47 protein-coding genes (1 of these 47 cut by a window edge) are annotated in these 57,088 nt (G+C 73.4%); 20 read left to right on the plus strand and 27 right to left on the minus strand.

All coding sequences use genetic code 11. The annotated features are described in order from the left end of the window. Positions 1–98 precede the first annotated feature (98 nt). Both ABT232_RS23615 and ABT232_RS23620 read right to left on the minus strand, forming a co-directional pair. Positions 99–539: a hypothetical protein gene (locus ABT232_RS23615; RefSeq protein ID WP_351843042.1), complete on the minus strand. Its 441-nt coding sequence runs from the start codon at positions 537–539 to the stop codon at positions 99–101. A 76-nt stretch (positions 540–615) separates the two neighbouring features. Beyond that, on the minus strand, positions 616–1,398 hold the full coding sequence (locus tag ABT232_RS23620) for a DUF8842 C-terminal domain-containing protein (protein WP_351843044.1): 783 nt from the start codon (positions 1,396–1,398) through the stop codon (positions 616–618). Positions 1,399–1,913: 515 nt separating this feature from the next. On the opposite strand from ABT232_RS23620, the gene ABT232_RS23625 reads away from it, so the two are divergent. After that, positions 1,914–2,486 (plus strand): transglycosylase family protein, encoded by a 573-nt coding sequence (locus ABT232_RS23625; protein WP_351843046.1) that lies wholly within the window; start codon positions 1,914–1,916, stop codon positions 2,484–2,486. Positions 2,487–2,512: 26 nt separating this feature from the next. Here the strand turns inward: ABT232_RS23625 and ABT232_RS23630 are convergent, their stop codons facing one another. The 3 genes from ABT232_RS23630 to ABT232_RS23640 are packed head-to-tail and all read right to left on the minus strand — an operon-like array spanning position 2,513 to position 6,332. Continuing rightward, a complete protein-coding gene (locus tag ABT232_RS23630) occupies positions 2,513–3,154 on the minus strand; it encodes an ATP-binding cassette domain-containing protein (RefSeq protein ID WP_351843048.1) in 642 nt (213 codons plus the stop codon). Further along, complete coding sequence (locus ABT232_RS23635) at positions 3,151–5,835, minus strand: ABC transporter permease subunit (protein WP_351843049.1); 2,685 nt, start codon at positions 5,833–5,835, stop codon at positions 3,151–3,153. The genes ABT232_RS23630 and ABT232_RS23635 overlap by 4 nt, the downstream gene beginning before the upstream one ends. Beyond that, positions 5,835–6,332 (minus strand): hypothetical protein, encoded by a 498-nt coding sequence (locus tag ABT232_RS23640; RefSeq protein WP_351843051.1) that lies wholly within the window; start codon positions 6,330–6,332, stop codon positions 5,835–5,837. Before ABT232_RS23640 ends, ABT232_RS23635 begins: the two co-directional genes overlap by 1 nt. A gap of 143 nt (positions 6,333–6,475) precedes the next feature. On the opposite strand from ABT232_RS23640, the gene ABT232_RS23645 reads away from it, so the two are divergent. Together ABT232_RS23645 and ABT232_RS23650 are read left to right on the plus strand one after the other, a co-directional pair. Continuing rightward, positions 6,476–7,072: an MTB12 C-terminal domain-containing protein gene (locus ABT232_RS23645; RefSeq protein ID WP_351843053.1), complete on the plus strand. Its 597-nt coding sequence runs from the start codon at positions 6,476–6,478 to the stop codon at positions 7,070–7,072. Beyond that, on the plus strand, positions 7,047–8,339 hold the full coding sequence (locus ABT232_RS23650) for an ABC transporter substrate-binding protein (RefSeq protein ID WP_351843055.1): 1,293 nt from the start codon (positions 7,047–7,049) through the stop codon (positions 8,337–8,339). Before ABT232_RS23645 ends, ABT232_RS23650 begins: the two co-directional genes overlap by 26 nt. 10 nt (positions 8,340–8,349) lie before the next feature. On the opposite strand, the gene ctaD is transcribed toward ABT232_RS23650, so the two are convergent. After that, positions 8,350–10,044 (minus strand): aa3-type cytochrome oxidase subunit I, encoded by a 1,695-nt coding sequence (gene ctaD, locus ABT232_RS23655; protein ID WP_351843057.1) that lies wholly within the window; start codon positions 10,042–10,044, stop codon positions 8,350–8,352. A gap of 439 nt (positions 10,045–10,483) precedes the next feature. Between ctaD and ABT232_RS23660 the strand changes: the two genes are divergently transcribed. Further along, on the plus strand, positions 10,484–10,699 hold the full coding sequence (locus ABT232_RS23660; protein WP_351843058.1) for an I78 family peptidase inhibitor: 216 nt from the start codon (positions 10,484–10,486) through the stop codon (positions 10,697–10,699). Positions 10,700–10,805: 106 nt separating this feature from the next. Here the strand turns inward: ABT232_RS23660 and ABT232_RS23665 are convergent, their stop codons facing one another. Both ABT232_RS23665 and ABT232_RS23670 read right to left on the minus strand, forming a co-directional pair. Then, complete coding sequence (locus ABT232_RS23665) at positions 10,806–11,867, minus strand: phosphatase PAP2 family protein (RefSeq protein WP_351843059.1); 1,062 nt, start codon at positions 11,865–11,867, stop codon at positions 10,806–10,808. A gap of 240 nt (positions 11,868–12,107) precedes the next feature. Then, a complete protein-coding gene (locus ABT232_RS23670; protein WP_351843061.1) occupies positions 12,108–13,580 on the minus strand; it encodes a putative hexosyltransferase in 1,473 nt (490 codons plus the stop codon). Between the two features lie 260 nt (positions 13,581–13,840). Between ABT232_RS23670 and ABT232_RS23675 the strand changes: the two genes are divergently transcribed. Both ABT232_RS23675 and ABT232_RS23680 read left to right on the plus strand, forming a co-directional pair. Next, the gene (locus tag ABT232_RS23675; protein WP_351843063.1) at positions 13,841–15,445 is read left to right on the plus strand and encodes an MFS transporter; all 1,605 of its coding nucleotides are present in this window, start codon (positions 13,841–13,843) and stop codon (positions 15,443–15,445) included. 123 nt (positions 15,446–15,568) lie between these two features. Then, positions 15,569–16,759, plus strand: coding sequence for an acyl-CoA dehydrogenase family protein (locus tag ABT232_RS23680; protein WP_351843064.1), 1,191 nt, complete (start codon positions 15,569–15,571; stop codon positions 16,757–16,759). Positions 16,760–16,802: 43 nt separating this feature from the next. On the opposite strand, the gene ABT232_RS23685 is transcribed toward ABT232_RS23680, so the two are convergent. Further along, the gene (locus ABT232_RS23685; protein ID WP_351843066.1) at positions 16,803–17,240 is read right to left on the minus strand and encodes a cell division protein SepF; all 438 of its coding nucleotides are present in this window, start codon (positions 17,238–17,240) and stop codon (positions 16,803–16,805) included. A 351-nt stretch (positions 17,241–17,591) separates the two neighbouring features. Here ABT232_RS23685 and ABT232_RS23690 point away from each other — a divergent pair, with 351 nt between their 5' ends. The 6 genes from ABT232_RS23690 to ABT232_RS23715 all read left to right on the plus strand — a co-directional run bounded on the left by ABT232_RS23690 (position 17,592) and on the right by ABT232_RS23715 (position 25,237). Next, positions 17,592–18,818 (plus strand): DUF5685 family protein, encoded by a 1,227-nt coding sequence (locus ABT232_RS23690; protein ID WP_450871994.1) that lies wholly within the window; start codon positions 17,592–17,594, stop codon positions 18,816–18,818. A 347-nt stretch (positions 18,819–19,165) separates the two neighbouring features. Beyond that, positions 19,166–20,014 carry an amino acid ABC transporter permease gene (locus ABT232_RS23695; RefSeq protein WP_351843070.1) on the plus strand — a complete coding sequence of 283 codons (849 nt, stop codon included), beginning with the start codon at positions 19,166–19,168 and terminating at the stop codon, positions 20,012–20,014. Then, complete coding sequence (locus ABT232_RS23700) at positions 20,011–21,768, plus strand: FAD/NAD(P)-binding protein (protein ID WP_351843072.1); 1,758 nt, start codon at positions 20,011–20,013, stop codon at positions 21,766–21,768. The genes ABT232_RS23695 and ABT232_RS23700 overlap by 4 nt, the downstream gene beginning before the upstream one ends. Positions 21,769–21,873: 105 nt before the next feature. Continuing rightward, on the plus strand, positions 21,874–22,677 hold the full coding sequence (locus ABT232_RS23705) for a DUF1684 domain-containing protein (RefSeq protein ID WP_351843074.1): 804 nt from the start codon (positions 21,874–21,876) through the stop codon (positions 22,675–22,677). A gap of 200 nt (positions 22,678–22,877) precedes the next feature. After that, positions 22,878–23,777 (plus strand): S1 family peptidase, encoded by a 900-nt coding sequence (locus tag ABT232_RS23710; protein WP_351843076.1) that lies wholly within the window; start codon positions 22,878–22,880, stop codon positions 23,775–23,777. Positions 23,778–24,154: 377 nt separating this feature from the next. Further along, the gene (locus ABT232_RS23715; protein ID WP_351843078.1) at positions 24,155–25,237 is read left to right on the plus strand and encodes a S1 family peptidase; all 1,083 of its coding nucleotides are present in this window, start codon (positions 24,155–24,157) and stop codon (positions 25,235–25,237) included. A 92-nt stretch (positions 25,238–25,329) separates the two neighbouring features. On the opposite strand, the gene ABT232_RS23720 is transcribed toward ABT232_RS23715, so the two are convergent. Continuing rightward, positions 25,330–26,364, minus strand: a complete 1,035-nt coding sequence (locus tag ABT232_RS23720) for an ABC-2 transporter permease (RefSeq protein WP_351843080.1) — start codon at positions 26,362–26,364, stop codon at positions 25,330–25,332. A 144-nt stretch (positions 26,365–26,508) separates the two neighbouring features. Between ABT232_RS23720 and ABT232_RS23725 the strand changes: the two genes are divergently transcribed. From ABT232_RS23725 to ABT232_RS23735, 3 genes are all read left to right on the plus strand, one after another. Beyond that, positions 26,509–30,093, plus strand: a complete 3,585-nt coding sequence (locus ABT232_RS23725; RefSeq protein WP_351843082.1) for a DNA polymerase III subunit alpha — start codon at positions 26,509–26,511, stop codon at positions 30,091–30,093. Next, a complete protein-coding gene (locus ABT232_RS23730) occupies positions 30,090–31,058 on the plus strand; it encodes a DNA polymerase Y family protein (RefSeq protein ID WP_351843084.1) in 969 nt (322 codons plus the stop codon). Before ABT232_RS23725 ends, ABT232_RS23730 begins: the two co-directional genes overlap by 4 nt. Positions 31,059–31,198: 140 nt before the next feature. Next, the gene (locus tag ABT232_RS23735; protein WP_351843086.1) at positions 31,199–32,062 is read left to right on the plus strand and encodes an esterase/lipase family protein; all 864 of its coding nucleotides are present in this window, start codon (positions 31,199–31,201) and stop codon (positions 32,060–32,062) included. Positions 32,063–32,121: 59 nt separating this feature from the next. On the opposite strand, the gene ABT232_RS23740 is transcribed toward ABT232_RS23735, so the two are convergent. Continuing rightward, positions 32,122–33,189, minus strand: a complete 1,068-nt coding sequence (locus ABT232_RS23740) for a lytic polysaccharide monooxygenase auxiliary activity family 9 protein (RefSeq protein ID WP_351843088.1) — start codon at positions 33,187–33,189, stop codon at positions 32,122–32,124. A 191-nt stretch (positions 33,190–33,380) separates the two neighbouring features. Here ABT232_RS23740 and ABT232_RS23745 point away from each other — a divergent pair, with 191 nt between their 5' ends. After that, positions 33,381–33,836, plus strand: a complete 456-nt coding sequence (locus tag ABT232_RS23745) for a GNAT family N-acetyltransferase (protein ID WP_351843090.1) — start codon at positions 33,381–33,383, stop codon at positions 33,834–33,836. 13 nt (positions 33,837–33,849) lie between these two features. Here ABT232_RS23745 and ABT232_RS23750 read toward each other — a convergent pair whose 3' ends face one another. The 3 genes from ABT232_RS23750 to ABT232_RS23760 all read right to left on the minus strand — a co-directional run bounded on the left by ABT232_RS23750 (position 33,850) and on the right by ABT232_RS23760 (position 35,624). Further along, positions 33,850–33,984 carry a hypothetical protein gene (locus ABT232_RS23750; RefSeq protein ID WP_351843092.1) on the minus strand — a complete coding sequence of 45 codons (135 nt, stop codon included), beginning with the start codon at positions 33,982–33,984 and terminating at the stop codon, positions 33,850–33,852. A gap of 226 nt (positions 33,985–34,210) precedes the next feature. Next, positions 34,211–34,711: a ribonuclease FAU-1 family protein gene (locus tag ABT232_RS23755; protein WP_351843094.1), complete on the minus strand. Its 501-nt coding sequence runs from the start codon at positions 34,709–34,711 to the stop codon at positions 34,211–34,213. Further along, a complete protein-coding gene (locus ABT232_RS23760) occupies positions 34,692–35,624 on the minus strand; it encodes a GNAT family N-acetyltransferase (RefSeq protein ID WP_351843096.1) in 933 nt (310 codons plus the stop codon). The genes ABT232_RS23755 and ABT232_RS23760 overlap by 20 nt, the downstream gene beginning before the upstream one ends. Before the next feature lie 71 nt (positions 35,625–35,695). Here ABT232_RS23760 and ABT232_RS23765 point away from each other — a divergent pair, with 71 nt between their 5' ends. Continuing rightward, positions 35,696–36,067, plus strand: coding sequence for a GntR family transcriptional regulator (locus tag ABT232_RS23765; RefSeq protein ID WP_351843098.1), 372 nt, complete (start codon positions 35,696–35,698; stop codon positions 36,065–36,067). 39 nt (positions 36,068–36,106) lie between these two features. On the opposite strand, the gene ABT232_RS23770 is transcribed toward ABT232_RS23765, so the two are convergent. Both ABT232_RS23770 and ABT232_RS23775 read right to left on the minus strand, forming a co-directional pair. Continuing rightward, positions 36,107–36,880 carry a DUF72 domain-containing protein gene (locus ABT232_RS23770; RefSeq protein ID WP_351843099.1) on the minus strand — a complete coding sequence of 258 codons (774 nt, stop codon included), beginning with the start codon at positions 36,878–36,880 and terminating at the stop codon, positions 36,107–36,109. Between the two features lie 15 nt (positions 36,881–36,895). Then, on the minus strand, positions 36,896–37,990 hold the full coding sequence (locus ABT232_RS23775; RefSeq protein WP_351843101.1) for a DUF5925 domain-containing protein: 1,095 nt from the start codon (positions 37,988–37,990) through the stop codon (positions 36,896–36,898). Positions 37,991–38,164: 174 nt separating this feature from the next. Between ABT232_RS23775 and ABT232_RS23780 the strand changes: the two genes are divergently transcribed. Beyond that, entirely contained in the window at positions 38,165–39,574 is a 1,410-nt protein-coding gene (locus tag ABT232_RS23780; protein ID WP_351843103.1) for a GH39 family glycosyl hydrolase, read from the plus strand. Between the two features lie 40 nt (positions 39,575–39,614). Here the strand turns inward: ABT232_RS23780 and ABT232_RS23785 are convergent, their stop codons facing one another. From ABT232_RS23785 to ABT232_RS23815, 7 genes are all read right to left on the minus strand, one after another. Beyond that, the gene (locus tag ABT232_RS23785; RefSeq protein WP_351843105.1) at positions 39,615–43,343 is read right to left on the minus strand and encodes a lipopolysaccharide biosynthesis protein; all 3,729 of its coding nucleotides are present in this window, start codon (positions 43,341–43,343) and stop codon (positions 39,615–39,617) included. After that, a complete protein-coding gene (locus ABT232_RS23790) occupies positions 43,336–44,136 on the minus strand; it encodes a polysaccharide deacetylase family protein (protein ID WP_351843107.1) in 801 nt (266 codons plus the stop codon). Before ABT232_RS23790 ends, ABT232_RS23785 begins: the two co-directional genes overlap by 8 nt. After that, the gene (locus ABT232_RS23795) at positions 44,133–45,104 is read right to left on the minus strand and encodes a glycosyltransferase family 2 protein (RefSeq protein WP_351843234.1); all 972 of its coding nucleotides are present in this window, start codon (positions 45,102–45,104) and stop codon (positions 44,133–44,135) included. The genes ABT232_RS23790 and ABT232_RS23795 overlap by 4 nt, the downstream gene beginning before the upstream one ends. Positions 45,105–45,163: 59 nt before the next feature. Beyond that, positions 45,164–45,985, minus strand: coding sequence for a glycosyltransferase family 2 protein (locus ABT232_RS23800; RefSeq protein ID WP_351843109.1), 822 nt, complete (start codon positions 45,983–45,985; stop codon positions 45,164–45,166). 335 nt (positions 45,986–46,320) lie between these two features. Continuing rightward, entirely contained in the window at positions 46,321–47,418 is a 1,098-nt protein-coding gene (locus ABT232_RS23805) for a GNAT family N-acetyltransferase (RefSeq protein WP_351843111.1), read from the minus strand. 1 nt (position 47,419) lies between these two features. Continuing rightward, positions 47,420–47,869 carry a hypothetical protein gene (locus ABT232_RS23810; RefSeq protein ID WP_351843113.1) on the minus strand — a complete coding sequence of 150 codons (450 nt, stop codon included), beginning with the start codon at positions 47,867–47,869 and terminating at the stop codon, positions 47,420–47,422. A 140-nt stretch (positions 47,870–48,009) separates the two neighbouring features. Continuing rightward, complete coding sequence (locus ABT232_RS23815; RefSeq protein WP_351843115.1) at positions 48,010–49,215, minus strand: S8 family peptidase; 1,206 nt, start codon at positions 49,213–49,215, stop codon at positions 48,010–48,012. Between the two features lie 373 nt (positions 49,216–49,588). Here ABT232_RS23815 and ABT232_RS23820 point away from each other — a divergent pair, with 373 nt between their 5' ends. Next, entirely contained in the window at positions 49,589–50,392 is an 804-nt protein-coding gene (locus ABT232_RS23820; protein ID WP_351843117.1) for an SGNH/GDSL hydrolase family protein, read from the plus strand. Positions 50,393–50,395: 3 nt separating this feature from the next. On the opposite strand, the gene ABT232_RS23825 is transcribed toward ABT232_RS23820, so the two are convergent. The 4 genes from ABT232_RS23825 to ABT232_RS23840 all read right to left on the minus strand — a co-directional run bounded on the left by ABT232_RS23825 (position 50,396) and on the right by ABT232_RS23840 (position 56,512). Next, positions 50,396–51,982, minus strand: a complete 1,587-nt coding sequence (locus ABT232_RS23825) for a serine/threonine-protein kinase (RefSeq protein ID WP_351843119.1) — start codon at positions 51,980–51,982, stop codon at positions 50,396–50,398. A gap of 53 nt (positions 51,983–52,035) precedes the next feature. Beyond that, a complete protein-coding gene (locus ABT232_RS23830) occupies positions 52,036–53,511 on the minus strand; it encodes a nickel transporter (protein WP_351843121.1) in 1,476 nt (491 codons plus the stop codon). Further along, positions 53,508–54,896, minus strand: coding sequence for a tetratricopeptide repeat protein (locus ABT232_RS23835; RefSeq protein WP_351843123.1), 1,389 nt, complete (start codon positions 54,894–54,896; stop codon positions 53,508–53,510). Before ABT232_RS23835 ends, ABT232_RS23830 begins: the two co-directional genes overlap by 4 nt. An 86-nt stretch (positions 54,897–54,982) precedes the next feature. Beyond that, the gene (locus ABT232_RS23840; RefSeq protein ID WP_351843125.1) at positions 54,983–56,512 is read right to left on the minus strand and encodes a DUF4331 domain-containing protein; all 1,530 of its coding nucleotides are present in this window, start codon (positions 56,510–56,512) and stop codon (positions 54,983–54,985) included. A gap of 127 nt (positions 56,513–56,639) precedes the next feature. On the opposite strand from ABT232_RS23840, the gene ABT232_RS23845 reads away from it, so the two are divergent. Next, on the plus strand, positions 56,640–57,088 hold the 5' portion of the coding sequence (locus ABT232_RS23845) for a sigma-70 family RNA polymerase sigma factor (protein WP_351843236.1). It continues 142 nt past the right edge of the window; 449 of the gene's 591 nt are visible here — the first part of the coding sequence; its start codon is at positions 56,640–56,642; the stop codon falls past the right edge of the window.

Here is a 57,088-nt window from a genome sequence, read left to right on the forward strand (position 1 = left end):
CGATGTCCTCCAGCACGGCCTTCGGGTCGGCGGACGGTGCGACGGCCTTGCCGATGTTGCGCTTGATGATGTTGCTGACCTGCAGCCAGGACGGTAGGTCAGCGTCCGCGCTGGGCCGGAGGCAGGGCCGCGGGGATCTGTCCGACGCGCTGCCACTGCGACTGCTGGCCGCCGCTGTTGCTGCCGCTGCCGCTGTTGTGCCGGGCGCTCTGCGCGCCCGCGCTGTAGGCGCTGTACGACGAGCCGCCGAGCGAACCGCCGAGTGAACCACCGAGCGAGCCGCCGAGCGAGCCACCCAAGGTGCTCCCCAGCGAGCCGCCGAAGGAGCCCGCGCTGTACGGAATGCTCCCGAAGGCGGTGAAGCCGAGCTTCTCCTCCCCGCTGCGGTCGCCCGGCAGCGTGCGGAACGACTTGACGTACTCGGCGTAGAGCTTGTCGTAGATCGGCGTGGCCGATGGTCCGCCCTGCTGATCCTGAGCCGCCCGTGAGGACGGGACCGACGGATAGGACGGGCGGCGGGAGGCGTCGTATGTGTGCACGTATGTCCAAACGACACCGGCACGCAAGAAGATGCGGGGCCGGTCGCGACCCCGCATCCCGGTGAGGTGCCGGGGCTCACGTCCCCGCGAGCGGCAGCGTGCTCGCCACGAGCTTGCCGCTCGCCGCCGCCTTGTCCAGCGCGTCCCGCAGCAGGTCCTCCCGGGGCTGACGGCCGATGGAGCCCACCGGCGCGGCGAACATCAGCACCTGCTGGTGCTTGTTGGCGGCCGCCCGCCACCCCTCCGTGACCTGCAACGGCTGGTGCGCCTGCCACCAGGCCACCGACTGGCCGCCGTTGGCCGAGGGCTGGAGCACCGCGTGCAGCTGTCCCATGGCGAGCAGCACCGACCAGCCGTGCAGCACCGGCGGCACCGCGCTCAGCTCGGTCAGCGGCATGAAGCCCTGCTCGATGAGGAGCGGCAGGAAGTCGTCGCCGGCGCCGGTCGAGCCGGGGCGGGCGATCGGACCGGTCGGTTCGACGACGAGCGCGGGGTGCAGCTCCCCGGCGATCAGGACCAGTCCGCTGGTCACCCCGAGCACCGCCTGCTCGGGCACGACCTTGTCGGGCTCCAGGTCGACGGTGTCGCCGCTGATGGACCTCACGGCGCCCTGCAACTGCTCCTCGGTGACCTGCACGACCTGCGAGGGCAGACAGGTGGCGTGGGCGAAGGCGAGCACGGCGGTCTCGTCACCGATGAACAGCACGGTGCTGGTGCGCTCGCGCTCGGAGTCGCCCGGGGTGCGGCAGGACGTGCAGTCGTAACCGCCCGGGGTGTTGTCTCCGGCGAGCAGCCGGTCGGCTTCTTCGTCGCCGATCTCGGCGCGTACCTCGTCGCTGACGTCGAGCATGCGCGGCACGGGTGGCTCCCTGGGGATGCGGTCGTGGCGAGGCCGGGTGGCTCCCGGCCCGTGGTCCGGGTCGGTCCCGGGCTCATGAAGAAGACAACGGGCGATCTGTGGCGGGAGTCACGCTGTACGACGAACGGAATAGAACCGACCGACGCACCGGGTCGCACTCGACCCGCAACCGGACACAATCGGTCAAGTCCGTTACGTGGTACGGCACTTGTGTCCGCGTGGTGGGGCGCGGACTGCCGGGTCCGGTGGTCGACAAATCCTGAAATCGGCGAATGAATAGGGTGACCGGAATTCGCTCTTACTCGCGGTAATCGCGAACTGGTCTGCGACGAACAGGAGTTGCCGGACGGCGACCGCACCGGTCCGGCCCCGGCTGTCCGGCGCTCTCCCGACCCGGAACTCCCGGCCCGGAACACCGGGCCCGGCCGCGACGGGTCCGCCGACCGGGTGGGGCCGTCGTGGCGTACGGGCGCGGCTCGGACAGGTCGCGCCGGGGCGCTGCTTAGCGTGGGCCGATGTTCCGCAAGCCGATCACGCTCGCGCTGGCCGCGGCCGCCCTGCTGACCGCGTCCACCCCCGCCGCCGCCCACGCGGCGCCCCCGCCCCCGGCACCCGGCCCGCCGGCCGCCCGCGTGCCGTACGACTGCGCCGATGACCAGTGGCCCTGGGGCTGTGTCGCCGAGTGCGAGAGCGGTGGCCGCTGGGACATCAACACCGGCAACGGCTTCTACGGCGGGCTCCAGTTCTGGCAGCCCACCTGGGTGGCGTTCGGCGGCACGAAGTACGCCGCCCGCGCGGACCTCGCCACCCGCGCCGAGCAGATCGCCGTCGCCCAGGAGGTGGTGGCGGTGCAGGGCTGGAGTGCCTGGCCGGTCTGTTCCAAGCGGTACGGGCTCAAGGGCCGGATGTACACGGTCAAGCGCGGTGACACGCTCTCCGGAATCGCGGTCAAGTACGGCGTCAAGGGTGGCTGGGAAGCGCTCTACCAGGCCAACAAGGCGACGGTCGGCCCGCGTCCCGACCATCTCGAGGTCGGCATGATGCTCACGCTGCCGGCGGGTTCGACGCGCGCCTGGGCCCGGCGGTAGGCAGTCCGAGGCGGCCGGCCCGCCGCTCACCGGCGGCGCAGCTCGGCCGCCTCCCCGCTGAAGACCACCGAGCCACGGCGCAGTTCGTGGACGAACGTCGTCCGGCCGGGGAGCGCGGGCGGCAGCCGCTGTTCGGCGAGGACCACGCAGACGCCGAGGCCGGTCAGCACGCGGTACGTGCGGGCGGCGACGGCGGGGGACATGCCCTGCGTCGGCTCGTCGGCCAGCAGCACACGGGGCTCGGCGAGCAGGGCGCGGGCGAGGGCCAGCATGCGCTGCTCGCCGCCGGACAGGGTGCCCGCGCGGCGGGGCAGCAGGGCGCGCAGCTCCGGGTAGGCGGCGAGGGCCGGGTCCGGGTCCGGGGCGGCCAGGGCCAGGTTCTCGCGGACGGTGAGCGAACCGAACACCGCCTGTCGTTCCGGCACCAGGCACAGCCCGCGGCGGGCCCGCTCGTACGCCGGTACGCCGGTCACGTCGACGCCGTCCCACACCACCGCCCCGCCGGACAGACCGACCGCCCCGGCCAGCGCGCGCAGGACGGTGGAACGGCCGGAGCCGTTGCGGCCCAGCAGCACGGTGAGTCCGGGGGCCGGGGCGGCGAGGCTGACGCCGTGCAGGGCCTCCAGCGGGCCGTAGCGCACCCGTGCCCGGTACAGCGCGATGGTCATGGGGTGGGCTCCTGCGGCCGGTTCAGGGTCTGGGCGGGTGGGCCTGAGGCGGTGATGCGGCCGGTGGTCATCACGTGCACGACGTCGGCGAGGCCGGCGACGAGGTCGAGGTCGTGTTCGACGACCAGCAGTGCGGTGCCGTCGGCGGCGAGGGCGCGCAGGATCCGGGCCAGCGCGTCGACCTCGGCGGTGTCCAGACCGGCGGCGGGCTCGTCGAGCAGCAGCACCTGCGGGCCGCCGGCGACGGCCCGGGCCAGCTCGACGCGGCGCAGGGTGCCGGCGGGCAGGTCGGCGGCGGGCAGTGCGCGCACCGGACCGTCCAGCCCGAACAGCCGCAGGGCCCGCTCCACCGCGTCCGGATCGGCGGTCCGCCCCTGCTCGGCGCCGATCCGCACGTTCTCCGCGACCGTGAGGGACGGGAACACCGCCACCTGCTGGAAGCCGCGGGCGATGCCGAGCCGGGTGCGGGCGGGCGCGGGCAGCCGGCTGATGTCCCGTCCGCCGAGGAGCACCTGCCCGGCCGTGGGCCGCAGGGTGCCGGCCAGGCAGTGGAACAAGGTGCTCTTCCCGGCCCCGTTCGGCCCGACCACGGCGGTCACCCGGCCCGGCAACAGCTCCAGGCCGACCCCGTCGAGCGCGGTGAACCCGCCGTAGCGGGCGCGCAGATCGCGGGCGGTGAGGAGGGGCCGGGGCGCTGGGCGCGGGCCGGGCCCGCTCGGTCCGGGACGGGGACGGAGAGCCGGACCGGACCCTGGGGGGCGGGGCGCTTCCGCGTCGGCCGGGGGTTCAGGGGTGTCCGGCGGTGGCGGCGGGCGCAGGCTCTCCTCGAGCTGTCGCAGGCTTACCTTGAGCTGTGCGCCCGCGGGCGTCAGCCGGGGTCTGTCCCGTGCGCGCAGGCGGGCCGTCGCGGTGCGCAGGGCCTCGTACGGGCCGTCGGGGAAGCGGCCCGTGAGGACGGCGAGGAGGCCGATGAGCGCGGCCGCCACCCCGCCGCGGGTGCCCGCGTCCAGGCCGACCAGCAGGGCCGCGGCGGCCAGCGCGCCGAGGGTGCTGTCGGCGCCGAGGACCACCACCGCGGCGAACCAGAGGAGACCGCGCACGGGGTCGTAGGCCGCGGGGTCGAACGCCCGCAGTCCCATGCCGAGCAGGCCGCCGCCGAGGGCGGCGAGCGCGGCGCCCGCGACGAACGCCAGCAGTTTCAGCCCGGGCACCGGCACGCCCGCCGCCGACGCCCCCGCCTCATGGTCCCGCATCGCCGCCAGCGCCCGCCCGGTACGGCCCCGGCGCAGCGCGTGCACGGCCAGCAGGGCGCCCGCGAGCAGCAGCAGCTCCAGGACGTAGTAGGCACGGTCCCCGTCGAAGCCCGCCGGGCGGCCCAGGGACAGGCCGGCGGTGGCGTACGGCTGGGCGAAGACGAAGCGGCTCACGCCGACGCCCACCGCGAAGGTGGCCAGCGCGAGCGCCAGCCCGTGCCGGCGGATCGCGGGCCGGCCGGTCAGCAGGCCCAGCGGGGCGACCAGCACGACGGCCGCCGCCAGCGCGGCCAGTTCCGGCAGCCGGGGCAGGCCGGGGAAGCGGCCCGCGGCGAGCAGCGCGGTGAACAGGGCGCCCAGACCGGCGTACGCGGCCTGCCCGAGCGAGATCTGGCCGCCCCGCCCGGTGACCACGACCAGCGACAGCAGCACCACCGCCAGCGCCGGGACCTGCACCGCGGTGTGCAGGTCCCGGCCCGCGAAGCCGAGCGGCAGCAGGAGCAGCACGACGACGACGATCCAGGCGCCGGGCGGGGCCGGGACGCGCGCGGTGGCCGTGCGCGGCAGCGCGTCCCGGGCTCCGACGCCGGGCAGCACGAGCGCGGCGACCAGCAGCGCGACCACGAACAGGTTGGCGCCGAGCGCCTGCACCAGCGGCCCGGCCCAGCCCTCGGGGTGAAGCCGCGTCAGCTGGCTCTGCGCCACCCCGATGCCCAGCGCGACGGCCACCGCGACCGGGAGACTGCGCATCCGCGCGGCCACCGCGACCGCCACCACCTCCATCACCAGCAGCGGCATCCCGTACGGGTCCAGCCGTACGTAGGGCGCCAGGAGCACACCGGTCAGGCCCGCCGTGAACGACCCGAACGCCCAGCCCGCCGCCGCCACCCGGTCCGCGTCGATCCCGCCGAGCCGCGCCAGCCGCCGGTCGTCCACCACCGCCCGCAGCTCCCGCCCGAACCGCGTCCACCGGGTCACCGCCCCGACCCCGGCCGCCAGGACCAGCATCACCGCCAGCTGCCCCCACGGCTCGGCCGCCACCAGCTCGGGCGCGTCGTCCCGCGCTCCCGGCCCCCACAGCAGCGCCGCGCCGCCCACCAGCAGCACGAACACCCCGAGTGACGCCACCAGCGTCTGCGCCGGGTCACCGCCGAGCACGGCGAGCGGACGGAAGACGAACCGTTCCAGCAGCACGCCGAGCCCCGGCGCCAGCACCAGCAGCACCACCGCCGCGGCCGGCCACAGCGGCCAGTGCCACTCGACCACGCACTGGCGCAGCGCGTAGGCGCAGACCATCGCGACGGCGCCGTGCGCGAAGTTGAGGACGCCGGTCGCGCGGTAGGTGACGATCAGTCCGACGCCGGTGAGCGCGGCCGCGGCGCCGACGGAGAGGCCGGCGAGGGTGAGGTCGTAGGTCAGGGACGACATCAGCGGTCCGCGGCATCGGGCTCGCAGATCGGGCACGGGGCCAGACCGTCGTCCGGGCGGGGCCCGGCGGCCACGGGAACGGCCTCCGCCTTCCCCGCCACCAACGGGCAGTCCGCGCGGTGGTACAGCGTGCCGCCCGGCACCCGCAGCAGCTCCTCGCGCACCGCGACCGGCGCGGCCGCCGCCGGCTCGGGCCGAGCGGTGTCGGCGGGTCCGACGGCCACCAGCAGCTCGTACAGCTCCTCCATGCGCGCGGCGGCGACCGCGGTGCGGCCCTGGGCGAGCAGGACCGCACCGGCGACGATCAGCGCGGCGCCGGGGATCGTGCAGGAGGCGAGGTACGGCAGCTGCCGCTCGGCGAACCGCTCGCCCGAGACGCCGTACCAGCCGAGCACGCACAGCACGGCCCCGACGGCGAGCGCGGCCCAGCCGGCCCACAGGACGGGGTGCACGGTCCGCAGGACGGGGTGCACGGTCCGCAGTCGGGCTGTCCGCATCGCTGCCTCCCACACGTCGGGTGTCGCTGCATGTGCCGGGCCGGGCGGCCGGGTGCGCCATCGGCTTGCACGATGCCCTTCGGAACCCGACCCTGAAAGAACCGGGCGCGCTTCGCCCGGACCGACACCCGGTGGTGAGCCAGATGGTTCTCGGCAGCGACCTCAGGCGGGGGACGGCACGGCCGGAACGGCGTCGCGGCCCCCACTTGGCACGGCGGAGCACGGCCCTGACGGCCGCCGCGCTGCTGTTCCTCGGCCCGGCCCTCGCGGCCTGCGGCGACGGCGACGGCGAGGACGGCTCGGCCTCGACCCCGACCGCGCGGGAGACCCGGCCGACGACGGCCGCACCGACCGAGGCGCCGTCCGACGCGCCCGCCGACACCGCCGCCGCCGAGCAGGAGATCGAGCGGAACTGGGAGACGTTCTTCGACCCGGCCACCCCGCTGGAGGAGAAGCAGACCTATCTGGAGAACGGCGACCGGATGGCGCCCGTCCTCCAGGCCTTCAGCGGCGACGCGCGGGTCGGCCAGGTGCGCGCGGAGGTCGGCGAGGTCGAGTTCACCTCGGCCACCGAGGCGAGCGTGACGTACGCGCTGACCCTGAACGGCGCCACCGCAGTGCCGGACGCCTCCGGTACGGCCGTCGAGCAGGACGGCACCTGGAAGGTGTCCGTGAAGAGCCTGTGCGGGCTGCTGGCGCTGAGCCGGACCGGCGATGCGTCGCCGCTGCCGGGCTGCTGAGGCCGCCGTCGCGGTCCTGCTGCTCCTGCTCGGCACGGCCTGCGGCAGCCGGCTGCCGGAGAGCGACTTCGAGCGCGACGGCCCCGGCCGGGCCCCCGCCTCCGACGGCGGCGCGCCGATCCGCGTCGGCATCGTCACCAGCGCCACCAGCCCGGTCGGCGGCGGCGCCTTCACCGGCCCGCGCGACGGCGCCGAGGCGTACTTCGACCGGCTCAACGCGGGCGGCGGCGTCGACGGCCGGCGGATCGAGGTGCGCCGGTGCGACGACGGCGGCAGCGGCGTCGGCAACAACGCGTGCGTGCACCGGCTCGTCGACGAGGAGAAGGTCGTCGCCCTGGTCGCCACCACCGTCCTCGACTACGCCGGCGCCCCCCGCGTCTCCGCCGCGCGCGTGCCCGACATCGGCGGCCAGCCCATCGGCGCCGCCTACGACACCTGGCCGCACCTGTACAGCATCTACGGCACCTCGGCGCCCCGGAACGGCACGCCCGGGTGGGACGGCGAACTGTACGGCGGCACCGAGGTCTACCGGTACTTCAAACGCGAGCACGGGGCGCGCACCGCCGCCGTCGTCTCGTACAACCAGGCCGCCTCCGCCGCCTACGCCCGGATCGTCGAGCGGGGGCTGAAGGCCGAGGGCTACCGGGTCGTCAGCGAGCAGGTCGACTTCGCGCTGCCCAACTTCCGCGCCGTCGCGGCCGATCTGCGGGAGCAGGGCGCCGACCTGGTCTTCGACGCCATCGACGGCCACGGCAACGCCCGGCTCTGCCAGGCGATGGACGAGGTCGGCGCCGACGTCACCGCCAAGGTCACCAACGTGCAGAACTGGACGTCCGCCGTCCCCGAGGCCTACCGGGACGCCCCGCGCTGCCGCAACGCGCTGTGGGCGACCGGCGCCAGCCGCAACTTCGACGACACCGGTGACGCGGCCGTACGGGAGTTCCGGCAGGCCACCGAGGACCTGTCGACGCACTCCCAGTGGCAGCTGGAGGGCTGGGCGGCGGCCCGGTGGTTCACCGACGCGGCGAAGGCCTGCGCGCCCACCGGGATCACCCGCGCCTGCGTCGACGCGTACGTGAACCGCAGCGACGGCTACACCGCCGGCGGACTGCTCCTGCCCGTGAGCTTCACCCCGAGCCCCGACCCGCCGACGACCGGCCGCAACTGCCTGTCGGTGGCGCGCTGGCAGGACGGCCGGGGCTGGGTGTCCCAGGGGGAGATGACCACCACCTGCTTCGACGTCCCCCAGCTGGCCTACGAGCCCTGAGGGGACACCCCTAGGGATGGCCGGGGATGCCGGTGTCGTGCGCCGGATCGCTGTGCCGGGGTGCCGGGGCCGCGTACTCGGGATGGTGCAGGTCGAACGCGGGGGAGTCGGTGCGGACCCGGGGCAGCGCCGTGAAGTTGTGCCGCGGCGGCGGACAGGAGGTGGCCCACTCCAGGGAGCGGCCGTAGCCCCAGGGGTCGTCGACCTCGACCTTCGTGCCGTACTTGGCGGTCTTCCAGACGTTGTAGAGGAACGGCAGCGTGGACAGGCCGAGCAGGAACGCGCCGATCGACGAGACCGTGTTCAGGGCGGTGAAGCCGTCCGCGGCCAGGTAGTCCGGGTAGCGGCGCGGCATGCCCTCCGCGCCCAGCCAGTGCTGCACCAGGAACGTGGTGTGGAAGCCGATGAACAGCGTCCAGAACTGGATCTTGCCGAGCCGTTCGTCGAGCATCTTCCCGGTGAACTTGGGCCACCAGAAGAAGAACCCCGCGAAGATCGCGAAGACGACGGTGCCGAACACCACGTAGTGGAAGTGCGCCACCACGAAGTACGAGTCCGTGACGTGGAAGTCCATCGGCGGCGAGGCCAGGATCACCCCCGTCAGCCCGCCGAACAGGAAGGTCACCAGGAAGCCGACCGACCACAGCATCGGCGTCTCGAAGGACAGCGAGCCCTTCAGCATGGTCCCGGACCAGTTGAAGAACTTCACCCCGGTCGGCACCGCGATCAGGAAGCTCGTGAAGGAGAAGAACGGCAGCAGCACCGCGCCGGTCGCGAACATGTGGTGCGCCCACACCACCACCGACAGCCCGGTGATCGCCATCGTCGCGCCGACCAGCGCCATGTAGCCGAAGATCGGCTTGCGGCTGAAGACCGGGATGATCTCCGTGACGATCCCGAAGAACGGCAGCGCGATGATGTAGACCTCGGGGTGCCCGAAGAACCAGAACAGGTGCTGCCACAGCAGCGCCCCGCCGTTCGCCGCGTCGAAGATGTGCGAGCCGAACCGCCGGTCCGCCTCCAGGCAGAACAGCGCCGCCGCCAGCACCGGGAACGCCATCAGGATCAGGATCGAGGTGAACAGCGTGTTCCAGGTGAAGATCGGCATCCGGAACATCGTCATACCGGGGGCGCGCAGCCCGATGATGGTGGTGATGAAGTTGACCGCGCCGAGGATGGTGCCGAACCCGGCCAGCGCCAGGCCCATGATCCACAGGTCGGGGCCGAGGCCGGGCGAGCGTTCCTCGCTGTTGAGCGGCGCGTAGGCGAACCAGCCGAAGGCGGCCGGGCCGTCCGGCACCAGCAGCGAGCCGAGCACGATCAGCCCGCCGAACAGGAACAGCCAGTACGAGAACATGTTCAGCCGGGGGAAGGCGACGTCCGGGGCGCCGATCTGCAACGGCATCAGCTCGTTGGCGAAGCCCGCGAAGGTCGGGGTCGCGAACAGCAGCAGCATGATCGTGCCGTGCAGCGTGAACAGCTGGTTGAACTCCTGGTTGCCGAGCAGCTGGAGCCCGGGCCGGGCCAGCTCGGCGCGCATCAGCAGCGCCATGGCACCGCCGATCAGGAAGAACGCGAACGACGTGATCAGGTAGAGGTGGCCGATCTTCTTGTGGTCGGTGGTGGTCAGCCAGTCGACGACCACCCGTCCGTGTGTCCTGGTCCGTCCGGGTCGTGCCGCCGCCGGTACGGTCTCCGTCCCCATGCTTCGCTCGCCCCTTCGCTCGTCACGCCCCGGGCCCGCAGCCGCCCGCGCCGCACCCGGGCGGGCGGGCCGCCATGATGCTCGCGCGGTCCGCGCCGCGACAGAGGGCATGCGGGGGTTCTGTGGCGGAGCCGTGCATTTCCTGTGCTGAAACGGCCCTCGCCACCCCGCTCGGAATGGGAATGGAATGCGGTCCGGGGACGGTCCTCCCGGAACTTTCCGCCGGGCAATTCGACAAGCCGCGCCGACACGCGGGAATTGCGTTCGAATGCCCGCGAAGTGCCCGCGAAAGGCGTACGGAACCGCTCGTCCGTGTGAGTGAGCGCGTCTGAAACCCGTGTCGTGATCCTGTGACAGAAGTGTGACCGGAGGGGGATCAGTGACCCACTGTGTCCGGCCTGGCCTTCCCCGGCCGCCGGACAGCGCCTAGCGTGGCGGCATGGCACCGATTCCGACACCTTCCGCAGAACCCCAGGACAGCCCGGACGCCTACGTCGGCCTCGGCGCGGACGCCGCCGAGCGGCGCGCCCGCGAACGGGGGTGGTCGACGGTGCGGTCGCTGCCGCCGGGGGCGATCATCACCATGGAGTACCGCGCGGGACGGCTGAACTTCGAGGTGAGGGACGGCCGGGTGGCGCGGGCCTGGAAGGGCTGAACGCACGGCGAGGGCCCCGGTCGTCAGGACCGGGGCCTTCGTCATGCGCGGGGCGCCTTCGTCATGCGCGGGGCGGGGCCGGGTGCGTACCGGCTCCGGCGTGGGCTCAGCCGCCCGTCAGCGGCCGGGCCGCCGGGGCGCTGCCGCGCGGGAGGCGGTCGGAGTGCGGCGGACGGCGGCTGCCGGCCGGGGTGACCGGGGTGCGCTCCGAGCGGGCCGTGTGCGGGCCGGGGGCGAGCAGGACCGGCCGCGGGGTGCGCGCGGCGGTCGGCGGCAGGGTCTCCCGCAGCGGAGCGGGCTCCTCCTCGGCGGCGGCGGTGGCCGGACGCGGGGCGAGCGGCGCGGGCTCGGACAGCAGCGTGGGCTCGGGCACCAGCGCGGGGCGGCGACGACGCTCGCGCAGCCGGTCGAACAGCCGGTCGCGCTGGGCGAACAGCCAGGCCTCGGCGGTCGCGATGGTGGGCTCCAGCCACGGCAGCGCCAGCAGCACCAGCAGTCCGGCGGCCCAGCCCAGCAGCACATCGCTCAGCCAGTGCGTACCGAGGTAGACGGTGGTGAGGCCGACGCTGAGGGACAGCACCGCGGACAGCGCCGACAGCCAGCGGCGGGCGCGCGGGGTGGAGGCGAGGTAGGCGAGGATGCCCCAGGTCACCACCGCGTTCGCGGTGTGCCCCGAGGGAAATATGTCGCTGCCGGCCTGGAACCAGTGCCACATCTCGTTGGAGCCGACCTCGGTCGCGTAGTGCGGCCCCGAGCGGCCCAGCCCGTACTTCACGGCCCCCACGGTCACGTTCAGCAGCAGCAGGGCCGCGCCGAAGGCGAGCAGTGGACGCAGGGTGTGCTGCCGCCAGCAGCGCCAGCCCAGCCAGGCCGCGACCATCACGGCGGTCGGGCCGCGCTGGCCGAGGACGACCCAGTAGTCCAGGAAGGCGTGGATCTCCGGCCACTGCTGGTAGGGCCGGAAGAGCATGGCCTGCCAGTCCAGCCGGACCAGCCACGACGTGGTCACCACGGCGAGGACGATCGTGAGGTAGAAGGCGAGCGTCGCGCCGAAGAGCACCACCCGGTGCCGCGTCATACGCGGCACGTCGAGGACCGGCCGCTGTGGTTCGCGGTCCAGTCGGGCGAAGATCCGGTCGAGCCGGGTCGGCTTTGGTTCGGTACGCACCCAATCGACGTTACAGCGAGTGAGCTCAGTTCCCGGCCGAATCACCGGGTTTGTAATGACGATGTGATGTGGGATTGCTCTCAGCGGCATGCCTATTTCAAGAGATTCCGCAATCCACAGGTCGTGTTCCCTTCAATTCCTTTGATCATTCTGTACGGAGTGGTTTTGGCTCGCTTATGAATTCGTTAACCGGCGCATCGGGTGCAATTCGCCGGGCGCTCACCGGGCGTGCGGGGCCGCTCAGGGTGGACCCGAGCCGTTCAGCCAGAACGCCCCGTAGACCGCCGACCCGACCGCCACAACGGCCGTGACCAGCGCCGACCGGGAGGTGCGCAGCCGGGCGAGGGCGAGCGCGAGCGGCAGCAGCAACGGGAAGGCGGGCAGCAGCAGGCGCGGCTTCGAGCCGAAGTAGCTCGACGCGCACAGCGCCAGCGCGGTGACGACACCCGCGTACACCAGCAGTGGGAGCGGCTGGCGCTGCCTCACACAGACGATGTACAGCCAGATCACCAGTCCGACGCCGACCGTCAGCCCGAGCCCCGCCAGGGCCGACGGGAACGACGTGAACTTCTCGGCGACGAAGCGGGCGAAGGCGTAGCCGCCGTCGAAGCCGTTGCGCCAGCCCGCCTGGACGTCCAGATAGCCGAGCGGACCCTTGCCGGTGTGATGGCCGACCCACAGCACATAGCCGGCGGCGCCCAGGGGCGCGAGCAGCATCCCGAGGGCGCGCCGCCAGACCGGTGCGCCCGGCTCGCACGAGCCGCCGACGGCGGAAGGGGCGTGGGGGCCGGGTCGCGCGCCGGGGGCAGGCGCCGCGCTTCCCCGCCGCGCGGATGGCCCAACGCCGCGCCCGTCGGACAGCCGCGCGGATGGCCCGGCGCCGCGCCCGTCGGACCGCGCGGACGGCCCGGCGCCGCGACCCTCGGCCGATCGTGCCGACTGCTCGATGCGGAGGCCCTCGGACCGCCGTGCCGACGGCTGGACGCCGCGAGCATCGGACCGCCGTGCCGACGGCTCGACGCCGACGCCCTCGGACCGCCGTGCGGCGGGCCCGGCGTCGCCATCGCGCCGGGACCGCCGGGCGAACGAGGCCGCTCCGGCCGCCCACACCGCCGCCACCACCGCGATGCCCACCGGCCGGGTCAGCCCCGCGAACAGGGCCAGGACGCCCGCGGTGATCCAGCGGCCGGTGAGGACGGCGTACAGGGACCAGGCGGCGAGCGCGGTGAACAGGGACTCGCTGTACGCCATCGACTGCACGATCCCGACCGGCAGCACCGCCCACACCAGCACCGCGCAGACTCCCGCCCGGCGTCCGTACAGATGGTCGGCGACCGCGAAGATCCCCCAGGCCGCGGCGAGCGAGGCGAACAGGCTCACCACGAACCCGGCACCGGCGTACGACAGCGGGCTCACCGTGTGCAGCAGCCGCTCCAGCCACGGCAGCAGCGGGAAGAAGGCCAGGTTGGAGTGGATGTCGCCGTTCGGCAGCCGGACCTCGTAGCCGTACCCCAGCTCGGCGACCCTGGTGTACCAGAGGGAGTCCCACCGGGCGGTCAGCAGCTTGTACGCGCTGCTGTCGCGGGCGGCGCTCCACAGGGTCAGCGCCAGCAGGCCCAGGGCGCGCACGGCGGCGTACCCGAGCAGGGCGGGGGCGGCTCGGCGCAGGGCCCGGGCGCCGGGAGGCGGCGGACGTGTCGCGGGATCGGTCACGGGCTCGATTATCTGGGGGGCCGGGAACCGGCCCCCTGGACCGGGCGTGCTCCACGTCGTCCGGAGTGGTGTACGCCACACCGGATCCGCCGGAAGTGTGAGAGCTGGGCCACGCGCCCCGGTCAGGGACTCGCGTACGCTGACGAGTCACTCGCCGTTCGTTGCGCGGGCCGGAGACCACCGCTCCTCCGGCCGAGTCGCGGGGGAGTCCCCACCCCCGTGAGCCCGCCGAGGCGAGGGAACATCTGGGAGGTACGTACATGTCCGGGACGACCACGGCTGCCGTCGGGCTGCGCCGTCGGGCGGCCGGGGCCGGTGCCAACCGCTGGGTCGTCCTGGTGGTCCTCTGTGTGAGCCTGCTGCTGGTCGCGGTGGACGCGACCGTGCTGCACGTGGCGGTCCCCGCCGTCACCGAGGACCTCAAGCCCGGCGGGATAGAGCTGCTCTGGATCGTCGACACCTACCCGCTGGTCTGCGCCGCCCTGCTGATCCTCTTCGGCACCCTCGGCGACCGGGTGGGACGCAGACGCGTCCTCCTCCTCGGCTACGCCCTCTTCGGTGTGGCCTCCGCGCTGGCGGCCTTCGCCCCCGACGCCCAGGTGCTGATCCTCGCCCGGGCGCTGCTCGGCGTCGGCGGCGCCATGATCATGCCCGCGACGCTGTCGATCCTGCGCCAGGTCTTCCCCGACCGGCGGGAGCGGGCGCTGGCGATCGGCATCTGGAGCGCGGTGGCCGCGGTCGGCGCGGCCGTCGGTCCGCTGCTCGGCGGCTTCCTGCTGGAGCACTTCTGGTGGGGCTCGGTCTTCCTCGTCAACATCCCGCTGATGCTGGTCAGCCTGCCGGTGGGCCGGCTGCTGCTGCCGGAGTCGAAGGGCGACGGCAAGGGTCCCTGGGACGTGGTCGGCGCGCTGATGGCGGCGGCCGGTCTGTTCGGCGTGGTGCTCGGGGTGAAGCGGCTCGGCGGCGGCGAGGACGTGACCGGACCGTTCACCCTGGTGCCGCTGCTGGCCGGTGCCGTGCTGCTGGCGCTGTTCGTGCGGCGGCAGCGGCGGCGGACGTACCCGCTGGTGGACCTGACGATGTTCGCCCGGCCGGCGTTCAGCACCTCCGTCGGCTGCATCGTGCTGGCGATGCTCGCGCTGGTCGGCCTGGAGCTGATCGCGGCGCAGTACCTCCAGCTGGTGCTCGGGCTGTCCCCGCTCCAGACCGGGCTGCGGCTGCTGCCGCTGACCATAGCGGCGATGGCGGCGGGCCTGTTCGGGGCGCGGATGCTGCGCCGGTTCGGGCCGCGCCGGATGGTCTGCTTCGGCTTCTGTCTGACGGCCGGCGCGGTGGTGCTGCTGACCGGGATGGGCCGGGAGGACGACGCCGTCCTGATGCTCTCCGGGTTCGTGCTGCTCGGCTTCGGGCTGGAGACCACGCTCTTCGGGGCCTACGAGTCGATGCTGAGCGAGGCTCCGCCGGAGCAGGCCGGCGGGGCCGCGGCGATCGGCGAGACCTCGTACCAGCTGGGCGCGGGCATCGGGATCGCGCTGCTCGGCAGCGTGATGAACGCGGCGTACGCGCCCGGTCTCAGCTCGGTCCCCGGTGTGCCCGCGTCCGCCTCGGCCTCGGCGGGCCACTCCCTGGGCGAGGCCTATGACGTGGCCGGGCGGCTCGGCGGCGAGGCGGGCGCGGCCCTGCGCGCTGCCGCGCGGGACTGCTTCGTGCACGGTCTGCATGTGACGCTGCTGGTCAGCGCGGGTCTGCTGCTGCTCGGCGCGGTGATGGCGCTGCGGCTGCCCCGGGTGATGCACTGCGAGGCCGAGGGTCCGGTGGAGGTGCCGGCGCAGCGCGAGGTGGCGGACTCCCGGGTGTCGGCCTGAGCGGCTGACACCGGGGTGGGTGGACGTACGGGAGACTGCGTCGTAGCGTCGCCCTGAATCCGAGACTAGCGGTGCTAGTCAACAGCTGCTGCCGCCGCTCCCGAGCCGCCGGAGGGTGCCCCCGTGTCCACGTCCGCGAAGTTGCCGCCGTTCGATCCCGCCGATCCGCTGGGCCTCGACGACCTGCTCGAACCCGAGGATCTGGCCGTCCGCGACACCGTGCGCGGCTGGGCCGCGGACCGGGTGCTGCCCCATGTCGCCGAGTGGTACGAGAAGGGCGAGCTGCCGCAGATCCGCGAGCTGGCCCGGGAGCTCGGTGCCATCGGCGCGCTCGGCATGTCCCTCGACGGGTACGGCTGCGCGGGCGCGAGCGCCGTCCAGTACGGGCTCGCCTGCCTGGAGCTGGAGGCCGCCGACTCCGGCATCCGCTCCCTGGTCTCGGTGCAGGGCTCTCTCGCCATGTACGCGATCCACCGGTTCGGCAGCGAGGAGCAGAAGCGGAGCTGGCTGCCCCGGATGGCGGCCGGCGAGGTCATCGGCTGTTTCGGGCTCACCGAGCCGGACCACGGCTCCGACCCCGCGGCCATGCGCACCTACGCCAAGAAGGACGGCTCGGACTGGGTCCTCAACGGCCGCAAGATGTGGATCACCAACGGTTCCGTCGCCGGGGTCGCCGTGGTCTGGGCGCAGACCGACGAGGGGATCCGCGGCTTCGCCGTCCCCACCGACGCCCCCGGCTTCTCGGCGCCCGAGATCAAGCACAAGTGGTCCCTGCGGGCCAGCGTCACCAGTGAGCTGGTCCTGGACGACGTACGACTGCCCGCCGACGCCGTGCTGCCCGAGGTGACCGGTCTGCGCGGCCCGCTCAGCTGTCTGTCGCACGCCCGCTACGGCATCGTGTGGGGCGCGATGGGCGCGGCCCGGACCTGTTTCGAGACGGCCGTCGACTACGCGAAGTCACGGGAGCAGTTCGGGCGGCCCCTCGGTGGCTTCCAGCTCACCCAGGCCAAGCTCGCCGACATGGCGGTCGAACTGCACAAGGGGATTCTGCTCGCCCACCATCTGGGGCGGCGGATGGACGCCGGCCGCCTGCGTCCCGAGCAGGTCAGCTTCGGCAAGCTCAACAACGTCCGCGAGGCGATCGACATCTGCCGCACGGCGCGGACCATTCTCGGTGCCAACGGGATCTCGCTCGAATACCCCGTGATGCGGCACGCGACCAACCTGGAATCGGTGCTCACCTACGAGGGCACCGTGGAGATGCACCAGCTGGTGCTGGGCAAGGCGCTCACCGGACTCGACGCGTTCCGGTAGACCGTGGACCCCGCGGGTGGCAGGGCCGGTGAGCGGCCCTGCCTCAGCTCTGGTTGAAGAAGCCGTCCGTGCGGTGCGCGGCCGGGTCGCCGTTCACGATCTCCGTGTGGGCGGGGGTGAGCAGGAACACGCGGGTGGACACGCGCTCGATCGAACCGCGCAGCCCGAAGATCAGGCCCGCCGCGAAGTCGACGACGCGCTTGGCGTCGGCCGGCTCCATCGCCGTCAGATTCATGATCACCGGGACGCCGTCCCGGAACAGCTCGCCGATGACCCGTGCGTCCCGGAAGCTGTCCGGGGTGACCGTGCCGATCCGGCGGCCCTTCTCCTCGGCCGTGTCCGTCGCCACCTTCACCCGCGGGTCCGTGACCCAGGCGTCCCCGGACTCGTTCCCCTCGGAGTAGTCGTCGTCGTAATAGCGCTCGTCATCGTTGTCGTCGACGAGGCCGAGCCACGCACTCGCCTTGCGCACTGATCCCATGGACGCCTCCTCTCACAGCGGTCTTTCTTGCTTTCCGCATCCCTATGGTCATCCATGATGCGGACGGCGCGCCAAGTGGATAGACGCCGCGCGGGGGGTTTGTGACGGTACTGGTGCACAGCGAATCCGTCGAGAGCCCGGATACCCCAAGGGTCCTGCGGTATGCAGCTGCTGACTGGGAGTGAAATATGATTGTTCGGGGCGTACGGGTGATGGGCAGGGCGTACGGGTGAACGAAGTGGCCGATACGATGCGGCCGAATCCGCATCGTAAGGACCACGGGGGAGTGCCTTGTTCGGAATAGTCCGGCCCTGCAGTCATCGTCTCGGCGAACGGCTCAAGACCGAATGGATGGCGCATCTGTGCGGCCTGTGCCTCGCGCTGCGCTCCGACCACGGTCAGTTCGCCCGCATCGTCACCAACTACGACGGCCTGCTCGTCTCCGTACTGACGGAGGCTCAGGGCGAGCCCGCCGGCGGCCGGTGGCGGCGTACGGCCGGACCGTGCCCGCTGCGCGGTATGCGCACCGCCTCCGTCGCCCAGGGCGAGGGCGCCCGGCTCGCGGCCTCCGTGTCACTGGTGCTGGCCGCCGCCAAGGTCCGCGACCACGTCGCCGACGGCGACGGACTGCTGGCCCGCCGGCCGGTGGCGCTCGCCGCCCGCCGGGTCGCCGCCGGCTGGGGACGCGCGGGCGCCCGCGGCGGATCGGCCGTCGGGTTCGACACCGCCGTCCTCGTCGACGCCGTGGACCGGCAGCTCGGCATCGAGGCGCTGGCCGGACCCGCCACCCCGATCCTGACCGTCACCGAACCCACCGAGACCGCCACCGCCGCCGCCTTCGCGCACACCGCGGTGCTCGCCGGACGCCCCGGCAACGCCGGACCGCTGGCCGAGGCCGGACGGCTCTTCGGACGGCTCGCCCACCTCCTGGACGCCGTGGAGGACAAGGAGGCCGACGCCGCGTCGGGCGCCTGGAACCCGCTCACCGCCACCGGGACCTCGCTCACCGAGGCGCGGCGGCTCGCCGACGACGCGGTGCACGGCATCCGGCTCGCGCTGCGCGAGGTGGAGTTCACCGACGGCCGGCTCGCCCATCTGCTCCTCGTGCACGAGCTGCGGCGCTCGGTGGACCGGGCCTTCGGCACCGTCCCCGCCTGCGCGACGCACCAGCCGGGCGGCCCCTACGGCACACCGCCGCAGCAGCCGGGGCCGTACGGGCAGCCGCAGCACCCCTACCAGGCGGGGCCCTACGGCACGCCGCCGCAGCAGGGCGGCCCGCAGAACCCGTACGCCGGGGGCGGGGCGTACGGCGCGGGCGGACACGGTGACTTCGGCGGCTTCGGTGGCTCGGGCGGCTCCGGTGGATTCGGGGGCGGGCCCGCGCCCCAGCCGCCGAAGGGACGGCGTGGCTTCTGGGCCGGGTGCGGGATGTTCTGGCTGCTGTGCTGCACCTGCAAGATGTGCTGCGCCGAGGAGTACGAGGGACCGTGGTCCCGCAAGAAGCGCGAGGGATGCTGTCACAAGTGCGACTGCGACTGCCCGAATTGCGACTGCTGCTGCCCCTGTGACGGCTGCTGAGCCGCCTCGGACGTGCTGAGGGGAGGGGTGCGTGTGAAGGCGGGGAAGGGGAAGCGGGAGCAGCAGGGCGCAGGGGGTCGGCTCAACAGGAGGAGGACCACACTCGACCGAAGTCGATGTGGGAGCGCGTGACCAGCCACTGCGAATGCATGCGCCAAGTTGAACAGGCGTCCGGACGGCCCGTCAACCGGCGTCGGTGAAAGTAGGGGGTGCGCGGCTCACCATCCGGACGGTCTTGACAGTCCGGGCGACCGGGCCCGTACTCTCGGTCGACGGCCGCTGCTGAGGGGCTCGGCCGTCGCGTGTGAAGGCGCCACCGTGTTCGACCGACGTCACGGAGCCTTCGTATGTCCTCCGACACCCTTGCCAAAGCCCCCGCACCCCCCGTCTCCGCCGAGGCCGCCCGGATCGTCCCGCAGCGCCGGTACGGCCAGTGGGCGGCCGCGGCGGTCGTGCTCGTCCTGCTCGGCTTCGCCGTCGACTCGGTGCTGCGCAACGACGCCTTCCAATGGGGCGTCGTCGCCGACTACTTCACCTCGACCGCGGTGCTGCGCGGGCTGTGGCTGACCCTCTGGCTGACCGCGGTGGTGATGGTGCTCGGCTTCGCGCTGGGCACCCTGCTCGCCGCGGCCCGGCTCTCCGCCAACCCGGTGCTCAGATCGGTCGCCTGGGGATACGTCTGGCTGTTCCGGTCGATCCCGATCCTCGTGCAGCTGCTGCTGTGGTTCAACATCGGGGCGCTGTACCCGCAGATCCTCGGGGTGCGGACGGTCGACCTGCTCGGTCCCGTCGCCGTCGCCGTCATCGGACTGACCCTGCACGAGGCCGCGTACGCCGCCGAGGTGGTGCGCGGCGGGATCCTGTCCGTCGGCGGCGGCCAGATCGAGGCCGCGCACGCGCTCGGGCTGAGCCGGTGGCGGCGCTGGTGGCGGATCGTGCTGCCGCAGGCGATGCGCGCGATCGTGCCGCCCGCCGGGAACATGCTGATCGGCACCCTCAAGGGCACCTCCATCGTCAGCGTCATCGCCGTACAGGACCTGCTGTACTCGACGCAGCTCGTCTACCACCAGACGTACCAGGTCATCCCGCTGCTGATGGTCGCCACCGTCTGGTACACCGTCGTCACCTCCGTACTCAGCGTCGGCCAGTACTACGTCGAGAAGCGCTACGCGCGCGGTACGGAGACCGTCCGATGAGACCGACCCTGGTGATCGTGGGCGCCGGGCCGCGGGGGACCGGTGTGCTGGAGCGGATCGCCGCCAACGCCGCCGAGCTGGCACCCGGAGCCGGCCTGGACATCCACCTCGTCGACCCCCATCCGCCCGGCCCCGGCCGGGTCTGGCGCACCGCGCAGTCGCCGCTGCTGTGGATGAACTCCCGCGCCGAGGACGTCACCCTGTTCACCGACAGCACCGTGGAGATGGCCGGCCCCGTCACGGAGGGCCCCACCCTGCACGAGTGGGCGGGCCTCGACGGGGACGCCTTCGTCGGCCGGCGGCTCCAGGGTTCCTATCTGCGCTGGGCCTTCGAGCGGGCGGTGGCCGCGCTGCCGCCGGACGTCACCGTGCACCACCACCCGTGCCGGGCGCTGCGCGTCAGCGGCCCGCGCGAGGGCCGCCAGCGGGTCTGGCTCGAGGGCCGCCCGCAGCCGCTCCTCGCCGATCTGGTCGTCCTCACCCTCGGCCACCTCGACGCCGAACCCGACGCGGAGCAGGTCGAGTTGAGCGCGTACGCGCGCGCCCACGATCTCGTCCATCTGCCGCCCGACTTCACCGCCGACAGCGACCTCGATCCGCTGCGGCCCGGCGAGCCGGTCCTCGTGCGCGGTTTCGGGCTGGCCTTCGTCGACCTCATGGTGCTGCTCACCGAGGGGCGTGGCGGGCGGTACGACGGTGACACCTACGTCCCGTCCGGCAAGGAGCCGGTGCTGTACGTCGGTTCGCGGCGCGGAGTGCCGTACCACTCGAAGATCGGCTACGGCCTGGACGGCGCGCCGCCGCCGCTGCCGCGGTTCTTCGGGCCCGCCGAGGCCGACGCGCTGCTCGCCCGGCCCGGCGGCTTCGACTTCCGGCGGGACGTGTGGCCGCTGGTCGCCAAGGAACTGGGCTTCGCGCACTACCACCGGCTCTTCACCGCCCACCCCGAGCGGACGACTCTGGCCTGGAGCACCTTCGAGGGCAAGTACGCCGCCGGCGACGATCCGGCCGAGCGCGCTGCGCTGGTCGAGGCCGCCGTGCCCGACCCCGCCGACCGGCTCGACCTGGCCGCGCTCGACCGGCCGCTGGCCGGTGTGCGGTACGGCTCGCACGAGGCGTTCCAGGAGGGACTGCGCCGCCGTGTCGAGGCGGACCTGAAGCGGCGTCACGACCCGGCGCACAGCCCCGACCAGGCCGTCTTCCTCGCCCTGCTCTCGGTCTACGGCCAGCTGATGCGGCTCGGGGACATCGGCTCCTGGTGGCACGGGTTCTTCAGCTTCCTGGCGTCCGGCCCGCCCGGACCCCGGCTGCGGCAGCTGCTCGCGCTGTCCCGGGCGGGCGTGCTGCGCTTCGCCGGCGCGGACCTGGCCGTGCGCGCGGAGGACGGGGTGTTCCGGGCGGCCAGCCCGACCGTGCCGGGGTTCACCGTGCAGGCGCGTGCGCTGGTGGAGGCGCGGCTGCCGGAGCCCACGGTGGCGCGGTCCCGCGATCCGCTGCTGCGGGAGCTGTACGCCGAGGGGGCCGCCGCGACCCCCGACGGGCTGCTGCGGGTGGACCCCGACGACGGGCGGGTGCTGGACGGGGCCGGCCGGCCGCATCCGCGCCGGTTCGCCCTCGGTCCGCACACCGACGTCCGCGGCGCCGGGGCGTTCACCCGCCCCCGCTCGGGCGGCCCCGCCTTCCGCCAGAACGACGCGGCGGCCCGTGCCGCCCTGACGTTCCTGCGGTCGCTGGAGCGACGTGCGGCGGCGTGAGCGGCCGGGCGGGACTCCGATCCATCGCACCGCGCGTCGGAACACCGGAGCGCCGCGGTGCGCTCACACCTCGGGTCGATGGCCCGGCAGGAAAGGGTTGATGACATGACGACGGACGCAGCCGACGAGTGGAAGAAGTGGCACGAAGGGCGCCTGGAGGCGGTCTCCGATCCCTACGGGCCGCTCGCGCTGACCGGCACCCACTGGCTGGAGGACTATCCGGACGGGCGACTTCCGGACATCCCGGGAAGCTGGACGGCCGACGGTGACGCGGTGTGGCTGACCGCCGCGAGCGAGGACGGGCTGACCGTCGACGGCGAGCCCTTCGACGGCCGGGTGCGGCTCACGGCCGACTCCGGTCCCGCCGTCGCCGCGCGGGTCGGCTACGGCGAACGGCGGCTGGTCGTGCTGGTCCGCGAAGGGGTGTGGGGGGTACGCGACTTCGACCCGGCGGCCGAGGCCCGCCGCCGGTTCCGCGGCATCGAGGCCACGCCCTACGACCCGCGCTGGTCGGTCGAGGGACGCTTCACGCCCTACGACGACCAGCGCACCGTGCGGGTGGAGAACGCCGACGGCAAGCGGCGCGGGCTCGGGCTCGGTGGCGAGCTGGCGTTCGTCCTCGACGGGCGGGAGCACACCCTTCAGGTCACGGTGGAGGGCGACGGCTCGCTCTGGGCCGTCTTCGCCGACGCCACCAGCGGAAACGGCAGTCACCGCTTCCGGTTCCTGCGGCCCGCCGCACCCGATGCCGACGGCCGTACGACGGTGGACTTCAACCGGTCCCTGCTGCCGCCGTGCGCCTTCGCCGACCACTTCATCTGCCCGTTCCCGCCGCCCGGGAACACCCTTGACGTGCCGGTCGCGGCGGGGGAGCGAAACCTGGCCCGACCTGCCGTCAACGGCTCTTAACGGGGCCGATCCCCACAGTTCGTTCAAAGCTTGACGGCCGAAAGGCGCCCTTGCGCCGACCGTCCGTTCGGCCGAATACTCCCACCCAGCGCTTGTCAGGGGCACGGCGTGTCCGAAATCCGGACGCCCGTGCCCCCGGCTGCGCCTCACGGGCCCCGACCCCACGCGGGCCCCCGACTTCCTTTGTGGAGGAACGACAAGTGAGGATCAAGCGCACCACCCCCAGCGGCATATCGAGACGGACCCGGCTGATCGCCGTCACCTCCGGACTCGTGGCCGCCGCCGCATTCGCGATCCCCAACGCGAACGCGTCCGACACCGCCACGTTCAGCGCCACCGAGCTGAAGAGCGCCGGCGCCTCGGTGCTCCAGGCCGACGTCCCGGGCACCGCCTGGGCCGTCGACAGCAAGACCAACCGCGTTCTCGTGACCGTGGACAGCACGGTCTCCCAGGCCGAGATCGCGAAGATCAAGGAACAGGCCGGGGCCAACGCCGACGCGCTCTCCATCAAGCGCACGCCCGGCAAGTTCTCCAAGCTGATCCAGGGCGGCGACGCCATCTACGCCTCCAGCTGGCGCTGCTCCCTCGGCTTCAACGTGCAGAACAGCAGCGGCGTCCAGTACTTCCTGACGGCCGGTCACTGCACCGACGGCGCGGGCACCTGGTACTCCAACTCCGGGCGCACCACGGTCATCGGCTCGACCACCGGCTCCAGCTTCCCGGGCAACGACTACGGCATCGTGCGGTACTCCGGCTCCGTCAGCCGGCCCGGCACCGCCAACGGTGTGGACATCACCCGGGCGGCCACCCCGGCCGTCGGCACCACCGTCATCCGTGACGGCTCCACCACCGGTACGCACAGCGGCCGTGTCACCGCCCTCAACGCGACCGTCAACTACGGCGGCGGCGACATCGTCTCCGGTCTGATCCAGACCACGGTCTGCGCCGAGCCCGGCGACTCCGGCGGCCCGCTCTACGGCAGCAACGGCACCGCCTACGGTCTGACCTCCGGCGGCAGCGGCAACTGCTCCTCCGGCGGTACGACGTTCTTCCAGCCGGTCACCGAGGCACTGAGCGCGTACGGCGTCAGCGTCTACTGAGCCGCCCGGCGTCAGCCTCCGGCAGCTTTCACGAGCCCCCGCACGCAACCGCGTGCGGGGGCTCCCCCTTTGGGGCCTCGGGTGCGGGAGGGGGGAGGGTGGGGCCGAGGGAAGGCAGGGGTGAGAACCAGTCAGGGCCAGACCTCACCGCCCTGTACATGGTTACTCACTCGTAGCGTTTGCAGTGCGAATTCCCTTGGGGTGGTGGGGGTGGTGAAGGTGCCGAGGGCGCGCGGTGGTCACCGTGTGCGCGTCTCGAAGTCGACCTTGTGCGCTCCCTGTGCGGTTCGGAAGAGTGGGCGCCCGTCAACCAAGCCTTCCGGCTCGTCGCGGTCCCCACAACCGCCTCGGGCCGACCCCCCACAGGAGGACGTGAGTTGAAGCACCGACGCATACTCAGGCGGCGGGCCGCCGTGGCAGGTGCGGGCGTCACCGCACTGGTGGCCGCGGGCATCACCTTCCAGACTGCGAACGCCAGCGAGCCGTCGGACACCCCGGCGCTCAAGACCCTGTCGGCCGTGGCGGCCGGAAAGCTCGCCTCGACGCTGGGTCAGGACCTCGGCGCCGACGCGGCCGGAACGTACTACGACGCACAGGCCAGGAGCCTGGTGGTGAACGTCCTCGACGAGGCCGCCGCCGAGGTGGTCGAGGAGGCCGGCGCCCGGGCCAGAATCGTCGAGCACTCGCTCACCGAGCTGAAGAGTGCCCGGACGACGCTGAAGCAGGACGCGGCCGTCCCCGGCACCGCCTGGGTGACCGACCCGACGGCCAACAAGGTGGTCGTCACCGCCGACCGCACCGTCTCCGCGGCCGAGTACGAGAAACTGACCGAGGTCGTCGACGGACTCGGCACGGTCGCCGAACTCCGGCGCACCAAGGGGGAGTACAAGCCCTTCGTCGCGGGCGGCGACGCCATCACCGGCGGTGGCGGGCGCTGCTCGCTCGGCTTCAACGTGGTCAAGGGCGGGGAGCCGTACTTCCTGACCGCGGGCCACTGCACGGAGGGCGTCTCCAGCTGGTCCGACTCCTCCGGCACCGTCATCGGCCAGAACGAGGCGTCCAGCTTCCCCGGCGACGACTACGGTCTCGTCAAGTACACCGCCGAGGTCGACCACCCGAGCGAGGTCAACCTCTACGACGGCTCGGCCCAGCCGATCAGCGGCGCGGCCGGGGCCACCGTCGGCATGGAGGTCACCCGCAGCGGCTCCACCACGCAGGTGCACTCCGGCAAGGTCACCGGCCTGGACGCCACCGTGAACTACGGCAACGGCGACATCGTCGACGGCCTCGTCCAGACCGACGTGTGCGCCGAGCCCGGTGACAGCGGCGGCTCGCTGTTCTCCGGGGACAAGGCCATCGGCCTCACCTCCGGCGGCAGCGGCGACTGCGCCTTGGGCGGGGAGACGTTCTTCCAGCCGGTGACCGAGGCCCTGTCGGCGACCGGCACCCAGATCGGCTGATCCACCCGCTCGAACGAGGTCCCGCCCCGCGCGCGAGGGGCGGGACCTTCGTGTGCGCCGGGGCCGCCCGTGCCCGGCGGGTGCCGCGGGGGCTACCGCGCCTGGGTCGGCAGGGTCTCCTCCCCGCGCCGCTCGCGCAGGGCCGCCGCGGCCAGGGTGATCACGGTGCCGGCCGCCGCCCAGGCAGACAGCACCACAAGGGCGCCGGTCGTGTCGTTGCCCTTGAAGTAGGCGATCGACCGGGCCGCCCAGGTGCCCGCGCCCGGTGGCAGGGCCGGGCCGATCGCCTTCCAGAACGGCGGCAGCATCGGCAGCGGGAAGGCACCGCCCGCGCTCGGGTTGCCCAGGACCACCACCAGCAGGATCGCGAGGCCGATGCCGACGATCCCGAAGAGGCCCTGGAGGGCGAGGGTGGCCGCGCCGACGGCGAAGGTGATCAACGCGCCGAGCCCCCAGAGGGCCACGACACCGCCCGGAAGGGCGTCCAGGACCGGTCCGACGATGATCGCGCCGCCGAGTCCGCCGACGACCGACACCAGCACCAGCACGACCAGCCGGATCACCGCGCGGCGCGGGTTGGCGGGCCGGGCGCCGGTGCTGATCGCCAGGATCGAGGCGCACAGATAGCCGCCCACGCACCAGCCGACGACCAGGTAGAACGACGACAGCCCGTCGAAGTCCTGGGGTGAGGCCGGGGCCACGTCCACCACCCGCACCGTGCGCCGCTCGGCCTTCTCCAGGGTGGTGGTGAGCGTCTCCAGCGCGGTGGCGAGGACGGTGCCGCCACCGGAGGCGACCAGGAGCGTGTCGGTGGTGCCGCCCGGGTCGAGGATCAGCGCGCCGTCGATGTCGCGGTGCAGGATCTGCTCGCGGGCGGCCGACTCGTCCGCCACCACCCGCGGGTCCAGCGGTTCGCCGGGCAGCCGCTCCAGCCGGGTGACCGCCTGCTCGGCCACGGCCTGCGGCGCGACCACCCCGAAGGGCACGTCCTTCGGCTCGGGGTCGTGCAGCGCTCCCACGTACGAGGCGATGAACAGCAGCTGGAGGGCGATCACGCCGAGTACGAGCAGAGTGGCCCGTGGGGTGACGGCGTCCTTCACCTCGCGGAGGAACGTGGTCTGTGTCATGTCCCCACGGTCCGGGGCGGCGGGTGTTTTCGCAGGTGGGAGGCGCCCGAACGGTTGTCGTACATGTGTTCGGAATTTGGTCTATGGTGGTGGTGAGCAGGTTGGGAACGGATGTTCGAAAGCGGGACGATGGCAGGAGGTGCGGTGCCGGGCTTCACGCATCTGCACACCGTCTCCGGGTTCTCCCTGCGCTACGGCGCCTCGCACCCGGAGCGGCTGGCCGAGCGCGCCGCCGAACGGGGCATGGACGCCCTCGCCCTCACCGACCGCGACACCCTCGCCGGCGCGGTCCGCTTCGCCAAGGCCTGCGCCCGCGCGGGTGTCCGCCCGCTGTTCGGCGCGGAGCTGGCGGTGTCCGCGCCCGAGCCGGACTCCGTACGACCGGAGAAGCGCCGCCGTGCCCCCGTGCGCGGCGGGGCCTTCGTCGACGAGTCCACCCCCCGTGTCACCTTCCTCGCGCGCGACGGCGCCCGCGGCTGGGCCGATCTGTGCCGGCTCGTCACCGCCGCCCACGCGCCCAAGCTCTCCGCCCCGTCCGGACAAGGAGCGCCCACCGCTTCGGACGCCCCTCTGCTGACCTGGCCCGACAACCACGCCGACGGCCTCACCGTGCTGCTCGGCCCCGACTCCGACGTCGGCCGCGCCCTAGCCGCGGGCCGCCCCGACCGGGCCGCCCGGCTCCTCGCCCCCTGGCGGGAGGTCTACGGCGACGCCCTGCGTCTGGAGGCCGTCTGGCACGGCCGCGCGGGCACCGGCCCCGGCTCGCTGCGGCTGGCCGCCCGTACCGTCGGCTTCGCCGCCGAGCAGGGTGTCCGCCCGGTGCTCAGCAACGCCGTGCGGTACGCCGACGCCGGGCAGGGGCAGGTCGCCGACGTCCTGGACGCCGCCCGCCGGCTGGTGCCGATCGACCCGGCCAAGGAGCTGGACTCGGGCGAGGCCTGGCTGAAGGACGCGGACGCGATGCGGCAGGCCGCCGAGCGGATCGTGGAGGCCGCCGGCTTCCGGCCCGACACCGCCCGCCGGCTGCTGGAGCAGACCTGGGCGACGGCCGCCGAGTGCCTGGTCGACCCCGAGGACGACCTCGGCATCGGCACCGTCCACTTCCCCGAGCCGCACCTGGTCGGCGCGGACCGCCGCACCGCGCAGCGGGTGCTCGCCTCCCGGGCGGCGGCCGGCATGGTGCTGCGCGGCTACACCGGCCGGCGCGGCTACTGGGCGCGGATGCACGAGGAACTCGACATCATCGCCCACCACGGCTTCGCCTCCTACTTCCTGACGGTCGCCCAGGTCGTCGACGACGTCCGCGGGATGGGCATCCGGGTCGCCGCGCGCGGCTCCGGCGCGGGTTCCCTCGTCAACCATCTGCTCGGCATCGCGCAAGCCGACCCGGTGGAGCACGGGCTGCTGATGGAGCGCTTCCTGTCCAAGCGCAGGCCGGTGCTGCCCGACATCGACATCGACGTGGAGTCCGCCCGCCGGCTGGAGGTCTACCGCGCGATCATCGACCGGTTCGGCGCCGAACGGGTCGCGACGGTCGCGATGCCGGAGACCTACCGGGTGCGGCACGCCATCCGCGACGTCGGCGCGGCCCTGTCCCTGGACCCCGCCGAGATCGACCGCCTCGCCAAGTCCTTCCCGCACATCCGCGCCCGCGACGCCCGCGCGGCGCTGGAGGAGCTGCCCGAGCTGAAGGCGCTCGCGGCACAGAAGGAGCGGTACGGAAAGCTCTGGGAGCTGGTCGAGGCGCTGGACGCGCTGCCGCGCGGGGTCGCCATGCACCCCTGCGGCGTCCTGCTCTCCGACGCCTCCCTGCTCTCCCGTACGCCGGTCATGCCGACCAGCGGCGAGGGCTTCCCGATGGCGCAGTTCGACAAGGACGACGTCGAGGACCTGGGGCTGCTCAAGCTCGATGTGCTGGGTGTGCGGATGCAGTCGGCGATGGCGCACGCGGTCGCCGAGGTGGCGCGGGCGACGGGGGAGCGGATCGACCTGGACGCGGTGCCGGACGGTGATCCGGCGACGTACGGTCTGATCCGCTCGACCGAGACGCTGGGCTGCTTCCAGATCGAGTCGCCGGGCCAGCGGGACCTGGTCGGCCGGCTCCAGCCGGCCGGCTTCCACGACCTGGTCGTCGACATCTCGCTGTTCCGGCCGGGTCCGGTCGCCGCCGACATGGTGCGCCCGTTCATCGAGGCGCGGCACGGACGGGCGCCGGTGCGCTATCCGCACCCGGACCTGGAGGGGCCGCTGAAGGAGACGTACGGGGTCGTCGTCTTCCACGAGCAGATCATCCACATCGTCGACATCATGACCGGCTGCGGACGGGCCGAGGCGGACCGGGTGCGGCGCGGACTGTCCGACCCGGAGTCGCAGGGGCGGATCCGGGTCTGGTTCGGCCGGCAAGCGGCCGCGCGCGGCTACGACGCGGAGACGGTCCGGCGGACCTGGGAGATCGTCGAGGCCTTCGGCAGCTACGGCTTCTGCAAGGCACACGCGGTCGCCTTCGCCGTGCCCACCTACCAGTCGGCCTGGCTGAAGGCGCACCACCCGGCCGCCTTCTACGCGGGGCTGCTCACGCACGACCCCGGGATGTACCCGAAGCGGCTGCTGCTGGCGGACGCGCGGCGGCGCGGGGTGCCGATCCTGCCGTTGGACGTGAACAGGTCCGGGGTCGCCCACAGGGTCGAACTGGTGTCTGAATCAAAGGGCCGGCCGAAGGTGTGGGGGCTGCGGCTCGCCCTCTCCGACGTCCACAACATCAGCGAGGCCGAGGCGGCCCGGATCGCCGACGGACAGCCGTACGCCTCCCTGCTCGACTTCTGGGAACGGGCCCGGCCGAGCCGCCCGCTGGCCGGCCGGCTGGCCCAGGTCGGCGCGCTCGACGCGTTCGGCGCCAACCGCCGCGACCTGCAACTGCACCTGACCGAACTGCACCGCGGCACGCGCGGCAAGGGCGGCGGAGGCGGACAGCTCCCGCTGTCCGGCGGCCGCAGGACCGCCTCCGCCGGGCTGCCCGACCTCTCCGCCGAGGAACGCCTCAGCGCCGAACTGGGCGTGCTCTCCATGGACGCCTCGCGCAACCTGATGGACGACCACCGGGAGTTCCTGCACGAGCTGGGCGTGGCCTCGGCCCGTCGGCTGCGCGAGGCCAGGCACGGGGAGACGGTGCTGGTCGCGGGCGCCAAGGCGGCCACCCAGACCCCGCCCGTCCGGTCCGGCCGGCGCGTCATCTTCACCACCCTGGACGACGGCACCGGACTGGTCGACCTCGCCTTCTTCGACGACTCCCACGACGCTTGCGCCCACACCGTCTTCCACTCCTGGCTGCTGCTGGTGCGCGGCACCGTCCAGCGGCGCGGCCCGCGCAGCCTCAGCGTGGTCGGCGCCGCCGCCTGGAACCTCGCCGAACTGCTCGACGTACGCCGGGAGGAAGGGCTGGAAGGGGTCGCGGCCCGGCTCGCCGGCGCGCCCGGCACCGGCCCCGCACCCGACGACGGCCAAGGGGCCGACGGCGGCCAGGGAGCCGCGCGCGGACGGCTCGCCGGTTCCGACGGGCTGCCCGCCCCGGCCGGCTCCGCGGCCCAGGACCGGATGGAGGCCCACCGGTCCCGGACCATCCGCATGCCCACCGGGTACGAGATGCACCCCTGGGCCGATCTGCGTCCCGCGGGCGAAGGCCCGGCGGGCGGAAGGAAGTTGTGGCACCAGAGTCCGGGGAGTGCGGGATGACCATCCTCTGCGTACGTTTCCAGCTGCCGCCGATGTACGAGGCGGCCCTGCCGTCCCTGCTCGGGCTGCTGGAGGAGTTCACACCGGTCGTCGAGGCGCTGCCACCGGACGGGGCGCTGGCCGATCTGCGGGGCGCCGAACGCTACTTCGGGCGCACCGCCGTCGAACTCGCCTCGGTGATCCGGGTACGGGCCCTCGCCCACCACGGCATCGACTGCGTGATCGGCGCCGGGCCCGGCCCGATGCTCGCCCGCATCGCGCTGCGCGACGCCCGGCCCGGCGTGACCCGCGCGGTCCCCGCGGACGCCGTCGCCGCCTACCTCGCCGAGAAGCCCGTCGCCGCGCTGCCCGGCGTGGGCACGGCCACCGCCCGCACCCTGTGCGAGTACGGCCTCGACACCCTCGGCCGGGTCGCCGCCGCGCCGCTGTCCACGCTCCAGCGCCTGGTCGGCGCGCGGACCGGCCGCGAACTGCACGAGAAGGCCAACGGCGTCGACCGCGGCCGGGTCGTCCCGAACGCCGTCTCCCGTTCGCTGGCCACCGACCGCCGCTTCGACCGCGACGAACTGGACCCCGAACGGCACCGGCGCGCCCTGCTGTCGGCCGCCGAGGAACTGGGCGCCCGGCTGCGCGCCGTGACGAAGGTCTGCCGCACCCTCACCCTCACCGTGCGCTACGCCGACCGCTCCGCGACCACCCGCTCCCGCACCCTGGCCGAGCCGACCGCCCACTCGGCGGCGCTGACGAGGACGGTGTACGGCATGTACGAGGCGTTCGGCCTCCAGCGCGCCCGGGTGCGCGCGATCGTGCTGCGCGCCGAGGAGCTGAGCCCCGCCGAACACGCCTCCCACCAGCTCACCTTCGACCCCGTGGACGAGCGGGTCCGCCGCATCGAGGAGGTCGCCGACCGCGCGCGGGCGAAGTTCGGGCCGCGGGCGGTGATGCCGGGGAGGCTGGCGGCGTAGCCGCGAGCTTTTTACCGTCGCGTAACTTCCCGCCGGGGCTACTCGCCCGTAACTTGACGGATGAACAGCATCCCGTGATCCGGATCACAGGGCGTACGGCAGTCGTACCTCCTCCCCATGAGCCGTTAGGAGATCACGCGATGCTGCCCTGGAACCGCATACGCAGATGCGCGGCCGCCCTGCTGCTGGCCGCCGCGGTCGCCCTCGTCCCCGCCGCCACCACCGCCCACGCCGACGAGGCGCCCAGCAGAGGCTGGAACAACTGGTCCTGCAAGCCCTCCGCCGCCCACCCCCGCCCCGTCGTCCTGGTCCACGGCACCTTCGGCAACGCCGTCGACAACTGGCTGGGCCTCGCCCCGTACCTGGTCGCACGCGGATACTGCGTCTACTCCCTCGACTACGGCCAACTCCCCGGCGTCCCCCTCTTCCACGGGCTCGGCCCCATCGAGAAGTCGGCCGAGCAGCTCGACACGTTCGTCGGCAAGGTGCTCGGCGCGACCGGCGCCGCCGAGGCCGACCTCGTCGGCCACTCCCAGGGCGGCATGATGCCCCGTCACTACCTCAAGTTCCTCGGCGGAGCCGCCGAGGTGAACGCCCTGATCGGCATCGCGCCCGACAACCACGGCACCACCCTCGGCGGACTCACAGAGCTGCTGCCGTACTTCCCCGGCGCCGAGGACCTGCTCTCCACCGCCACCCCCGCGCTCGCCGACCAGATCGCCGGATCCGCCTTCCTCACCAAGCTCAACCAGGGCGGCGACACCGTGCCCGGCGTCCGCTACACCGTGCTCGCCACCCGGTACGACCAGGTGGTCACGCCGTACCGGAGCGGCTGGCTGGACGGGCCCGACGTACGCAACGTGCTGCTCCAGGACCTGTGTCCGGTCGACCTCTCCGAACACCTGGCGATCGGACTGTTCGACCGGATCGCCTTCCACGAGGTGGCCAACGCGCTCGACCCGGCGCACGCCAGGCCCACCACCTGCGCCTCCGCGTTCAGCTGAGCGCCGCCGGGGTCCGGCCGGCCTGAGCCGCCGGCCGGACCCCGGAGTCGTACCCGCCGTCAGCGGCCGTGCCGGCCGCCGCTCACCGCCTTGCGGCGCACCGAGGCGAACAGGGCGGCGGCACCGACGGCCAGCGCGGCGGCGCCACCGACCGCGATGTACGTGGTGCCGCCGTCGCCGCCGGTCTCGGCGAGGGTCGTGGAAGCGCCCGCCGCCTCGGGCTGGTTGGCCTCCGGGGTCCGCGGCCCGTCGGCCTCGGCTGCCGCGGCCGGCTCCGCGGACGTGCCGGCGTCGTCGTCGCCGTGGCCGTGGTTCTCCACCGTCGACTTGTCGGCGCCGGCCGCGATCTGCTCGTCGGAGGGCGCGGAGGCGGCGGGGGCCGGGGTGGTGGGGGCGGGTGTCGCGGCGTCGCTCGCCGTGTCGTCCCCGCCGGCCGTCCCGTTGTCGGCACCGGTGTCACCGGCGCCGGTGCCGCTGCCGCCCGTGCTGCCGCCGAAGGTGACGTCGGAGCAGGAGTAGAAGGCCTCCGGGCTGTCCGAGCGCTGCCAGACCGCGTACAGCAGGTGCTTGCCGGTGCGCTCGGGAAGCGTGCCGGAGAACGTGTAGAAACCGCCCGCCGCCGCCGGGTCGGTGACCGTGGCCACCGGGTTCGCCAGATCCAGGTCGGCCCAGGCGAGCGGCTGCGCGGGGTCGTAGCCCGGCTTGGTCAGATACACCTTGAAGGTGCCCTTGTGCGGCGCGGTCACCCGGTACTTGAAGGTGTACGAGCCGCTGCTGACGCTGGTCGCGGGCCAGTCGGCGCGGGCCAGGTCGAGGCCCTTGAACGCCTCGTTGTTGGCGCTGCACAGCTTGCCGTCCGGGATCAGCGCCTGGTGCTGTCCGGCGGCGTTGCCGATGCGGATGCCGTTCCAGTCGTAGAGCGCCTGCGTGCCGCCGGCCGCGACCGCCGCCTTGCACGCCGCCGACGACGGGCTCTCGGGGCCCTCGGCGTAGCACTGCGAGACCCGGCTGACCGGGTCGCCCATCGAGCCGTGCGCGGCGGCGGGGGCCGCGGACAGGGCGGTCACGGCGAGTGGGCCGAGACCGAGGGCGAGGGCGGTGGCGGCGGCCTTGCGGCGTGCGGGCATGGGGGAACTCCTGGATGATCGCGGGTGGTTCCGGTTCCGGGGGGATCCGAGGGGGTCGGTGATCCCGTGGGGGCGATCCGAAACTAGCCGCAGGACACCGCGAAATCGCCTGCCGAGGGCGGTGGAGGGTGATCCTTATGGTCGCGTTAAGGAAGTGCTCAGACTGCGCTGAGGTAACTACCGTGACCGGTATGAACCACGAGGAGATCCGCCCGGCCGTCGCCGCCGACGTGCCGTTCGTGAAGGCCGTGACCGACGCGGCGTACCACCCGTACCTCGCGCGCATCGGCGTCGTCCCGCAGCCCATGGAGGCGGACCACGCGGCGGACGTGGCCGCGGGGCGGGTGTTCGTCACCGGGGACCCGGTGACCGGTCTCGTCGTCCTGGAGGCGCACGAGGACCATCTGTTCCTCGACAGCGTCGCCGTCCGCCCCGACGCCCATGGCACGGGCGTGGGGCGGCGGCTGCTGCGGTTCGTGGACGAGCACGCACGGGCGCTCGGCCTGTCCGAGATCAGGCTCTACACGAACGCGATGATGTGGGAGAACCGGAAGATCTATCCGAAGTACGGCTACGAGGTCGTGGAGCGGCGGGTCGACGGCCCCTATGACCGGATCCACTACCGCAAGCTCCTGACCCAGGGGTAGCCGCGCACGCCGCTCAGCCGTCCGGCCACCAGGTGCGTGCGATGTCCTTGCGCACTTCCGGGCGGGCGGCGGGGCGTTCGTCGGTCTCTTCGCGGATCCGGCGCGCGTCGCTCTTCTTCGAGGGCTTCTGCACGGTCACACGGCGCATTTGCTGCCTCCTCGTGGTTCTACCGAGTTCCGCGTTCTCACGGAGGTAGACCCGTTCTGCGAGACTTCCTCATCGCCGCCCCATTTGTCTGTGGCGGCGGTCACCATTCGGTTGTCAGTGGCTCGTGCCACTCCAGAGGCTGCGGCAAACCAGTGTGATGAGTCGACTGCGCTGCGTGTCGACCGAAACATGACGTTACGTGGTGCTTTCGGCGGGAAGCGCGCCGTCACGCGAGAAGCGGTCCGAACCCCTCGCGGAGCGCCAGGGCCTCCAGCTCGTCCAGCGCGGCCACGGCCGCGCTCGCGGCCCCCGGATCGCGTTCCGCCAGGCCGCTCTCGGCGAACTCGTCCTCGTCCAGCCGGCGCACCTCGCTGCGGTCGGCCGAGCACCACAGGTCCAGGTCCAGGTCCTCGACGACCAGCTCCGCGCCGGAACGGACGGCCGGGCGCGTGATGTCGCAGTACCAGCCCTTCAGGGCGCCGCCGGCCGCGCGGACCTCCTTCACCGAGTACCAGCGGTCCCGCCAGTAGTACTCGGTGAAGACATCGCCCGGCTCGAACCGCACGAAGCCGAAGTCCCGCACGCCGGCGCCCGCCCAGGGCGCGCGCACCGCGATCCGGGTGCCGTCGTCACCGAGCAGCTCCGCTCCGTAGCGGATCTTCGTGCGGCCCGCCTTCACCAGGACCACCTCCACCCCGTCCTGGAAGTCAGCCGAGTTCGCGGACATGGCGCACCTCCGTGGCGCAGATCTGGTACCCGAACCACGCGTTGATCGCGAGCATCGGGCCGTTGTCGGAGTCGTTGCCGGTGAACGCCTCCGTGTACCCGGCGGCGCGCGCCCGGTGCAGGGAGTCGTTCTTGGCGAGCTTGGCCAGCCCGCGCCCGCGGAAGGCGCGGGCGGTGCCGGTCATCGCGGTGGCGTAGCGGCGGTGGACGCGGTCGGTGTGGGCCGCGCTGAACGCGGCCGGGCGCCCGTCGACCACCGCCACCGAGGTCAGTTCCGGATCGAGGAGCGGCTGCTTCCAGGTCTCCTCGATCCACGCCTCGTAGTCGGTGAACTCGGCCGCGATGTCGCTGGGTTCGTCGGCCGTGGTCTGCGCGTCCAGCTCGAACAGCGGCCGCGGGTCGTCCGCGTAGTCGGCGCCCGTGCGCAGTTCGACGCCCGGCGGCGGCTCCTGGCGCGGCGGCAGGGTGCCGTGCGCCAGGTCCAGGCGCAGGAAGTGCGCGGAGCGGCTGGGCCGGTAGCCGTGGCGGGCGGCGAACGCACGGTTCGCGGGCTCGTCCAGCACCCAGGAGAACAGTCGGGTCGCGCCCCGCGCCGCGAGGTACTCCTCGGCCGTGCGCACCAGCAGCGATCCCGCGCCGCGCCGCAGCCGCTCCGGGCGCACGTACACATTGAGGTAGCCCTGGCCGGGCTCCGGGCTGTCGTGGGCGAGGCCGACCTGCGCGGTGCCGACGATCTCGCCGTCCGCCTCGGCGACCAACTGCCGGAAACACGCGTCGGGATGGACGTGGGTCAGCTGGTGCAGCACCGATTCCGGGGTGCTCAGCATGAACGGCAGCGCCAGCCGCCGCACCTCGCTGAAGCCCTCGGCGTCGGCCCGGACCCCGGGGCGCAGCTCGCGCACGATCACGGTCATGTGCGCGCACGCTACGCGGGCCGGAGGACCGGATGCCTCCCATTTTCCGGGGGGTACGGGACAATCGCTGCGTGACCTTGAAGATCCACATCGATGAGAGCGCCGTACCGCCGTACGAGCAGGTGCGGGCGCAGATCTCCGCGCGGGCGCGGTCCGGGGAGCTGCCCGTGGGGTACCGGCTGCCGACGGTGCGCGGGCTGGCGGAGTCGCTGGGGCTGGCGGCGAACACCGTCGCCAAGGCCTACCGGGCGCTGGAGACCGACGGGGTGATCGAGACCCGGGGACGCAACGGCACCTTCGTGGCGGCGGCGGGCTCGGCGGCGGAGCGGGAGCTGGCGTCGGCGGCCCAGGCCTACGCCGAGCGGGCCCGGCGCCTGGGCGCGGAGGAGACGGCGGCCCGGTCGGCCGTGCGGGACGCCCTGCGGGCGGCCTACGAGGCGTAGCCACCGCGGCTCGGCTCCCGCACCGGCACGGGTGGCGGCTCACCGGCGGGTGGGCAGGCCGGCCGGCGTGCGGGTCACCGTGAATTCCCGGGCGGCCGCCTCGCGGGCGAAGACCGCCGCGTCCTCGACCGCCGCTCCGCCCGGATCGTTGTTGAAGTACGCGAACACGTCCCGGTCGGTGCCGAAGGCGTCGCCGACGCGTTCGGTCCAGGTGCGCAGGGACTGCCGGCCGTAGTGCGGCCAGGGCTGGGCGCGGCCGTGGTGGAAGCGGACGTAGCCCCAGTCGGCGGTGCGCCACAACGGGGTGGCCGGGCGGGAGCCGGCGTCCGCCCAGCACAGGGCGGCCGCGCGGGACTCCAGGACGGCACGGATCTCTGGCGTCCACCACGACGGGTGCCGCGGCTCCACGGCGATCCGCGTCGACTTTGGGAAGCGGCGCAGACACGCGTCCAGCAGACCCGCGTCGGCCCGCAGGGTCGGCGGCAGCTGGAGCAGGACGGGACCGAGCCGGTCGCCGAGGCCCGCGGCGTGGGTCATCAGCCGCTCGACCGGCTCCTCGGGCTCCTTCAGCCGCTTGATGTGGGTCAGGTACCGGCTCGCCTTGACCGCGACGACGAAGTCCGCCGGCACCCGCTCCCGCCAGGACGCGAAGTTCTCCCGGGACGGCAGCCGGTAGAAGGCGTTGTTGATCTCGACGGTGGCGAACCGCCCGGCGTACTCCTCCAGCCACAGCCGGGTGGGGCACCCCTCCGGGTAGAGCAGGCCACGCCAGTCCTTGTACTGCCACCCCGAGGTGCCGACGTACAGGGGCATAGCCCCATCAAAGCACTACAGATACAGCCCTGCCTCCGCCGTGCCGCGCGGCTCCGGCAGCGCCGTCGGCGAGATGCCCCGGCGCAGCGCGTACAGCTCGGCCAGCGTCGCCCCGTCCCGGCCGACGCCCTCGTCCGTGCCCAGCCAGTCCACCGCCTCCGGCCGGGTCAGCGGCCCCACCTCGATGCGGGCCAGACAGCGGCCCGGCCGCACCACGGCCGGGTGCAGGCGCTCCAGGTCCTCGTTGGTGGTGACACCGACCAGCACGTTGCGGCCCTGGCCCAGCAGCCCGTCGGTCAGGTTGAGCAGCCGGGACAGCGCCTGCCCCGCGGTGTGCTTGGCCTCGCCGCGGATCAGCTCGTCGCAGTCCTCCAGCAGCAGCAGCCGCCAGCGGCCCTTGCCCGCCGCGTCCTCCTCGCCGATCGCGATGTCCATCAGATAGCCGACGTCGCTGAACAGCCGCTCCGGGTCCAGCACGCAGTCCACCTGGCACCACTCCCGCCAGGAGCGGGCCAGGGTGCGCAGCGCCGAGGTCTTGCCGGTGCCGGGCGGGCCGTGCAGCAGGAGCAGCCGGCCCGCGATGTCCTCGGGCGTCGTGCGCATCAGGTCGTCCATCGCCTCCGCGACCGGCGCGGTGTAGTTGCCCCGCACCTCCTCCCAGGTGCCGGCCGAGATCTGCCGGGTGGTGCGGTGGGGGCCGCGCCGCGGGGAGACGTACCAGAAGCCCATCGTGACGTTCTCGGGCTGCGGCTCGGGCTCGTCCGCCGCGCCGTCGGTCGCCTCGCCCAGCACCTTCGCCGCCAGATCGGCGCTGGTGGCGGTGACGGTGACGTCCGCGCCCCGGTTCCAGCGGGACACCAGCAGCGTCCAGCCCTCACCCTCGGCGAGGGTGGCGCTGCGGTCGTCGTCGCGGGCCACGCGCAGCACGCGCGCCTCCGGCGGCATCAGGGTGGCCCCGGAGCGGACGCGGTCGATGTTCGCGGCGTGCGCGTAGGGCTGCTCGCCCGTCGCGAAGCGGCCGAGGAACAGCGCGTCGACGACGTCGGACGGCGAGTCGCCGTCGTCGACGTTGAGCCGGATCGGCAGTGCGTCGTGTGGGTTCGCGGACATGCCGCCATGATCGGGCACGGAAGGCCCTTGTGCACCCGGTTTCCGAGGTGCGCGCGGAGTGTCGTGTTCCGCGCCGCTCGTCCCGCCGTGCCCCCTCCGCCCCCCTTTCTCGCTTTCCCCGCTCCTTCACTGCATCTGCCCCAACCCCGGCCCCCGCCGTTACTGTTGCCCTCGATGGGACGTCATGGGTGGGATTCGGGGGCACGGCGGTGGCGGCTCACCGCGCTGCTCGGCGTGTCGGCGGCCGTCGTGGCCCTGGTGGTGACCCTGGTGAGCACGCTGCCCGGCGGCGGCGCCGGCACCGAGGGCACCTCGCCCGACGGGGACAAGGTGCACGGCACGCCCGCCACCCCGCCGCAGCGGTCCGCGCCGGACGTCGGCTGGGGCTTCACCCACACGCAGTTCAGCGCCGACGAGGGCAGCGAGCGCGCCGTCGCGCGCGTCGAGGAGCGGCTCGAGGGCGCCCGGCTGCCGCAGAACCAGCACATCATGGGCTGGGGCGCCGACAACCCGGAGCCGGTGAAGGGGCGCTACGACTTCGCGGCCCTGGACCTCAGGGTCGACTTCATGCGGGCCTCCGGCGCCACCCCGGTGATCACCCTGTGCTGCGCCCCGGACTGGATGAAGGGCGGCGAGGCCGGCGCCGGCAGCACCGACTGGAGCCAGGCGGCCCTGGAGACGGCCCCGGAGCCCGAGCACTACGCCGACTTCGCCGCGCTCGCCGCGACCGTCGCCAGACGCTATCCGGACGTCCGCCACTTCATCGTCTGGAACGAGTTCAAGGGCTTCTGGAACGACGCCGAGCACCGCTGGGACCACGAGGGCTACACCGAGATGTACAACCTCGTCCACAAAGCGCTGAAGGCCGTCGACGAGGACATCATGGTCGGCGGCCCCTACCTGGTGATGGACAGCCTCGACCCGCGCCAGGAGCACGCCTCGACCGCGCTGAGGGGTCCCTGGGGAGCGATGGACCAGCGGGTCCTCGACGCCTTCGACCACTGGAACCGGCACAAGGCGGGCGCCGACTTCGTCGTCGTGGACGGCTCCAGCTACACCCGCGACGACGAGCTGCTGCCCGACGAGTTCGCCGCCACCGACAAGTTCACCGCCGTGGGGAGGTGGGTGCGCGAACGCACCGGCGGTGAGCTGCCGCTGTGGTGGGCCGAGTACTACGTCGAACCGGCCGACGGCGACGACCACCGCCACGGCTGGTCCGAGGCCCGCCGCACCGCCGTCCAGGCCGCCGGGATGATCGCCATGGTCGAGGGCGGCGCCTCCTCCGGCTTCTACTGGAACCCGGAGGCGGAGCGGGGCCCCGAGTGCCCCGGCTGTCTGTGGACCCCGACGGACACCGCGGACGGCGGCGGCGCGCTGCCGATGTACGACCTGGTCTCCCGGTTCGCCGCCGCCTTCCCGCCGGGCACGCGCTACGACGACCTCACCGCCGACCCGCGGGTCCGCGTCCTCGCCACCGACCGGACCGTCCTGGTCGTCAACACCCGCGACCGGGCGCTCAGCACGAAGGTCGACGGCCGGACCGTCGACCTCCAGGCCTACGACGTGCAGTGGCTGACCCGCTGACCCGCTGACCCCCTGACCCGCCGACCGGGGCCGGCCACCGTCACCTGATCGTCAGGAACCTCTGCACCAGCGACGCCAGCAGCACCGCCAGCAGCGGCAGCGAGAACCAGAAACCGCCCTGGAGCCGGCGCAGCTGCCGCACGCTCGGCCGCGCCGCCACCCGCACCACCTCCCGCGTCGTCAGCAGCACGATCAGCGCCGCCGCCGCGAGCGCCCCCACCACCGACCACGGCGTCCAGGTCACCCGCGGTCCTGCCGGGCCCGGGTCCGCCTCCGGCACGGGACCCGCGGGCCGCTCGCGCAGCGTGTACAGGGCGGCGTCCTCGTTGCCGAGCACCTTCCGCAGCTCCGGCCGCCGGTCCAGGTTCCGCACCAGCCGCGACTCCCACGTCGTCGCGTACCCGACGTCCATCACCAGATAGGTCACCTGGCCGCGGTTCACCATCAGATACGAGTTCGGGCCCGCGTCCTTCAGCGACTTCACCAGCCCCGACACCAGCACCGGGTCGGTCGGCGCCAGGGTCGGCACGTACTCCACCCGCTCCATGTCCCGGGCGCCCCACGGCATCGCCGGTGTCACGTTCTCGAAGGTGTCGTTGCTCAGCCACAGCAGCCGCACGGTCGGATCGTCGTGCGCGTACACGTACTCCATGGCGGCGACCTCGCCGGACCGGATCCGCTCGAACGGCTCGTTGCCCCAGCGGGCCACCAGGAAGCCGCCCATCAGCAGCAGCCCCGCCATCAGCGCGGCCAGCGGGGCGAGACTCACGCGGTCCTTGTCGCGTTCCTCCGCGGTGACGCCGGTGCGCGGGAACAGCGCCAAGGCGGCCAGCAGGGCCGCGCCGGGCAGCGCGAACATGAAGACGCGCAGCGCCATCTCACCGCCGTACGACTGCATGCCGAAGCCGAGGAACGGCACGAAGGCGAGGACGAGCAGCGAGCGCTCGCGGTACCGGTGCTCGCGCCGCCGCCACCAGCCGTGGCAGGCCAGCGCCATGACCCCGCCGGCCAGCGCGACCCGCGCGTACAGCACCAGCTGGTGGGTGGAGCTGCCGCCCTCGATCCGGCCGGACACCGACGAGGAGACGTTGCCGCCCACCCCGCCGATCCCGCCGAACAGCTCGTCGAAGTGCCCCGACCAGTACGGCTCCGCCATGAAGCCGACCCAGAACGCCACCACCACACCGAACAGCACCGGCAGACCGCGCAGTTCGCAGCGGCCGACGAGGACCAGGGCCGTGACCACGCCCAGCATCACGAACGGCGTGAGCTGATGGGCCGGCACGCTCGCCAGGAACAGGCCGGTCACCACCAGCAGCAGCACCGCACGCTGCCGCCGGCCGGCCGGCTCGACCTCCGCCTCACCCGGCCGCCGCCGGGTCCAGATCACCCGCGGGGCCCGGAACCAGACCAGCAGGACCGCCACGAACACGAGATACAGCAGATAGGTGAAGCCCTGCGGGGAGAAGTAGTCCTGTCCCACCCAGCCGCTGAGCACGAAGATCCACACGCCGGTCCACCGGGCCCGCCAGCTCGCCCGCAGCGACCGGGTGAGCAGGAACAGCGGCGCCAGGTACAGCAGCTGGATCGCCGTCGGCCACCAGCGGATGACCTCGGTGAGATCGGTGACCCCGCAGGCCTGGGCGACGAACGCGGCCGCCGCGAAGAAGCCGGGCCAGCTCCAGCGCGCGTCCAGGTCGGGCACGGCCGTCCCGGTCCGGTCGATGTGGTCGAGGAAGCCGAGGTGCTGCCAGGCGGTCGCGAACCGCGGCTCGGTCTCGATCACGGCGGGCAGCGCGTGCAGCGACACCACCGTCGCCAGCAGGGTCACCAGCAGCAGTGCCCGGTGCTCGCGGCCGAGCCACAGCAGAGCGGCGAACACCACCACCAGCAGCCCCGCGCCGACCAGCGTCGGGACCGGCAGCACGGAGACCAGGCCGAGCCCGCCCATCCGGTCGAGGTCGGCCTCGCCGAGCCGGGCGGCGGGCACCCAGTACAGCAGCAGCGCAGCGACCAGCAGACAGCCGAGGATCACCCCGAGGCGGGTCGGCATCAGACGCTCCCGCCAGGTCGACGGCGCCGGCCCGGCCGGCGGCGGCCCGTCGTCCACCGCCGCGAACACGGCCGGCTCCGGTTCCGGTTCCGGCTCGCGGACCGCCCGCTCCCGCGGCTGCGCGTCCGGTTCGAACGGCGCGTCCACCTCGGCGTCGGTGTCGGCGTCGGTGTCGGCGCCGGCCAGGACCGGCACGCCCGCCGGCGGTGTCCCCGGCCCCGGGCGCACGTCCGGCCGGCGTTCCTGGTGGTCGAAGTCGACATGGATGCCGAGGGCCAGGGTGTCCGAGTCGAGCGCCCAGGCCGGCCCGCGACGCGACGCTCCCGCCGGGACGTCACGCGCCCCCAGGTCGGCGAGGTCCCCGTCCGGTGCCGCGCCCTCGGGCCGGTCCGCGCCCGGCGGCACCGTCCGCACGGTCCGGTACAGCCTGGGCGCGGCGATCGCCACGATCACCGCCAGGCTGACGATCTCCGCGACGCCCGCGCCGGTCAGCCCCATCCGCGGCAGCAGCAGCAGCGTCAGACCGAGCACCAGGGCGCAGAGCAGACCCTGGAGCCAGGCCAGTCCCGCCGTACGGCTCTGCGCGCGCAGCACCGCGAAGTAGGTCTCCATCACCACCCGCAGCACCGCGCCGACCGCGAACCAGCGCAGCAGCGGGGTGGCCGCGTCCGCGTACCCCGGGCCGAACACGCCGAGGATCCAGGGCGCGCCGAAGAACAGCGCGGCGGACACCGGCAGCATGATCTTGGCCATCCGGCGCAGCGCCGCACGGGTGTCGGCGGCGAGCCGGCCCGGGTCGTGCGAGCCCTCGACGGTCAGCGAGGCGCCCATGTTGATGGCGAGCAGGTTGACGGTGCCGCCGATGGTCGCGGTGATGTAGAAGTACGCGTTGTCCGCGGACCCGACCTGCGCGGCCACGATCACCGGGACCAGGTAGACCACCGCGAGCGAGAACAGCGAGCCGGTGTAGTCGCCCGCGAGGAACCGGCCGACCTCCCTCAGGGACGGCGGCCGGGCGTGCTCCTCGGTGGCCGCCATGTGCCGGGGCACCAGCCGCCGGAACACCAGCCAGCCCAGCGGCAGCACGGAGACCACGATCGCCGCGACCCAGGACACGAAGACACCGGTGGTCGGCACCGCCACCGCGAAGGCCACCAGCAGCCCCAGCTTCACCGCCGAGAAGGCGGTGTTGCCGACCGGCACCCACAGCGCGCTGCGCAGCCCGGTCAGCACCCCGTCCTGGAGGGTCAGCAGGTTCCAGGCGACCACGGCGACGACGAACCCCAGCCCGTTCACCGGGCCGTCCAGGAAGCCGTACGACGGCCCCCACAGGTCCAGCGTCAGCAGGAACACCCCGGCCGCCACCGCCACGACCAGCGAACTGCCCGCGTACGTACGGAGGATCAGCCGCCCGGTGGCGCGCCCGGCGACCGGGATGAACCGGGCCAGGGCACCGGTCAGGGTCACCGCGGTCAGACCCGCGAGGAGCTTCATCGCGGCGATCGCGGCGGAGCCCTGGCCGACCGCCGACTCGGTGTAGTAGCGGGCCGCCGCCAGCCAGAAGCCGAGGCCCAGCACCGCGGAGATCCCGGTGTTGAGCATCAGCGCGTAGGCGTTGCGGAACAGCTGGCCGCCGCCCGGCGTGCGGCCGCCGGGCGCCTCGGACTCCGGTTCGGCGGAGGTGCCGGACTGCGCGGTGGTGGTCGTGTCAGACACGGGAACGGATGGCCTTCCGGCGGACCTGTCGGGCTCTGCGGACCACCGCGTACCCCTTGGTGAGCGTACGGTCGGCGGCGAACGTACGGGCGATCGCGCGGCCCTCGACCAGCCGCCCGAACTCCTCGATGCCGGTGCCGCGACGCACCGTGACCCGGCGCAGCGCGTACGGCCCCTGGCGGCGCCGGGCCAGCTCGTTGCCGACGGCCAGCGCCTGCGCGAAGCCCGCCGCCCGCACCTCCCGCCGCACCCGGCGGCTGGAGTAGCCGTACGGATAGGCGAACGACACCGGCAGCGCGCCGAGTTCACCGGCGACGAGGTCCCGGCAGCGGGTCAGCTCCAAGCGCAGCGCCTCGTCGCCGAGCTGGTCGAGCTGCGGATGACTGTGGCTGTGGCCGCCGATCTCCAGGCCCGCGCCGGCCAGCTCGCGCACCTGGTCCCAGTCCAGCATGGTGTCCAGGGCGCCTCCGGTGTCGTACGCGCCCTGGATCCAGCCGGTGGAGACGAACAGCGTGGCCGGGAAGCCGTGCCGGGCCAGCACCGGCAGGGCGTGCCGGTGCACGCCCGCGTAGCCGTCGTCGAAGGTGACCAGGACCGGGCGCGGCGGCAGCGGGCGGCCGTCGCGCCAGCACCCGGCCAGGTCGGCGGTGGTGACCGGGGTCAGGCCCAGGTCGCCGATCAGCGCCATCTGGGCGGCGAACGCCTCCGGGGCGACCGACAGGGCGCGGGTCGCCTCGCTCGGGTGGGTGGCGACCGCGTGGTACATGAGGATCGGCACGCCGGTGTCCGTCATCCGCTCACCCCCTCGATCGGGCCGACAAGGAACGTGGCCCCGCCCCGCCGCGCCCGGACACTGCCCACGACGTACCCGCCGGCCGCCGTCAGCACTCCGGCGACGATCGCGCCCGCCCGGCCCGCGCCGCCCGGCCGGGCCAGCACCGCGTCGCGCAGCCCGCGCGCCACCCCGGCGGGCAGCACCCGGGTCACGTACCGCCGCTCCGACTCCAGCCCCTTGTCCGCGCCCACGCTGCGGGCCACCAGCGCCTTGGACAGGCCTTCGGCGTAGGCGCGGGTGCGGAAGTAGCCGAACCGCTCACGGCCCGCCGGCACCCGGTGGTGGATCACCGCACGGTCGTCGATCAGCAGCACCGCCCCCGGCACGGCCCGGGTGAGCCGGATGCACAGCTCCGTCTCCTCGCAGCCCAGCGGACGCCTGTCGCCGTCGCGGCCGATGCCGGTGGCGAAGCCGCCCGCCGCGTCGAAGGCGATCCGGCGGAAGGAGGCGTTGCCGCCGAGCACGTTGCGCACCCGCACCCGGCCGGGCGGCAGCCCCCGGTAGGTGCAGCCCACCACCCAGTCGAACTCCTCCGGGAACCAGGCCGGCCGGCGCCCCGACGCCCAGATGGGCAGCGTCCGCCCGCCGACCGCCATCACCCGCGGGTCGGCGTAGCCCGCGGCGAAGTGGCGCAGCCAGTCCCGTTCGGCGACCGCGTCGTCGTCGAGGAAGGCGACGACCTCGCCGTGCGAGGCGGCGATGCCGGTGTTGCGGCCGGCGGACAGCCCGCGGGGGCCCGCGTTGGCGAGCACCCGCACGTCGTCGGCCTCCTTGTACTCGCCGGCCAGCCGGTCGAGGAGCGCCCGGTTGTGGTCGACGACCAGCAGGGTCTCCAGGGCCGGCCGGGACTGTGCCCGCACCGAGGCGACCGCCGCGAGGATGTCCTCCCAGCGGTCCTCGGTGTAGACGCAGATCACGACGGAGATGCCGGGACCGCCCGCGGCCCCGGTGCCCGGGCCGCCGGCGGCCTTGCTGCCCGGCTCGTTCAAGACACCTCTCCCCGGACCGCGTCGAGCATGGGGGAGGCGTGGGTGCGGCGGCGCAGTGCCCGCCGGTTGGAGCGCTCGCGCAGGATCACCCGCAGCACCCGCAGTCCGTCGCGGACGGCGCTGAGGTTGCTGGTGCCGTGGATGCGCAGATACTCGTGACTCGGTATCTCCTGCACCTTCAGGCCCGCCTTCACCACCCGGATGTTCATCAGGGTCTCGACCTCGAAACCGGTGCAGTCCAGGTCGATCTTGTCCAGGCAGTGCCGCCAGAAGGCGTTGTAGCCGTAGCAGAGGTCGGTGTAGCGGGCGCCGAACTTGCGGTTGACGACCGCGCACAGGGTGCGGTTGCCGAGCTTGCGGATGAAGGTCATGTCGTCGGTGCCGCCGCCGTTGGCGAAGCGCGAGCCCTTGGCGAAGTCCGCGCCCGAGACCAGGGCGGAGACGTACGACACGATCTCGTTGCCGTCGGCCGAGCCGTCGGCGTCGACCATCACGATGATGTCGCCGGTGCAGGCGGCGAACCCGCTGATCAGGGCATCCCCCTTGCCCTTGCCGCGCTGCCCGACCACCTTGACGCCGGGCCACAGGTCGCGGGCGACCCGGACGGTGTCGTCGGTGGAGTTGCCGTCGACCAGGACCACTTCGTGTATCCAGTCCGGCAGTGTCTTGAAGACGTACGGAAGGTTCTCCGCCTCGTTCATCGCGGGGATCACCACGCTCACCGGTGGCGCGATGGCCAGGTGAGAGGAGATCGGCCGGTACCTGGTGGCCCTGGCCGGTTCCTGGCCCGCGGTCGCCGGGCGCAGTACTGAGCTCATGAGTCTGGTCCCTCTCGTCCGGTGGGCCGCCCGCCCCTGGGCGGCCCGGCTGTGTGTCCGGTTCGAAAGGGGGGTTGTCACTGGCGAAACTCACCGGCCCCGAAAAGGGCAGCCGGTTGCGCGGCACGTCCCGGTCACGCGCATGACGCCGACCGGGTACGGCACCCCCCTACCGCGCCTCGCGCCGGCACCGACCGCGGCCCTGAGCCCTCCCCTGGATCCGCTGGGCGATGGTCCGATGCGAGTGAGATGTACGACGGTATTGACGATTGCGTCCATATGGCAAGGCCTGGACAAAGACCTCACGTTTTTATTGATTCTCCCGTTACACCCGGCTACTGCCGTCCTGAGCGGATCTCTCCCACCCGTTTCAGCAGCCGGTCGGCGGGCTCGAACAGTTCCGGCCGGGACACCACGGCATTGCGCAGGGCCCGCACCGGGGCACGGCGTGCCCGGTGTCCGAACGCCACCGGGTGACGACGCGTCACCCACCCCTCCGACACCTGGAGCTCACGTGTCTTCAGGGAGTCCTTGTACTCCTTCTGCCCCCGGCCCAGATCGAGCTGGGCGACCCCCTCCGCGGCGGCCGCCTCGGCCATCCGCAGATGCAGCACCAGCCCCGGCGAGTACCGGGCGAACGCCGGGTCGTACGCCGGGAACCAGCAGGCCAGGATCCGCTCGCTGCGCAGCCCGAAGTGCGCGGCGACCGGCTTGCCGCCCGCGTACAGCACCGACAGGACCCCGGCGAACCGCTCGGTGCGGGTGTGGAAGAGATGCCGCACCAGATCGGTGATCCACGCCTGCGCGAAACGGTCGCTGCGCCCGGTGCGGCGGTACTGCGCCGACTTCCACTCCATCAGGACCCGCAGCACGGCCGGATCCCGCTCGTCGTGCACATAGCCGAGCCCGCTGGCGTCCTGGCCCAGCCGGCGCTCCTTGGCGAGCGTGGTCCGGGTGAACTTCGGCGAGCGCTCACGGAGTCCGGCGAGATAGGTCTCGTAGCCCTGGTCGACGTCCATGACCGGGGAGGGGAAGGCGGCGGAGGCGCCGGCCTCGAACGGCCGCTGCCCGGCCACCAGATGATCGAACTCCCAGACGGCGAGCCCGCAGGCGCGCAGCAGCTCCCTGGCGTCCCAGGTGAACCCGGGCCGGTGCACCACGCCCTGCGCGTCGGACACCCCGAGCCCGATCGCCCGGCCGACGCCGGCGGCGGTCCGCTGGAACGGGAAGTACGCGGCCGGCTCGCCGCCCTCGCGGACCACGGCGATCCGGACCCCGCGCCGGTACCGGCCCACGGCGATGGCGAACTCGGGTGACAGGAAGGGGTTCGCCAGCTCGGGCGAACCGTGCAGATGGGCCTTGGCCTGGAAGGCGGTCCACTCCGCCCGGTCGGCGGCGCTCAGCTCGCCGGGGCGGTACACGCTGACGTCCACGTCACCAGCCTTGTCTCTTCGGCGTGCGGCGGCTGTGCCGTCGCAGGAGAACCAGCAGGAGAACGAGGGCGCTGAACGCGGTCACGGCCACCACCCCGGCGATCACCGACCAGCGGTGCACGGCCAGCAGGGTCTGGGACACCAGCATGACGACGACGACCGCGCCCGCCAGCGAGGCGACGGCACGGCCGAAGGGTTCCAGCCCGGTGAGCGCGGCGGCGATCGCCGCGGCCGGTGCCGCGAGCAGGAAGAACAGTGTGAACGGGCCGCGCAGCGGCGAGCCCGAGTCGGTGAGCGCGAGCCACGCGCCCAGCAGCGCGACGGCGGTCGCGGCGCCCGCGAGCAGCGGTGTCAGGTCCCTCCCCGGCCCTGGCCGCGTCCGCTCGGCGTCGTCCGTCTCTTCCGTCGTATCTGTTCCACCTGGATCGGATGTGCTGCGGATGGTCTGCATTGGCGACTTTGCCCCCCGAAGCGCCGGATGCCGGGCTTCAATGTGGCGCAGCCCCGTGGCGGCCGTCAAGACGGCGAAGGGGTTCCCCGAAGGCGCCGCGCGCCTTCGGGGAACCCTCCGTCACACCCGCCGCAGGAGTGTTACGGGACGAGCTTCAGCAGCCGGTTCGGCGAGCCGGTGCCGGGGCTGGTGACCTTGCCGGTGGTGGCGCCGGCGACCAGTGCCGCGGCGACCTGCGCCGGCGTGGCCGAGGTGTGGTTCGCCAGGTAGACCGCGGCCGCGCCCGCGACGTGCGGGGTCGCCATCGAGGTGCCGGAGATGGTGTTGGTCGCGGTGTCGCTGGTGTGCCAGCCCGCTGTGATGGAGGAGCCGGGCGCGAAGATGTCGAGCACCGAGCCGTAGTTGGAGTAGCTGGCGCGGGCGTCGGTGCTGGTGGTGGCGCCGACCGTGATGGCCTCCGTGACACGGGCCGGGGAGTACGAGGAGGCGTTGGCGTTGCTGTTGCCCGCCGCCACCGCGTACGTCACACCGCTGGCGATGGAGTTGCGCACCGCGGTGTCCAGCGCGGTGGAGACGCCGCCGCCGAGCGAGAGGTTGGCGACCGAGGGGCCGGAGTGGTTGGCCGTGACCCAGTCGACGCCCGCGATCACGCCGGCCGTGGTGCCCGAGCCGCTGTTGTTCAGCACCCGCACCGCCACGATCTTCGCCTTCTTGGCGACGCCGTAGGTGGAGCCCGCGATCGTCGTGGCCACATGGGTGCCGTGGCCGTTGCCGTCCTGGGCGGTGGTGTCGCCGTCGACGGCGTCGTAGCCGTTGAAGGCACGACCGCTGATCTGCGAGTGGGTGATGCGCACGCCGGTGTCGATGACGTACGCGGTCACGCCGGTGCCCGCGCTGTCCGGGTAGGTGTAGGTGCCGGAGAGCGGGAGCGAGGTCTGGTCGATGCGGTCCAGGCCCCAGGGGGCGTTGGACTGCGTGGCGGCGACCTGGACGCGCTGGTTCTGCTCGACGGAGGCCACCGCGGGGTCGGCGGCGAGTCTCTTGGCCTCGGTCTCGGAGAGCGTGGCGGTGTAGCCGTTCAGCGCGCTGCCGAACGTCTTCTTGACCGAACCGCCGTACTCCTTGATCAGGTTCTTGCCCTCGCCGGACGCGGCCTTGAAGCCGGCGCCCTTCTTGAGCGTGACGACGTAGCTGTCCTTGATCGCGGTGGGGGAGTCGGCCGCGAGCACGATGCCTTCGGCCGGTGCAGCGTGGGCGGGGAGGGTGGTGAGCCCGCCCACCAGGGCGGCGGTCGCCAGGCTGGTTATCGCGGCGAGCCGGACCTTGTTGCTCCGCAGAGGTGCCATTACGAGGGATTCCTCCTCTAGGCGGCGCGCGCCCGGGGTGGGGCGCTGCGTCTGTGGGGGGTGCGCGCGGTCTTCGCGCGCACGGCCCGGAGCGTCGCGTACCGCTTCGGGCTGAGGTAAAGCGTGGGTGATCTACGGGCGTGGAACAAGGGAGTTGAGCACCCGTCAATAAATCTGTCATGCACACGAAATCAAGCGCACCGTCACCTCGGGTCATCGGTCCGGAAAGCAGCTGGTAACGGTCCGAAAAGTGATCGGTAACCGCTCTGGAACTGATCAAGAACGGACGCAAAAGACTTGGCATGGACACTTCCCGTCAACACGCGTAGTTGGTACCACGGTTGAGGCAGAGATGCTGCTAAAGGGAGGTTCCATGAGACGTTCCCGACTTGTCGCATACGTGACCTCGGTACTCCTCGGCGTCGTAGCGACGCTCACCGGAGCAACCGCGGCCCACGCGTCCGAAGCCGCAGCCACCGGGTATGTGGCGCTCGGCGATTCCTACTCCTCCGGGGTCGGCGCCGGCAGCTACATCAGCTCCAGCGGCGACTGCAAGCGCAGCACCAACGCGTACCCGTACCAGTGGGCGGCGGCCAACGCCCCCGCGTCCTTCAGCTTCACCGCCTGCTCCGGCGCCCGGACCGACGACGTCCTGGCGAGCCAGCTCACCCCGCTCGGCACCGGCACCGGACTGGTCTCCATCAGCGTCGGCGGCAACGACGCCGGATTCGCCGACGTCATGACGACGTGTGTGCTCCAGTCCGACAGCGCCTGCATCAGCCGCATCAACACCGCACGCGCGTATGTCGCCGGAACCCTGCCCGGCAAGCTCGACGGCGTGTACAACGCGATCCGCAGCAAGGCGCCGTCGGCCCACGTCGTCGTGCTCGGCTACCCCCGGTTCTACAAGCTCGGCACCACCTGCCTCGGCCTGTCGGAGACCAAGCGCGCCGCCATCAACCAGGCCTCCGACGAGCTCAACACCGCGATCGAGAAGCGCGCCCTGAACCACGGCTTCACCTTCGGTGACGTCCGCACCACGTTCACCGGCCACGAGATCTGCTCCGGCAGCTCCTGGCTGCACAGCGTCAACTGGCTGAACATCGGCGAGTCGTACCACCCGACCGCCGCCGGCCAGTCCGGCGGCTATCTGCCGGTGTTCCGCAACCTCGCCTGAGCCTCAGGCATCCGGTGAAGCGGAGGCCCCGTCCGACGGGGTCTCCGCCACACAGGTCACCGAGAACGCCACCGTGTTCGACGTGGCGTGCACCGGCTCACGCACCTCGACCCCGATCTCGTTCTCGTACGTCCCGCTGTCGTCGTACGTCGTCACGACCACCGTGTCCTGCCCGGTCCGCCCGCCGCCCTCCGGGAGCGACAGCGTCTGCCAGCCGCTGTCGGCCACCTCGCCGTCCGCGCTCACCCACCGGTACTCGACCTCCGCCGGCACCCGTCCCACCGTGAACGTCGCCGTGAACGACGGCGCCTGCTCATCCGGTGGCGGACAGGACCCGGAGTACTCCGTGTGCGCGCCCTCCACGCTGACGTCCACCGTCTGCGGCGGGGGCTCACTGGACGGAGTGCCGCTCGGGCTCGGGGTCGGACTAGGAGCCGCGGACGTCGGCTCGCCGGTGGTCTCCTCCTCGGTCGGCCGCGGGGTGCTCTCCCGCACCGTGGGAGTCGTGGAGGCGCCCCCGGCGTTCCCGTTCCCGCCGCCGTCCCGGTTCAGCAGCGCGTACGTCAGCCCCGCGATCGCCAGCGCCAGCACGGCGATCCCCGCGACCAGCGCCACCACCGCCCGCCGGTTGCGCGGGCCCGGCTCACCGACCGCCGGGGTGGGAGCGGCCGGCGTCGCGGCCCGCGGGGCGGGAGCCGGCGCCGCGGCCGTCGGGCCGAACGGCGTGTACGGCGTCGTCGGTGCCGTGTCCGCGCGCGGGGTGCCCCCGGCGCCGACCAGTGCGAGGTCCCGCTCGGCGCGGTCGGCGGGCAGCCGCTCCGCCGGATCCTTGCGCAGCAGCCCTTCGATGACCGGCGCGAGCGGACCCGCCCGGTGCGGCGGCGGCAGCTCCTCGTCGACGATGGCCCGCAGGGTGCTCAGCGGGGTGTCGTGACGGAACGGCGAACTGCCCTCGACCGCCGCGTACAGCAGCACACCGAGCGACCACAGGTCCGACTCGGGGCCCGGCGTGCGGCCCAGCGCCCGCTCCGGGGCGAGGAACTCGGGCGAGCCGACCACCTCGCCGGTCATGGTCAGCGCGGAGCTGCCCTCGACCGTCGCGATCCCGAAGTCGGTCAGTACCACCCGGCCGTCGTTGGACAGCAGCACGTTGGCGGGCTTCACGTCCCGGTGCAGCACCCCGGCCGCGTGCGCGGCCCGCAGCGCGGCCAGCACCTCGGCACCGATGTGCGCCGCCCGCTGCGGCGGCAGCGGACCCTCCGCCTCCAGCAGCTCGGCCAGCGAGATGCCGCGCACCAGCTCCATCACGATCCAGGGGCGGCCCTCCTCGGTCGCCACGTCGTAGACCGTCACCACATTGCGGTTCGCGACCCGCGCGGCGGCCCACGCCTCGCGCTCCAGACGCGCGTACATCCGCTCGACGTCGGACGCGGGCAGCCCGGCCGGGGCGCGCACCTCCTTGACGGCGACCTCGCGGTGCAGCACCTCGTCACGGGCCCGCCACACGGTTCCCATACCGCCCTCGCCGAGCGGGGACAGCAGCCGGTAGCGGCCCGCGATCAGCCGTGCACGGCCCGGTACGTCGGACACGGGCGCCCCCTCTTCGCATCCGGGCGAAATCCCTGTTTCTCCACGAAAGTAGCTCACCCGAGTGCGCTTGCCGCCCCCTTCAGCACCAATCCGGCCCCAAGGGCCACGACCACGGACGCCGACCCCAGCGGCGCGGTACGGCGCAACAGCTCCACGAACGGAGCCGCGGACCGGCGCCGGCGCCGCCCGTCCAGCGCTCGGGTGACCCCCGCGCCCAGCTTGACGACCGCGAACCCGGCCGCGGTGAGCGTCACGGCGAGCCCGGCCCCGTACGCGACGACCAGCAGCAACCCGAACCACGCGTGCCCCAGCGCCGCGGCGCCGACCAGCACGACGACCGCGGACGGACTGGGGACCAGCCCGCCGGCGAACCCGAGGAAGAGCGTGCCGCGGAGGGTGGGGCGGGTGTGGGTGTGCCCGTGGGAGTGCCGGTGCCCGTGTCCGTGTGCGTGTTCGTGTTCGTGTGTGTGGCCGTGGCCGTGGAGGTGTGCGTCCGGATCGGGTCGTCGGTTGCGCCAGGCCCGGCGTACGAGACCCACGCCCGCCGCCGTCACCAGGGTGCCGCCGGCGATGCCCAGCCAGGCGATCACCGAGGGCGCCGCCGCCGAACCGGCCGTGACCAGCAGGCCCAGGGCGACCACTCCGAGGGTGTGGGTCACCGTCACCGACGCGGCCAGCGGCAGGACGTCCCGCAGCCGGGCGCGGCCGCCGGCGGCCACCGCGGTCGCGGCCATGAGGGTCTTGCCGTGGCCCGGCGCGAGCGCGTGCAGCGCGCCCAGGCCGAGCGCCACGGCCAGCGCGAGGGCGGCGAAGCCGACGGTGAGGTCGTGACGGGCGATCAGCGAGTCCAGGGCCCGCGTCCAGCGGTCGGCGCCGCGCGGCAGCACCGACGCGGCGGGCGCGTCCCGCTCCGGCTCCTCGGAGAGCGCGGGACCGCCCGGGCGCAGCCGCAGGGACGCGGTGGCGGTGTCGGCCGGGGACGTCAGCAACTCCCGCGGGTACCGCGTCAGTTCCCGTGACGGCGAGCGCTCCGGCACGTCCGACGCGGTGAGCGTGGTCCGGTCGCCGCGGGCCGTGATCTCCCGCCAGCCGGGGCCGGGAGCGGCGTCCGCGCCGCGGAAGCGGAGCGCGACCGGGGCGCCCTCGGGCAGCGGGGCGGTCAGCCGGCACTCCACGCGCAGGGTGTCGAGCCCGGCCTGTCCCGGCCGCACCCGCCCGGCGCCGGCCGCCACGGTGAGCGCGACCCGCCGCCCGTCGACGGTGACCTCGCTGTCCCGCGCGGCCCGCGCGCACCGCTGCCGCGCCCAGCCGTCCAGGCCCAGCCGCTCGACAGCGGGCGCGGCCTGGGTCGCCGGTATCTCCGCGAAGTCCTCGACGTGCTCGACCCGCAGCTCGCCGGGGGCGGCGACCAGGCCGTCGTACTGGTTGACGGTGAAGTTGCCGAGCGGGTGCGCGCCGGCGGTCCCGGCGGGCAGCAGGGCCAGCGCGCAGGCGGCCACGGCGGCCGCGAGGAGGTGACGAGGTTTCACTCGGCCGCCCCCGCAACCCGCAGCGCCGCCTCCGCATCCCGCAGCGCCGCCCGCGCCTCCCGCGCGCCGCGCGGCGAGAAGCCCGGGTTCAGCTCCAGGGCCCTGGTCAGCGAGGCACGGGCCTCCCGGTCGCGGCCCAGGGCGCGTTCGATCATGCCGCGGTGGTACCAGAGCGCGGCGTCGCGGTAGCCGGTGGCGGTGGCCCGGCGGGCGTACGGCAGGGCCTTGGCGTCCTGCCCGGCGGCGTGCAGCGCCCAGGCCAGCGCGTCGGCGGTGTGCACGGTACGGCGGCGGTCCCACTCGGCGCGGGCCGCGCGCAGCGCCGTCCGCCGGTCGCCGTGGTCGGCCGCCGCGAGGGCGGTGTCCAGGTCGGGGTTGACGCCGCCCGCGCGGGCGAGCGCCGTCCAGGCGTCGACGAGCGCGTACTGCTCGCGGGCCTTCGTCCGCTCACCGCGCTCCTCGTACAGCTCGCCGAGCAGCACCAGCGGGCCCGGCAGCGGAGCCCGCGCCACGACCTGCTCCATCGTCTCGACCGCCGCCGCCCGGTCGCCGCGGCCGCCCCGCGCGGCCAGGGCGCGGGCCCTGCCCTCCAGGGCGGGCAGATAGGCGTCGTCGGCGGCGAGGGCACGGGCGTAGTGCCGCAGGGCCGTGCCGTTGTCACCCTGCTGCCAGGCGAGGCGGCCGAGCGCGGTGGCCACGTACGCCACGTCGCCCGGCGCGGTGGCCGAGCCGAGCGCCTGGGTGAGGACCCGGCGGGCGGTGGGGACGTCGCCGCGCAGCTCGCGCACATAGGCGTAGCGCGTGAAGACCGGCACTCCGGGCCGCCGGCCGTCGGCGAGGTCGGCGGCCCTGGACGCCTCCGCGTAGCGGCCGAGTTCGACCAGGGCGTCGATCCGGGCGCACAGGGCGCGTTCGTTGTACGGGTTGCGCTCCAGTGCCCGGTCCGCGTGGCGCAGGGCGCCCCGGAAGTCGTGCCGGGCGGCGGCCAGGGCGGCCCGGCCCGCGAGCGCCTGGTCGTTGCCGGGCCGCAGGTCCAGGGAGCGGGCCAGGGCCCGTTCGGCCTGCGGGTACCGGGACGGGTCGCCGTCGGTCCTGGCCTGCTCCACATAGGCGAGGCCGAGGGTCGCCCAGCCGGTGAAGTCCTTCGGCTGGGCGCGCAGATGGGCCTGGAGGGCGGTGACGCCCGCGCCGAGGTCGCCCTGGGACAGCAGGGCCGGCGAGACGGCGGCGGGCGCCGACCGGGCCGCCCGCTCCTCCTGGCCGCGGACGTCACCGACCGCGATCGACGTCGTGGTCAGCGCCACGGCCAGCAAGGCGGCGCAGGCGGCCGTACGGGCGGCGCGTCGGGGCCGGGGCCCGGTGTCGTTGGTCGTGCGCGGCAGCATGCCTCTCCTCGGAGGGGGATGGGGTGGCGCGGCCCGCGCCGTGGGGTCGGGAAGGGACGGGCCGCGCCGGTCGAGGGCCGGGGCCGTCAGTACGCGCGGCCCCGCGTCCGGCGCCACCACAGCAGCCCGGTGCCGATCAGCAGGACGCCGAGCGCTCCGGCGCCCGCGGAGGCGGCGATGAGCGGGGTGTCGTCCTCGCCGGCGCCGGCCGGCCGCAGGGCGTCGCCGAGCTGGCTGCGGACGTCGGTGTCACCCGAGGTGCCCTTGGCGAGCGGCCCGCGCGAGCCCTCCGTCGGCAGGGCGAGATACGGGAAGGAGTCGCCGAACTCCTTGTCGTTGGCGTCCACCGCGTCGCCCAGGTCGTTCTTCTGCCCGAGCAGCTCACCCTCGACGACCTGGAGCGAGGCGTCGATCACGTCGTCGGTGAGCCGGCGGCCGTTGGGGAAGCCCGCGTTGTCGCCGTCGAGCACCCCGAGGCGCTTGGGCTCGGCGGCCGGCTTCACCGAGGTGTTCAGCCGCAGCTGCTCCGACGGGCGCACATGCGGCGGCCGGTTGAGGCCGTCGACGCCCTTGAGGAAGACGTCGACCAGGTCGTTGCGCGGCTCGGCGGGCGCGTCGATCTTGTAGATCGCCTCGATGAGCTTCGGCAGCTCCGGCTCGGTGACGTTCTTCAGGAACTGGCCGTCGTTCCACGGCGCGTCCGCGTTGAAGCGGTCCTTGTCCTCCAGCGGGTTGACGACCTCGTTGACCAGCGGACTGCCCAGCCGGGACACCTGCGTCCAGTGGCCGCGGGCGTTGCGGCGCTGGGTGGTCGACCAGATGCCGACGACCGGCTGGTGCGCGGACTCGCGGATCAGCTCGTGCGGCACCTGGAGGGCGACCGAGTTGACGTTGTAGCCCTTGAGCGTGTCGTTGCCGACCTCGGAGAGGTTCCCGCCGTACAGCAGGTCGAAGACCCTGAGGTCCAGGAAGAACGGGTCGTCGGCCTGCCCGGCGAACGTGGTCGCGCCGCCCGCGAGTTCGTGGACCGCCTGGTCGCGCAGCTTGCCGTAGTCCGGCATCGAGGCCTTGCCCACGTTCGACGGCGCGACCGGCACATCGTCCGCGATCTTCGTACGGGAGACCAGGTGCTGCTTGCGCAGCCGCAGCAGCTCCAGGTCGTACGTCTGCGTGATGTTGAGGTCGGGGTCGTCCAGGCTCTCGACCGGGCCGGTGTTGTAGAGGAACGTCTTCCCGTTCTTCACCTGCGTCCTGAAGGTGTAGCGGTAGAGCAGGTCGCCCTGGGCGTCGCCGTCGTTGTCGATGTGGATGTCGTACTGAGCGTCCTGCGCGAACGGGAAGAAGTTCGGTCCGCCGGCCGGCTCCTCGAAGGGGATCCAGTTGGCGATGATCGTGGTGGTGTCGGGCTTGTCCGGGCTCACGAACGCGTACAGGTCCGTGTTGTCGTACTGCGGGGTGCCCGATATCAGCGGGGCCTCCCGGTGGCTGGAGGCGGCGGTCGCCCCCGGCTCCAGCGCGGTCACGCCGGCGGCCGCGAGCCCTCCGGCCGCCAGCGCACCACAGACGAGAGCGGCGATACTCCCGCGTCCAGCCCCGCTCCGGTAGATAGGTGTCATGCCGTCCGTCCTCCGTGCCGTGTTGCCTGACGCCGGGGGATTCGCAGCGGGGCACCGAACGGATTGGTCCGGCGGGAAACTTGTTTTCCTCCCCGCGGAACCCGCGTTTTCGGCACGCTGATCCGTAATCCCGTCCGACAGGAGACAGTCCGGCAGGAGACAGGAGGGGGCGCGAGTGGGGGCGGACGAGCTTCTGCTGCGGGTGGCGGGCGGTGACCAGCAGGCCTTCGAGGACCTGTACACCGTGGTGTCCGGTCCGGTGTTCGGACTGGTGAAACGAGTGGTGCGGGATCCGGCCCAGTCCGAGGAGGTGGCGCAGGAGGTGCTGCTGGAACTCTGGCGGTCCGCATCCCGGTTCGACCCGAGGCGCGGCAGCGCGCTCGCCTGGGTGCTCACCCTCGCCCACCGCCGGGCCGTGGACCGGGTGCGCAGCGCCCGCGCGGCCGTGGACCGCGAGCAGCGGGAGGCGCTGCGCGCCGCGGCGCCCGCCTTCGACCATGTCGCCGAGGAGGTGGAGGCCGGCCTGGAACGCGAGTGGGTGCGCCGCTGCCTGGACCGCCTCACCGCGCTCCAGCG

It is taken from the genome of Streptomyces sp. NPDC001532 (assembly GCF_040298625.1).
In the GTDB taxonomy this organism is placed as follows: Bacteria; Actinomycetota; Actinomycetes; order Streptomycetales; family Streptomycetaceae; genus Streptomyces.

Coding starts and splice junctions, on each gene's coding strand:
- ABT232_RS23650 (WP_351843055.1), top strand. CDS start 7,047: ATGCGTCGCCGCTGCCGGGCTGCTGAGGCCGCCGTCGCGGTCCTGCTG.
- ABT232_RS23840 (WP_351843125.1), bottom strand. CDS start 56,512: ATGACACCTATCTACCGGAGCGGGGCTGGACGCGGGAGTATCGCCGCT.
- ABT232_RS23750 (WP_351843092.1), bottom strand. CDS start 33,984: ATGCGCCGTGTGACCGTGCAGAAGCCCTCGAAGAAGAGCGACGCGCGC.
- ABT232_RS23735 (WP_351843086.1), top strand. CDS start 31,199: ATGCTGCCCTGGAACCGCATACGCAGATGCGCGGCCGCCCTGCTGCTG.
- ABT232_RS23800 (WP_351843109.1), bottom strand. CDS start 45,985: ATGAGCTCAGTACTGCGCCCGGCGACCGCGGGCCAGGAACCGGCCAGG.
- ABT232_RS23755 (WP_351843094.1), bottom strand. CDS start 34,711: ATGTCCGCGAACTCGGCTGACTTCCAGGACGGGGTGGAGGTGGTCCTG.
- ABT232_RS23690 (WP_450871994.1), top strand. CDS start 17,592: ATGGCGCATCTGTGCGGCCTGTGCCTCGCGCTGCGCTCCGACCACGGT.
- ABT232_RS23760 (WP_351843096.1), bottom strand. CDS start 35,624: ATGACCGTGATCGTGCGCGAGCTGCGCCCCGGGGTCCGGGCCGACGCC.
- ABT232_RS23775 (WP_351843101.1), bottom strand. CDS start 37,990: ATGTCCGCGAACCCACACGACGCACTGCCGATCCGGCTCAACGTCGAC.
- ABT232_RS23705 (WP_351843074.1), top strand. CDS start 21,874: ATGACGACGGACGCAGCCGACGAGTGGAAGAAGTGGCACGAAGGGCGC.
- ABT232_RS23660 (WP_351843058.1), top strand. CDS start 10,484: ATGGCACCGATTCCGACACCTTCCGCAGAACCCCAGGACAGCCCGGAC.
- ABT232_RS23645 (WP_351843053.1), top strand. CDS start 6,476: ATGGTTCTCGGCAGCGACCTCAGGCGGGGGACGGCACGGCCGGAACGG.
- ABT232_RS23675 (WP_351843063.1), top strand. CDS start 13,841: ATGTCCGGGACGACCACGGCTGCCGTCGGGCTGCGCCGTCGGGCGGCC.
- ABT232_RS23685 (WP_351843066.1), bottom strand. CDS start 17,240: ATGGGATCAGTGCGCAAGGCGAGTGCGTGGCTCGGCCTCGTCGACGAC.
- ABT232_RS23740 (WP_351843088.1), bottom strand. CDS start 33,189: ATGCCCGCACGCCGCAAGGCCGCCGCCACCGCCCTCGCCCTCGGTCTC.
- ABT232_RS23720 (WP_351843080.1), bottom strand. CDS start 26,364: ATGACACAGACCACGTTCCTCCGCGAGGTGAAGGACGCCGTCACCCCA.
- ABT232_RS23635 (WP_351843049.1), bottom strand. CDS start 5,835: ATGTCGTCCCTGACCTACGACCTCACCCTCGCCGGCCTCTCCGTCGGC.
- ABT232_RS23810 (WP_351843113.1), bottom strand. CDS start 47,869: ATGCAGACCATCCGCAGCACATCCGATCCAGGTGGAACAGATACGACG.
- ABT232_RS23700 (WP_351843072.1), top strand. CDS start 20,011: ATGAGACCGACCCTGGTGATCGTGGGCGCCGGGCCGCGGGGGACCGGT.
- ABT232_RS23770 (WP_351843099.1), bottom strand. CDS start 36,880: ATGCCCCTGTACGTCGGCACCTCGGGGTGGCAGTACAAGGACTGGCGT.
- ABT232_RS23815 (WP_351843115.1), bottom strand. CDS start 49,215: ATGGCACCTCTGCGGAGCAACAAGGTCCGGCTCGCCGCGATAACCAGC.
- ABT232_RS23780 (WP_351843103.1), top strand. CDS start 38,165: ATGGGACGTCATGGGTGGGATTCGGGGGCACGGCGGTGGCGGCTCACC.
- ctaD (WP_351843057.1), bottom strand. CDS start 10,044: ATGGGGACGGAGACCGTACCGGCGGCGGCACGACCCGGACGGACCAGG.
- ABT232_RS23625 (WP_351843046.1), top strand. CDS start 1,914: ATGTTCCGCAAGCCGATCACGCTCGCGCTGGCCGCGGCCGCCCTGCTG.
- ABT232_RS23745 (WP_351843090.1), top strand. CDS start 33,381: ATGAACCACGAGGAGATCCGCCCGGCCGTCGCCGCCGACGTGCCGTTC.
- ABT232_RS23630 (WP_351843048.1), bottom strand. CDS start 3,154: ATGACCATCGCGCTGTACCGGGCACGGGTGCGCTACGGCCCGCTGGAG.
- ABT232_RS23640 (WP_351843051.1), bottom strand. CDS start 6,332: ATGCGGACAGCCCGACTGCGGACCGTGCACCCCGTCCTGCGGACCGTG.
- ABT232_RS23835 (WP_351843123.1), bottom strand. CDS start 54,896: ATGCTGCCGCGCACGACCAACGACACCGGGCCCCGGCCCCGACGCGCC.
- ABT232_RS23730 (WP_351843084.1), top strand. CDS start 30,090: ATGACCATCCTCTGCGTACGTTTCCAGCTGCCGCCGATGTACGAGGCG.
- ABT232_RS23820 (WP_351843117.1), top strand. CDS start 49,589: ATGAGACGTTCCCGACTTGTCGCATACGTGACCTCGGTACTCCTCGGC.
- ABT232_RS23790 (WP_351843107.1), bottom strand. CDS start 44,136: ATGACGGACACCGGCGTGCCGATCCTCATGTACCACGCGGTCGCCACC.
- ABT232_RS23695 (WP_351843070.1), top strand. CDS start 19,166: ATGTCCTCCGACACCCTTGCCAAAGCCCCCGCACCCCCCGTCTCCGCC.